The 57,671-nt window shown below is 72.0% G+C and carries 46 protein-coding genes (1 of these 46 running past the window's edge); 29 read left to right on the top strand and 17 right to left on the bottom strand.

Annotated features, from left to right (window positions below):
* Together AB0J10_RS00230 and AB0J10_RS00225 are read left to right on the top strand one after the other, a co-directional pair.
* Nucleotides 1-93 carry the final stretch of a hypothetical protein gene (locus tag AB0J10_RS00230; RefSeq protein ID WP_363056153.1) on the top strand. Its footprint begins 921 nt before the window's first position, so the window shows 93 of its 1,014 coding nt (coding positions 922-1,014); its start codon lies off the left edge, out of view; its stop codon occupies nt 91-93.
* Between the two features lie 14 nt (nt 94-107).
* Entirely contained in the window at nt 108-1,460 is a 1,353-nt protein-coding gene (locus AB0J10_RS00225; RefSeq protein WP_363056801.1) for a hypothetical protein, read from the top strand.
* A gap of 338 nt (nt 1,461-1,798) precedes the next feature.
* Here AB0J10_RS00225 and AB0J10_RS00220 read toward each other — a convergent pair whose 3' ends face one another.
* Nucleotides 1,799-3,301, bottom strand: coding sequence for a peptide MFS transporter (locus AB0J10_RS00220; protein ID WP_363056151.1), 1,503 nt, complete (start codon nt 3,299-3,301; stop codon nt 1,799-1,801).
* Between the two features lie 467 nt (nt 3,302-3,768).
* Here AB0J10_RS00220 and AB0J10_RS00215 point away from each other — a divergent pair, with 467 nt between their 5' ends.
* Together AB0J10_RS00215 and AB0J10_RS00210 are read left to right on the top strand one after the other, a co-directional pair.
* The gene (locus AB0J10_RS00215) at nt 3,769-4,446 is read left to right on the top strand and encodes a response regulator transcription factor (protein ID WP_363056149.1); all 678 of its coding nucleotides are present in this window, start codon (nt 3,769-3,771) and stop codon (nt 4,444-4,446) included.
* 228 nt (nt 4,447-4,674) lie between these two features.
* The gene (locus tag AB0J10_RS00210; protein WP_363056147.1) at nt 4,675-5,943 is read left to right on the top strand and encodes an ATP-binding protein; all 1,269 of its coding nucleotides are present in this window, start codon (nt 4,675-4,677) and stop codon (nt 5,941-5,943) included.
* 49 nt (nt 5,944-5,992) lie between these two features.
* Here AB0J10_RS00210 and AB0J10_RS00205 read toward each other — a convergent pair whose 3' ends face one another.
* On the bottom strand, nt 5,993-6,502 hold the full coding sequence (locus AB0J10_RS00205) for a GtrA family protein (RefSeq protein WP_363056145.1): 510 nt from the start codon (nt 6,500-6,502) through the stop codon (nt 5,993-5,995).
* A 164-nt stretch (nt 6,503-6,666) separates the two neighbouring features.
* Here AB0J10_RS00205 and AB0J10_RS00200 point away from each other — a divergent pair, with 164 nt between their 5' ends.
* The 3 genes from AB0J10_RS00200 to AB0J10_RS00190 are packed head-to-tail and all read left to right on the top strand — an operon-like array spanning nt 6,667 to nt 9,548.
* Entirely contained in the window at nt 6,667-7,806 is a 1,140-nt protein-coding gene (locus AB0J10_RS00200; protein ID WP_363056143.1) for a 5-(carboxyamino)imidazole ribonucleotide synthase, read from the top strand.
* Nucleotides 7,803-8,342 (top strand): 5-(carboxyamino)imidazole ribonucleotide mutase, encoded by a 540-nt coding sequence (gene purE, locus AB0J10_RS00195; RefSeq protein WP_363056141.1) that lies wholly within the window; start codon nt 7,803-7,805, stop codon nt 8,340-8,342. Before AB0J10_RS00200 ends, purE begins: the two co-directional genes overlap by 4 nt.
* Nucleotides 8,343-8,351: 9 nt before the next feature.
* Nucleotides 8,352-9,548 (top strand): dipeptidase, encoded by a 1,197-nt coding sequence (locus AB0J10_RS00190; protein WP_363056139.1) that lies wholly within the window; start codon nt 8,352-8,354, stop codon nt 9,546-9,548.
* 361 nt (nt 9,549-9,909) lie between these two features.
* On the opposite strand, the gene AB0J10_RS00185 is transcribed toward AB0J10_RS00190, so the two are convergent.
* On the bottom strand, nt 9,910-10,422 hold the full coding sequence (locus AB0J10_RS00185; protein WP_363056137.1) for a CGNR zinc finger domain-containing protein: 513 nt from the start codon (nt 10,420-10,422) through the stop codon (nt 9,910-9,912).
* Between the two features lie 96 nt (nt 10,423-10,518).
* On the opposite strand from AB0J10_RS00185, the gene AB0J10_RS00180 reads away from it, so the two are divergent.
* Complete coding sequence (locus AB0J10_RS00180) at nt 10,519-10,881, top strand: VOC family protein (protein WP_363056135.1); 363 nt, start codon at nt 10,519-10,521, stop codon at nt 10,879-10,881.
* A gap of 70 nt (nt 10,882-10,951) precedes the next feature.
* On the opposite strand, the gene AB0J10_RS00175 is transcribed toward AB0J10_RS00180, so the two are convergent.
* Nucleotides 10,952-12,292: a UDP-glucose/GDP-mannose dehydrogenase family protein gene (locus AB0J10_RS00175; RefSeq protein ID WP_363056133.1), complete on the bottom strand. Its 1,341-nt coding sequence runs from the start codon at nt 12,290-12,292 to the stop codon at nt 10,952-10,954.
* A 184-nt stretch (nt 12,293-12,476) separates the two neighbouring features.
* Between AB0J10_RS00175 and AB0J10_RS00170 the strand changes: the two genes are divergently transcribed.
* Complete coding sequence (locus AB0J10_RS00170; protein ID WP_283298805.1) at nt 12,477-13,634, top strand: acyl-CoA dehydrogenase; 1,158 nt, start codon at nt 12,477-12,479, stop codon at nt 13,632-13,634.
* Nucleotides 13,635-14,150: 516 nt separating this feature from the next.
* Entirely contained in the window at nt 14,151-14,726 is a 576-nt protein-coding gene (locus tag AB0J10_RS00165) for a hypothetical protein (protein ID WP_363056131.1), read from the top strand.
* Between the two features lie 81 nt (nt 14,727-14,807).
* Here AB0J10_RS00165 and AB0J10_RS00160 read toward each other — a convergent pair whose 3' ends face one another.
* A complete protein-coding gene (locus AB0J10_RS00160; protein WP_363056129.1) occupies nt 14,808-15,248 on the bottom strand; it encodes an ATP-binding protein in 441 nt (146 codons plus the stop codon).
* 154 nt (nt 15,249-15,402) lie between these two features.
* On the opposite strand from AB0J10_RS00160, the gene AB0J10_RS00155 reads away from it, so the two are divergent.
* Together AB0J10_RS00155 and AB0J10_RS00150 are read left to right on the top strand one after the other, a co-directional pair.
* Nucleotides 15,403-16,275 carry a helix-turn-helix transcriptional regulator gene (locus tag AB0J10_RS00155; RefSeq protein WP_363056127.1) on the top strand — a complete coding sequence of 291 codons (873 nt, stop codon included), beginning with the start codon at nt 15,403-15,405 and terminating at the stop codon, nt 16,273-16,275.
* A complete protein-coding gene (locus AB0J10_RS00150) occupies nt 16,272-16,478 on the top strand; it encodes a DUF397 domain-containing protein (RefSeq protein ID WP_363056125.1) in 207 nt (68 codons plus the stop codon). Before AB0J10_RS00155 ends, AB0J10_RS00150 begins: the two co-directional genes overlap by 4 nt.
* A 364-nt stretch (nt 16,479-16,842) precedes the next feature.
* On the opposite strand, the gene AB0J10_RS00145 is transcribed toward AB0J10_RS00150, so the two are convergent.
* A complete protein-coding gene (locus AB0J10_RS00145; RefSeq protein WP_363056123.1) occupies nt 16,843-18,069 on the bottom strand; it encodes an LCP family protein in 1,227 nt (408 codons plus the stop codon).
* Nucleotides 18,070-18,188: 119 nt separating this feature from the next.
* Between AB0J10_RS00145 and AB0J10_RS00140 the strand changes: the two genes are divergently transcribed.
* The gene (locus AB0J10_RS00140; protein WP_093656132.1) at nt 18,189-18,737 is read left to right on the top strand and encodes an acyl-CoA thioesterase; all 549 of its coding nucleotides are present in this window, start codon (nt 18,189-18,191) and stop codon (nt 18,735-18,737) included.
* 170 nt (nt 18,738-18,907) lie between these two features.
* On the opposite strand, the gene AB0J10_RS00135 is transcribed toward AB0J10_RS00140, so the two are convergent.
* A complete protein-coding gene (locus AB0J10_RS00135) occupies nt 18,908-20,287 on the bottom strand; it encodes an LCP family protein (protein ID WP_363056121.1) in 1,380 nt (459 codons plus the stop codon).
* A 395-nt stretch (nt 20,288-20,682) separates the two neighbouring features.
* Here AB0J10_RS00135 and AB0J10_RS00130 point away from each other — a divergent pair, with 395 nt between their 5' ends.
* Complete coding sequence (locus tag AB0J10_RS00130) at nt 20,683-21,720, top strand: glycosyltransferase family 2 protein (protein WP_363056119.1); 1,038 nt, start codon at nt 20,683-20,685, stop codon at nt 21,718-21,720.
* Nucleotides 21,721-21,868: 148 nt separating this feature from the next.
* Here the strand turns inward: AB0J10_RS00130 and AB0J10_RS00125 are convergent, their stop codons facing one another.
* From AB0J10_RS00125 to AB0J10_RS00110, 4 genes are all read right to left on the bottom strand, one after another.
* Nucleotides 21,869-23,551 (bottom strand): LCP family protein, encoded by a 1,683-nt coding sequence (locus AB0J10_RS00125; RefSeq protein WP_363056117.1) that lies wholly within the window; start codon nt 23,549-23,551, stop codon nt 21,869-21,871.
* 65 nt (nt 23,552-23,616) lie between these two features.
* Nucleotides 23,617-25,344, bottom strand: a complete 1,728-nt coding sequence (locus AB0J10_RS00120) for an LCP family protein (protein ID WP_363056115.1) — start codon at nt 25,342-25,344, stop codon at nt 23,617-23,619.
* A gap of 231 nt (nt 25,345-25,575) precedes the next feature.
* The gene (locus AB0J10_RS00115) at nt 25,576-26,796 is read right to left on the bottom strand and encodes an LCP family protein (protein ID WP_363056112.1); all 1,221 of its coding nucleotides are present in this window, start codon (nt 26,794-26,796) and stop codon (nt 25,576-25,578) included.
* Between the two features lie 231 nt (nt 26,797-27,027).
* Entirely contained in the window at nt 27,028-27,780 is a 753-nt protein-coding gene (locus tag AB0J10_RS00110) for a TIGR03089 family protein (protein WP_363056110.1), read from the bottom strand.
* A 126-nt stretch (nt 27,781-27,906) separates the two neighbouring features.
* Here AB0J10_RS00110 and AB0J10_RS00105 point away from each other — a divergent pair, with 126 nt between their 5' ends.
* From AB0J10_RS00105 to AB0J10_RS00095, 3 genes are all read left to right on the top strand, one after another.
* A complete protein-coding gene (locus AB0J10_RS00105) occupies nt 27,907-29,358 on the top strand; it encodes an N-acetylmuramoyl-L-alanine amidase (RefSeq protein WP_363056108.1) in 1,452 nt (483 codons plus the stop codon).
* Between the two features lie 138 nt (nt 29,359-29,496).
* Nucleotides 29,497-30,588, top strand: a complete 1,092-nt coding sequence (locus AB0J10_RS00100; RefSeq protein ID WP_363056106.1) for an NDP-sugar synthase — start codon at nt 29,497-29,499, stop codon at nt 30,586-30,588.
* Between the two features lie 368 nt (nt 30,589-30,956).
* Nucleotides 30,957-31,964: a DNA-3-methyladenine glycosylase 2 family protein gene (locus tag AB0J10_RS00095; RefSeq protein ID WP_363056104.1), complete on the top strand. Its 1,008-nt coding sequence runs from the start codon at nt 30,957-30,959 to the stop codon at nt 31,962-31,964.
* Nucleotides 31,965-32,133: 169 nt separating this feature from the next.
* On the opposite strand, the gene AB0J10_RS00090 is transcribed toward AB0J10_RS00095, so the two are convergent.
* From AB0J10_RS00090 to AB0J10_RS00080, 3 genes are all read right to left on the bottom strand, one after another.
* Nucleotides 32,134-33,432: a coenzyme F420-0:L-glutamate ligase gene (locus AB0J10_RS00090; protein ID WP_363056102.1), complete on the bottom strand. Its 1,299-nt coding sequence runs from the start codon at nt 33,430-33,432 to the stop codon at nt 32,134-32,136.
* A complete protein-coding gene (cofD, locus tag AB0J10_RS00085) occupies nt 33,429-34,385 on the bottom strand; it encodes a 2-phospho-L-lactate transferase (RefSeq protein ID WP_363056100.1) in 957 nt (318 codons plus the stop codon). The genes AB0J10_RS00090 and cofD overlap by 4 nt, the downstream gene beginning before the upstream one ends.
* Nucleotides 34,386-34,496: 111 nt before the next feature.
* Nucleotides 34,497-35,000 (bottom strand): cysteine dioxygenase family protein, encoded by a 504-nt coding sequence (locus AB0J10_RS00080; protein ID WP_363056098.1) that lies wholly within the window; start codon nt 34,998-35,000, stop codon nt 34,497-34,499.
* Nucleotides 35,001-35,681: 681 nt separating this feature from the next.
* On the opposite strand from AB0J10_RS00080, the gene AB0J10_RS00075 reads away from it, so the two are divergent.
* From AB0J10_RS00075 to AB0J10_RS00065, 3 genes are all read left to right on the top strand, one after another.
* Nucleotides 35,682-35,945: a WhiB family transcriptional regulator gene (locus AB0J10_RS00075; protein WP_017945871.1), complete on the top strand. Its 264-nt coding sequence runs from the start codon at nt 35,682-35,684 to the stop codon at nt 35,943-35,945.
* A 648-nt stretch (nt 35,946-36,593) separates the two neighbouring features.
* Nucleotides 36,594-40,370: a glycosyltransferase gene (locus tag AB0J10_RS00070; RefSeq protein ID WP_363056095.1), complete on the top strand. Its 3,777-nt coding sequence runs from the start codon at nt 36,594-36,596 to the stop codon at nt 40,368-40,370.
* Entirely contained in the window at nt 40,367-41,947 is a 1,581-nt protein-coding gene (locus AB0J10_RS00065; RefSeq protein WP_363056093.1) for a DUF5719 family protein, read from the top strand. Before AB0J10_RS00070 ends, AB0J10_RS00065 begins: the two co-directional genes overlap by 4 nt.
* Nucleotides 41,948-42,127: 180 nt before the next feature.
* Here the strand turns inward: AB0J10_RS00065 and AB0J10_RS00060 are convergent, their stop codons facing one another.
* Nucleotides 42,128-42,556 (bottom strand): metallopeptidase family protein, encoded by a 429-nt coding sequence (locus AB0J10_RS00060; protein ID WP_363056798.1) that lies wholly within the window; start codon nt 42,554-42,556, stop codon nt 42,128-42,130.
* A 398-nt stretch (nt 42,557-42,954) separates the two neighbouring features.
* On the opposite strand from AB0J10_RS00060, the gene AB0J10_RS00055 reads away from it, so the two are divergent.
* From AB0J10_RS00055 to AB0J10_RS00030, 6 genes are all read left to right on the top strand, one after another.
* On the top strand, nt 42,955-43,386 hold the full coding sequence (locus tag AB0J10_RS00055; protein ID WP_363056091.1) for a DUF3499 domain-containing protein: 432 nt from the start codon (nt 42,955-42,957) through the stop codon (nt 43,384-43,386).
* Nucleotides 43,387-43,752: 366 nt separating this feature from the next.
* Nucleotides 43,753-45,162 (top strand): phosphomannomutase/phosphoglucomutase, encoded by a 1,410-nt coding sequence (locus tag AB0J10_RS00050; protein ID WP_363056089.1) that lies wholly within the window; start codon nt 43,753-43,755, stop codon nt 45,160-45,162.
* Nucleotides 45,163-45,626: 464 nt separating this feature from the next.
* On the top strand, nt 45,627-45,809 hold the full coding sequence (locus AB0J10_RS00045) for a Trm112 family protein (RefSeq protein WP_138054901.1): 183 nt from the start codon (nt 45,627-45,629) through the stop codon (nt 45,807-45,809).
* 52 nt (nt 45,810-45,861) lie between these two features.
* Nucleotides 45,862-46,995, top strand: coding sequence for an SIS domain-containing protein (locus AB0J10_RS00040; protein WP_363056086.1), 1,134 nt, complete (start codon nt 45,862-45,864; stop codon nt 46,993-46,995).
* 311 nt (nt 46,996-47,306) lie between these two features.
* Entirely contained in the window at nt 47,307-48,458 is a 1,152-nt protein-coding gene (manA, locus tag AB0J10_RS00035; protein WP_363056084.1) for a mannose-6-phosphate isomerase, class I, read from the top strand.
* A gap of 108 nt (nt 48,459-48,566) precedes the next feature.
* The gene (locus AB0J10_RS00030; protein ID WP_363056082.1) at nt 48,567-49,544 is read left to right on the top strand and encodes a cation diffusion facilitator family transporter; all 978 of its coding nucleotides are present in this window, start codon (nt 48,567-48,569) and stop codon (nt 49,542-49,544) included.
* A gap of 299 nt (nt 49,545-49,843) precedes the next feature.
* Here AB0J10_RS00030 and AB0J10_RS00025 read toward each other — a convergent pair whose 3' ends face one another.
* Complete coding sequence (locus AB0J10_RS00025) at nt 49,844-52,090, bottom strand: fructose-specific PTS transporter subunit EIIC (RefSeq protein ID WP_363056080.1); 2,247 nt, start codon at nt 52,088-52,090, stop codon at nt 49,844-49,846.
* A 406-nt stretch (nt 52,091-52,496) separates the two neighbouring features.
* Between AB0J10_RS00025 and ahcY the strand changes: the two genes are divergently transcribed.
* Nucleotides 52,497-53,954, top strand: a complete 1,458-nt coding sequence (ahcY, locus tag AB0J10_RS00020) for an adenosylhomocysteinase (RefSeq protein ID WP_363056078.1) — start codon at nt 52,497-52,499, stop codon at nt 53,952-53,954.
* A 134-nt stretch (nt 53,955-54,088) separates the two neighbouring features.
* On the top strand, nt 54,089-54,703 hold the full coding sequence (locus AB0J10_RS00015) for a hypothetical protein (RefSeq protein WP_363056796.1): 615 nt from the start codon (nt 54,089-54,091) through the stop codon (nt 54,701-54,703).
* 113 nt (nt 54,704-54,816) lie between these two features.
* Here the strand turns inward: AB0J10_RS00015 and AB0J10_RS00010 are convergent, their stop codons facing one another.
* Nucleotides 54,817-55,875, bottom strand: coding sequence for an RDD family protein (locus tag AB0J10_RS00010; protein WP_363056076.1), 1,059 nt, complete (start codon nt 55,873-55,875; stop codon nt 54,817-54,819).
* Nucleotides 55,876-56,047: 172 nt separating this feature from the next.
* On the opposite strand from AB0J10_RS00010, the gene AB0J10_RS00005 reads away from it, so the two are divergent.
* Nucleotides 56,048-57,055, top strand: a complete 1,008-nt coding sequence (locus AB0J10_RS00005) for a stage II sporulation protein M (protein WP_363056074.1) — start codon at nt 56,048-56,050, stop codon at nt 57,053-57,055.
* Nucleotides 57,056-57,671 lie beyond the last annotated feature (616 nt).

Here is a 57,671-nt window from a genome sequence, read left to right as displayed (position 1 = left end):
GGCCGCCCCGTCACCACCCCCGCGGCCCTGCCGTGGTTCACCAAGGACTCCGCACCGTCAGAGAACCGACCCACGACGAAGGGGCACACGTGAGCACGCAACGGAGGATGAGCGCGGCAGGGGTCGCGCTGATGCTCGGCGGCGCGGGGATCCTGCTGGCCGCCTCCCCCGCCCGGGCCGCCGACGTCTCGTTCGCGACGGAGTGCGTCCCGCCGCCCGTATCCGGTCTGCCGCCCGTCCAGGGCACCACCCGCGTGCAGATCACCGCGCCGGCGGAGGCCGAGGTCGGGGACGAGATCGAGGTGGTCTGGAAGACGGTCGAGGCCGCGTCCAGGAACCCCGATGTGCTGGATCTGCAGAAGGACACCGTCAGACCGACGGGCATCCTCAGGGTGGCCGGGGCGCAGACCGCCGACCTGGCGATGGAGGGGCCCCGGCAGAACCCGCCGATCCCTAAGAACAGCCCCATGGTGCTGTCCGACATGAGGGCCAAGCTGAGGCTGACCGCACCCGGCGAGATCACGCTGACGCCGGGCGCGTACACCATCAACGTCTCCAAGCCGATATCCACCGACACCAAGTGCGCCCCGAAGGAGGCCGTCCAGCCGGGGGCGACCGTCAAGGTGGTGGAAGGCGGCGGCGGTTCGGGCGGTACCACGGGCGGCGACGCCGGTGGTACGTCGACGGGTGGTTCGTCGACGGGTGGTTCGTCGACGGGTGGTTCGTCGACGGGTGGTTCGTCGACGGGTGGTTCGTCGACGGGTGGTTCGTCGAGCGGTGGCGGCGACTCCGGCGGGTCCACGGGTGGTGGCGGCGGCCAGACCGACTTCGAGGGCAGGGAGGTTCGGGTCGCGTACTCCTGCGAGACGCCCATCGGCGACAAGGAGGCCGTCTCCCCGGTCAGGATCAACGCCAGGAAGAACGGCGGCGACTTCGACCTCACCGTGAAGTTCTCGGAGTCGGTGATGGACAGCCCCGCGGACATCCCGGCCGACTCCGTGAAACCGTCGATGGTGGTCCGGCTGGGCGGTGCCGACAAGGGCTCCGTGCACGTCGAGGGCCCCATGAACAAGGAGCCCGTCAAGGCGGGCGACCCGATCGAGATCCCCGATCTGACCGGCACGTACAAGCCGGGCGCCGACGGCAGGTCGACGCTCAGCCCGGGCGTCCTCACGGTCGAGGCGCTGGGCACGACGACGACCTGCACCCCGCCAGACGACGTCGCGGTGTCCCTGGAACTCGACACTTCCGCCCAGCCGGGCGGTGCGAGCGGTGGCTCCGGCGGTGCCGCCTCCGGCTCGGCGGGCGGCGGTGACGCCTCGGGCGGCGGCCTCGCCGACACCGGCGCCGGGGACGACGGAGCCCTGCGGGCCCTCGCCCTCGTGGCCGGCACGGTTATTTTGACGGGTGGCGCGGTCTTCACGTTCACGCCGTGGGGGAGGCTGCGCGGGGCTCGGTGAGCGGCACGGGCGCGGCGGGCCCGGCCGGGGTTCCCCCTCGGGCCCCGCGACAACGGCACCGACGAGGCCATCGGCGAAGTCGATACGTGGACGACGGGGTCGACGGGGTCGACGGGTAACGACGACGTGGGACCGACGGCGAAGTCACGACAGCGAGGACGCCCCGACGACGAGCGCGTCGTCCTGGGCCCGAGGACGACGACAGGAGAACGGAGGGCGCCCTGGGCCCGAGGGCGGCGGCATGGGAACGGGGCCGGCCCGGCACGCGGTGTGCGCGCCGGGCCGACCCCGTTCCGCTGTGGGCGCCTGCGCCCGACGCCGGCGGGGCCGGCGTGAGGTCAGCGGACGTCGCCCATGAGGGCGCGGATCCTCCTGCCGGCCATCATGAACGTCAGGCCCGCGACGATCGCGATCACCGCCCACATCGAGTAGTAGGCGGCGTCCCCCAGCGGCTCGTTGAGCTTGGTGGTCCAGCCGTTCAGGGCGTTGCCGGTCGCGGTGGCCAGGAACCACAGACCCATGATCTGGCCGACGAACTGCTTGGGGGCCAGCTTCGTGGAGAGCGACAGGCCGACCGGCGACAGGCACATCTCGCCCAGGGTCTGGACGAGGTAGACGCTCAGCAGCCAGAAGACGGTGACCTTGCCGGTCTCGCTGTTCGCGGCCGCGGCGCCGGCCAGGCCCATGATGGCGAAGGAACCGCCGATGAGCAGCATTGCCAGGGCGAACTTCATCGGGGTGCTGGGCTCGCGGTTGCGCTTGGCGAGCCTGACCCAGAGGGCGGCGAAGAGCGGGGCCAGGACGATGACCATGGCCGGGTTCACCGACTGGTACCAGGAGGCCGGGAACTCCCAGCCGCCGATCATGCGGTCGGTCTTGCCGTCCGCGAACAGCGTCAGCAGCGAGCCGGACTGGTCGTAGATCATCCAGAAGAGCACGGCCGTGGCGAAGAACCAGGCGAACGCCTGGATCTTGGGCTTGTCGGTCGCGGTCAGCGCCGGGTTCCGGTACATCGCGGCGAAGTAGACGACCGGCACGACGATGCCCAGGACGGCCAGGAAGTTGACGATGTGCTCGATGTCGTAAGTGCCGAGCAGCACGTCGACGGCGAGCGCGGCGAGGGCCAGGCCGCCCCACAGCAGGACCTTGCGCAGCGCGATGCGCTTCTCCTCCGGCGTCGCCGGGGTGCCGGGCTCCTTGCCGACGTCGCCGAGGTGGCGGCTGCCGAGGACGTACTGGACGACCGCCAGCGTCATGCCGATACCGGCGACGGCGAAGCCGAGGTGCCAGTTGACGTTCTCGCCGAGGTAGCCGACGACCAGCGGGGCGGCCATGCCGCCGATGTTGATCGCCATGTAGAAGAGCGTGAAGCCGGCGTCGCGGCGGGCGCTGGACTGGCCCTCGTAGAGCCCGCCGACCATGGCCGAGATGTTCGGCTTCAGCAGGCCCGTACCGGCGGCGATGAGCACCAGGCCGGCGAAGAAGGCGGTGTCCGACGGGATGGCCAGGGTGTAGTGGCCCAGGGCGATGACGATGCCGCCGACGAGGACGGCCTTGCGCGCGCCCCACAGGCGGTCGGCGATCCAGCCGCCGGGCATGGCGGCCATGTAGACGACGGCGTTGTAGACGCCGTAGATCGAGGCGGCCAGCGCCTCCCTGCCCTGGAGCGGTCCGTCGAGGACGCCCGCGACCAGATAGAGGACGAGGATGCCGCGCATTCCGTACCAGGAAAAGCGCTCCCACATCTCCGTCATGAAGAGCGTGGCCATACCGCGTGGGTGGCCGAGGAAGGTCTTCTCGCCCGGGGTGCTGGACGAGTCCTTCGTCAGGCTGGACGCCATGTCGATCCTTGCTGCTCGGGACGCGCCGCGTCGTGAGCGGTTTCCGCGCCCGGTGGGGGGCGGCCGGCACCGGCGGGGGAGCGGTCCCGCCCCCACGCCCGAGGGGCCCGTCCCCTGGTGGGGGACGAGGGACAGTCCTCACCGGGATCCACACCCCGCGCGCTTCGTCGCGTGCGGGGCCCGGCCCAGGTCATTCACGGTCGCGGAGGGGGCGGTGATCCCGCCCGACTTCGCGCAGAAAAGAGACCTTTGGCGGTAAAGCGGCCAAAGGTCCCCGAGTAGTGCTGTAGGCGCCTTGACACCATAAGGCATGACAGCGAGATGTTTAGACCACTTGAGAGAAGGATCACAGGCGTCCGTGGAACCGCCTGCCCGCATTCGAAGGCGCAAACCAGGATGGCATCGCCGAAGTCGGGGGCCTGCCCAGGACCCCCCGGAGCGTGACCGCCGCGGACTACCATCACCCCATGACCCGTGTACTGCTCGCCGAGGACGACGCATCCATCTCCGAGCCGCTGGCGCGCGCGCTGCGCCGGGAGGGGTACGAGGTCGAGGTCCGCGAGGACGGCCCGACCGCGCTCGACGCCGGGCTCCAGGGCGGTGTCGACCTGGTCGTGCTGGATCTCGGGCTGCCCGGGATGGACGGGCTCGAAGTGGCGAGGCGGCTGCGTGCCGGCGGTCACAGCGTGCCGATCCTGGTGCTGACCGCCCGCGCCGACGAGGTGGACACGGTGGTCGGCCTGGACGCCGGCGCCGACGACTACGTGACCAAGCCCTTCCGGCTCGCCGAACTGCTGGCCCGGGTACGGGCCTTGCTCCGGCGCGGCGCCACGGAGCCCGCAGCGGCGCCCGCCACGCACGGCGTGCGGATCGACGTCGAGTCCCATCGGGCCTGGATGGGCGAGGAGGAGCTGCAGCTCACGGCGAAGGAGTTCGACCTGCTGCGGGTGCTGGTGCGGGACGCCGGCCGGGTGGTCACCCGCGACCAGTTGATGCGCGAGGTCTGGGACACCACGTGGTGGTCGTCCACGAAGACCCTCGACATGCACATCTCCTGGCTGCGCAAGAAGCTGGGGGACGACGCGGCGAACCCGCGGTACATCGCGACGGTCCGGGGCGTCGGATTCCGCTTCGAGAAGAACTGATTTCGAGAAGAACTGGCCATCGGGGACCGGCCGGCCGCCCCGGGTCCCGGTGTCCCGGGAGCCGGTCCTCCCCGGACCGGCCGCCCCGGCACCCGACCGCCCGGGGTCGATCGGCTCCGGGACCCGGCGGTTCGGGACGACAGGCCCTCGGGGCCGCGCCGCCCCGGGCCGGCAAGGATCGCGGGGGTCCGGACCCCGCACGACCGCAAGACCCGCCCGGAGGGCACCGTGCGCCGCCGACTGATCAACTCCACCCTGGCCGTGGTGCTCGTGGTGATCGCCGTCTTCGGCGTGTCGCTCGTCATCGTCGAGACGCGCACCATCAGCAACAGCGCCCAGGAGAGCGTCGACTCCGAGGCGCTGCGGCTGGTCAGCGTCATCGAGGCCAAGGTCCTGGAGCACGAGCGGGTCGACGACGGGGTGCTGGCCGACCAGATCGGGCCGGACCGGTTCGCCAGGATCGAGATCCCCGGCAGCCCGCCGGTAGAGGTGGGGCAGCGCCCCTCCGGCAGCGTGATCCGCGGCACCGCCACCGGAGAGCAGGGCGAGCGGGTCACCGTCGAGGAGTCCCGGGCCACCGTGACCCGTGAGGTCGGCCGCTCTCTGATGATCATCGGTGCGGTGGCTCTGCTCGCCGTCGTCGCCGCCGTACTGCTCGCCGTGCGGCAGGCCAACCGGCTCGCCTCGCCGCTGACCGATCTCGCCGAGACCGCGGAACGGCTGGGCTCCGGCGACCCGCGGCCGCGTCACAAGAGGTACGGAGTCCCCGAACTCGACCGCGTCGCCGACGTCCTGGACGCCAGCGCCGAGCGGATCGCCCGGATGCTGACCGCCGAGCGCAGGCTCGCCGCTGACGCGTCCCACCAGCTCCGTACCCCCCTGACCGCCCTGTCCATGCGGCTGGAGGAGATCTCCGCCACGGACGACCCGGACACCGTCAAGGAGGAGGCGAACGTCGCGCTCACCCAGTTGGAACGGCTCACCGACGTGGTGGAGCGGCTGCTCACCAACGCCCGGGACCCGCGGACCGGGTCCGCGGTCGCCTTCGACCTCGACGAGGTCGTCAAGCAGCAGATCGAGGAGTGGCGCCCGGCCTACCGCAGCGCGGGACGGGCCATCGTCTGCTCGGGCAAGCAGGGGATGCGGGCCGTCGGAACACCGGGCGCCGTCGCCCAGGTGCTGGCCGCCCTGATCGAGAACTCGCTGATGCACGGGGGCGGCACGGTGGCCCTGCGCACGCGTGTCACCGGCAACCAGGCCGTCATCGAGGTGACCGACGAGGGGCCCGGCGTACCGGCCGACCTGGGGGCGCGGATCTTCGAGCGCACCATCAGCGGGCGGAACTCGACGGGCATCGGTCTCGCCGTGGCCCGGGACCTCGCGGAGGCGGACGGCGGGCGGCTGGAGCTGCTGCAGCAGCAGCCCGCGGTGTTCGCCCTGTTCTTGAGTCGGGAGGCGCGGCCGCGTGAGGACGAGCCGGAGCACACGGTGCGCTGAGACGGCGCGGGACGCACCGGGGAAGGGCGCGACGAGGGGAAGGGCCGGTTCAGCTGCCGACGCGGTCGGGCGCCTCCGTGCGCCGCTGCTCCAGGAACGACTCCGCGGTCTGCACGGCCTCGCGCGCCGGGAGGGCCCGGAAGACCCAAGTGCGGTACGACCAGAAGCGGAACAGCGTCGCGACGGCGATGCCGAAGAACTTGAAGAAGTTGCTCTGCAGCGGGCTGTCCCAGCCGAACCCGTAGGTCGCCACGTACAGCACGCCGTTCTCGATCACCAGGCCGACCGCGCTGAACAGCAGGAACAGGGTGAGTTCCTTGGTGCGGCCGCTCTTGTCCCGGTCCCGGTAGGTGAAGTAGCGGAAGCCCACGTAGTTGAACAGGATCGCGATGACGGTGGCGAGGAGGCTGGCGCGCACCACCGGGAGCTCGGTGGTCTGCCGCAGCAGATTGAAGACCGCCATGTTGACCAGAAGGCCCATGGCGCCGACCGCGCCGAACTTGGCGACCTCGCGCGCGAGCCGGTTCAGTCGCACACGCAGTGCGCCCCGTTCGCTCATGGTGTCCGCTGGTCCCGTCCGGTCGACTACGTCAACCAGACCACTCTAACCAGCACCTCCGCCGCGTGCCCGGCGGACGGTCACGAAGGAGCCCACGCCTTTGTGGGATCGTACGAAGTGATGGGGCGGGCAGGACCGTACGGAGCTCCGGATACCCTGAGAGGGTGACGTTCCCCGTAGTCGGCATGGTCGGCGGCGGACAGCTCGCCCGTATGACACACGAGGCAGGCATCCCCCTCGGCATCAGGTTCAAGCTCCTCAGTGACACCCCCCAGGACTCGGCGGCCCAGGTGGCCGGTGAGGTCGTCGTCGGCGACTACCGGGACCTGGACGCGCTCCGCGACTTCGCTCGCGGCTGCGACGTGATCACCTTCGACCACGAGCACGTGCCCACCGAGCACCTGCGGGCCCTGGAGGCGGAGGGCATCCCCGTCCGCCCGGGCCCGGACGCGCTCGTGCACGCGCAGGACAAGGGCGTGATGCGCGCCCGGCTCGACGCGATCGGCGCGCCCAGCCCGCGCCACCGCATCGTCGCCGACCCGGCGGACGCGGCCGCCTTCGCGACGGAGGTCGGGGGCTTCCCCGTGATCCTCAAGACGGTGCGCGGCGGCTACGACGGCAAGGGCGTGTGGATCGTCCGGAGCGAGGAGGACGCCGAGCCGCCGTTCCGCGCCGGAGTGCCCGTCCTGGCCGAGGAGAAGGTCGACTACCGTCGCGAGCTCGCCGCGAACGTCGTCCGCTCCCCGCACGGCCAGGCGGTCGCGTATCCGGTCGTGGAGTCGCGCCAGGTCGACGGCGTCTGCGACACCGTGATCGCCCCCGCGCCGGACCTGGACGAGGAGCTGGCCGGGCAGGCCCAGCAGCTCGCGCTGCGCATCGCCCAGGAACTCGGCGTCGTCGGCCACCTGGCGGTCGAGCTCTTCGAGACCACCGACGGCCGGATCCTCGTCAACGAACTGGCGATGCGCCCGCACAACTCCGGGCACTGGACCCAGGACGGCGCGATCACGTCCCAGTTCGCCAACCATGTCCGGGCCGTGCTCGACCTGCCGCTCGGCGACCCCCGCCCCCGGGCGAGGTGGACGGTCATGGCGAACGTCCTCGGCGGCGACTACCCGGACATGTACCAGGGCTATCTGCACTGCATGGCGCGGGACCCGCAGCTGAAGATCCACATGTACGGCAAGGACGTGAAGCCCGGGCGCAAGGTCGGACACGTCAACACCTACGGCGACGACCTGGACGACGTGCTCGCGCGCGCCCGTCACGCGGCCGACTACCTCAGAGGAACGATCACCGAATGACCACCGCTCCCGATTCGGCCCCCCTCGTCGGCATCGTGATGGGCTCGGACTCCGACTGGCCCGTCATGGAGAACGCCGCACAGGCCCTGGACGAGTTCGAGATCCCCTACGAGGTGGACGTCGTCTCCGCGCACCGCATGCCGCGCGAGATGATCGCGTACGGCGAGCAGGCGGCCGACCGCGGGCTGAAGGCGATCATCGCGGGCGCCGGCGGCGCCGCCCATCTGCCCGGCATGCTCGCCTCCGTCACCCCCCTGCCCGTGATCGGTGTGCCCGTGCCGCTGAAGTACCTCGACGGCATGGACTCGCTGCTGTCGATCGTGCAGATGCCCGCCGGGGTTCCGGTCGCGACCGTGTCGGTGGCCGGGGCGCGGAACGCCGGTCTGCTCGCGGCCCGGATCCTCGCCACCCAGGACGCCGACCTGCTGGCCCGGATGCGGGACTTCCAGCAGGAGCTGAACGACCAGGCGACGGAGAAGGGCAGGCGCCTGCGCACCAAGGTGGAGGGGGCCGCGGCGTTCGGTTTCGGGAAGTAGGCTGCGACCGTGGATTTTCTCGCCGAAGCCCGTTCGCTGCTCACATCCTTTCCCGTCGTCGACGGCCACAACGATCTTCCGTGGGCCCTGCGCGAACAGGTCCGCTACGACCTGGACCGCCGCGACATCGCGACCGACCAGACGGGCAGCCTGCACACCGACATCCCGCGGCTGAGGGCGGGCGGGGTCGGAGCGCAGTTCTGGTCGGTGTACGTGCGCAGCGACATGGCCGGTGACGAGGCGGTCAGCGCAACGCTGGAGCAGATCGACGTGGTGGACCGGCTGCTGGCCCGCTACCCGGCGGACCTGGCGCGCGCCCTGACCGCCGACGACATGGAGGCGGCGCGCAAGGAGGGCCGGATCGCCTCCCTCATGGGTGCGGAGGGCGGCCACTCCATCAACAACTCGCTCGCCACGCTGCGGGCGCTGCACACGTTGGGCGTCCGCTACATGACGCTGACACACAACGACAACAACGACTGGGCGGACTCGGCGACCGACGAGCCGCGGTTCGGCGGACTGTCGGCGTTCGGCCACGAGGTCGTGCGGGAGATGAACCGCACGGGCATGCTCGTGGACCTCTCGCACGTCGCGCCGACGACGATGCGGGACGCGTTGGACACCTCCGTCGCCCCGGTGGTCTTCTCCCACTCCTCCGCCCGGGCGGTCTGCGACCACCCGCGGAACATCCCCGACGACGTGCTGGAGCGGCTCCCGGCGAACGGCGGCGTGGCGATGGCCACGTTCGTCCCGAAGTTCGTCCTGCAGGAGGCGGTCGCCTGGACGCGCGCGGCGGACGAGAACATGCGGGAGCACGGGCTCCACCCCCTCGACACGACCGAGGCGGGCATGAAGGTCCAGCGGGCGTACGAGGCCGCGCACCCCCGCCCGATGGCGACGGCGGCCACGGTCGCGGACCATCTGGACCACATGCGCGAGGTTGCCGGGGTCGACCACATCGGCATCGGCGGCGACTACGACGGCACCGCGTTCACCCCGGCCGGCCTGGAGGACGTCGCGGGCTACCCCAACCTGATCGCGGAACTCCTGCGCCGCGGCTGGTCGCACCCGGACCTGGCCAAGCTCACCTGGCAGAACGCGGTCCGCGCCCTTCGCGACGCGGAATCCGTCGCCCGCGACCTCCAGTCCCGCCGTGCTCCCTCGAACGCGACGCTCCGGTCGACGGCGAGCGCGCCCAGGCCGTAGCGGCGGAGGACGCCGCCACCGCTCGCGCGTCACGCGCACGTCTTTCGACCGTGGTACGGCTGCGGGCACTACCGCGGCGGGGGACGCGCCGCCACCGCTCGCGCGTCACGCGCACGGCCGCACGGCGTTCCTCCGGTGGTACCGGCGCGCGCCCAGGGCGGGTCGCGAAGGTCCCTCCTGGCCCGCGACGCCCGGCACGCACTCCCCCGTAGCCCTTCGGCACGGGAGGTACCCCCACGCTGCGTTGTCGGGGTCGTCCGAGTACGTTCGGCAACGAGGACGATCCTCAGCCCTGCGATGGCATGCACCGGACGCCCCAGGCCCCGCCTGCGGACGGACGGAGCCACTTTCGCCACACTCCCTACCCGCCCCGCCGCGCGCGGTAGGCGCGCATCTTCGCGCGGCTGCCGCAGACCGCCATGGAGCACCAGCGACTGCGGCCCGCCGGGCTGCGGTCGTAGTAGGCCCACAGGCAGTCCTCCGCCTCGCAGGCCTTCAGACGCTGCCAGCTCCCGTCGGCGGCCGCCGACGCGATCGCCGTGGCGACGCGGGACAGCAGGGAGGCCGGGTCGGCCGTGGGCCGGAGGGCCACGGCGCCCGCGTCGTCCACGGAGACGCGCAGCGGCGCTCCGGTCAGCATCCGGTCCAGGTCGGCGGCGCTGCGGCCGGGTGAGGAGTGGCCGGCGTGCGCCAGGCACGCCGCCCGCAGCGCCTCGCGCAGCTCCTTCGCGGCCGGCACCTCCGCCGCGGTGAGACCGAACGTCGCCCGCCCGTCCTCGCCGTCCAGCCTGTCGGCGCCCGTGTCGACGCTCAGCGTGTTGACCAGGGACTCGATCAGCGCGAGCCCTCCGGGTGCCGGGGCCCTGTCGTTCATGGTTGCGACGTTACCTCCATTACGAGACCATGTGGTTACCGGTTACCAGTGTAAGGCGGTTACCGGTAACCGACCGCCCGTACGAGAGGAAGCACCATGGCCATCGCCACACTGGGAACCGTCGTCCTGGACTGCGACGACCCGCACGCACTCGCCGCCTTCTACGCCGAGATCCTGGGCGCACGGGCGGAGTCGGACGACGACACCTGGGTCTCCCTCACCGGGTACCAGGGCACGCCCCTCGCCTTCCAGGCAGCCCCGGGGCACACCGCTCCCGAGTGGCCCTCGCCGGGAGCCTCGCAGCAGTTCCACCTCGACCTGACCGTCGAGGACCTGGACGCCGCCGAGGACCGGGTGCTGGCACTCGGGGCCAAGCCGCTGGACACCGCCGACCGGACACGCGGCTTCCGCGTCTACGCGGACCCCGCCGGGCATCCGTTCTGTCTCTGCGCCGGCTGACGCACCGTCTCCCCGTCCCTGCGCCTGCCGACGCCCTCCTCGTCCCCGTGCCTGCCGGCGCCGGGGTGCCTCAGGCGCGGGGCCGGCCCATCGCGCGGTACGTCCACCCGGCCTCGCGCCACTTCGTCCCGTCCAGCGCGTTGCGCCCGTCCAGCACGATCCGCCGGGATGCCACCTCGCCCAGGGCGGCCGGGTCGAGCTCACGGAACTCGGGCCACTCCGTCAGATGCAGCACGACGTCCGCACCGCGCACGGCCTCCAGTGCGCTGTCCGCGTAGCCGAGCGTCGGGAACACCAGCCGGGCGTTGGTCATGCCCTTCGGGTCGTAGACCGTGACCTGGCCACCCTGGAGATGGATCTGGCCGGCGACGTTCAGTGCGGGCGAGTCGCGTACGTCGTCCGAGTCCGGCTTGAACGTCGCGCCCAGGACCGCGACCCGCGTGCCCAGGAACGACCCGCCGCCCACGGCCTCCCGGGCGAGTTCGACCATGTGCCCGCGGCGGCGCATGTTGATCGAGTCGACCTCGCGCAGGAACGTCAGCGCCTGGTCGGCGCCGAGTTCACCGGCGCGCGCCATGAACGCCCGGATGTCCTTCGGAAGGCAGCCGCCGCCGAAGCCGATCCCGGCCCGCAGGAACTTCTTGCCGATCCGCTCGTCGTGGCCGATCGCCTCGGCCAGCTTCACCACGTCGCCGCCGGCCGCCTCGCACACCTCGGCCATGGCGTTGATGAAGGAGATCTTCGTCGCGAGGAACGAGTTCGCGGAGGTCTTCACCAGCTCCGCAGTCGGGAAGTCCGTCACCACGAAAGGCGAGCCCTCGGCGATCGGCGTGGCGTACACCTCGCGCAGCACCTTCTCGGCCCGCTCGCAGTCCACGCCCACCACGATCCGGTCCGGGTGCAGGGTGTCCCGCACGGCGAAGCCCTCGCGGAGGAACTCCGGGTTCCAGGCCAGGTCCACTCCTTCGGGCGCATGCTCGGCGAGCAGACGGGCGAGCCGGTCCGCCGATCCCACCGGCACGGTGGACTTGCCGACGACCAGCGCGCCGCCCTTCACGCGCGGGGCGAGCGAGGAGAAAGCGGCGTCGACGTACGACATGTCGCAGGCGTACTCGCCGTGCTTCTGCGGAGTGTTCACACAGACGAAGTGGACGTCTCCGCCGAAGTCCTCCAGCTCGTCCCAGGACGTGGTGAAGCGCAGCCGTCCGCTGGATCCCTCGGCCCCGGCCACGTGGCGGGCGAGCAGCTCCTCCAGGCCCGGCTCGTACATCGGGACCCGGCCGGCGGCCAGCATCGCGACCTTCTCCGGGACGACGTCGAGTCCAAGGACCTCGAAGCCCAGCTCCGCCATGGCCGCTGCGTGGGTGGCGCCGAGGTACCCGGTGCCGATCACGGTGATCTTGAGGGCCATGGGCTTGCTCCTGGGGTGGACGGACGGAGTGCGGGCCCGAGCATAACCGGGAGCGCGCAAGGGCATTTTTCCGCTGTCAGCAAGGTCACGTATGCCCGGTCGGGGCGCGCACACTAAAATTTGTGTTACTTAACGGTAGTTAGCAGTTGCTCAGGGGCGTGAGAGACCTTGGCGCCAAAGGGAGATAAGCACAGTGCCTGACTTCGACCTGTACCGCCCGTCCGAAGAGCACGACATGCTCAGGGAGACGGTCCGCTCGCTCGCCGAGGCGAAGATCGCGCCGTTCGCGGCCGCGGTCGACGAAGAGGCCCGCTTCCCGCAGGAGGCCCTGGACGCGCTGGTCGCCTCGGACCTGCACGCCGTCCACGTGCCGGAGGAGTACGGCGGCGCCGGCGCCGACGCACTCGCCACCGTGCTCGTCATCGAGGAGGTCGCCCGAGTCTGCGCCTCGTCCTCCCTGATCCCCGCCGTCAACAAGCTGGGCTCGCTGCCGGTGATCCTCTCCGGCTCCGAGGAACTGAAGAAGAAGTACCTGGGCCCGCTCGCCAAGGGCGACGCGATGTTCTCGTACTGCCTCTCCGAGCCGGACGCGGGCTCCGACGCCGCCGGCATGAAGACCCGCGCCGTGCGCGACGGCGACTTCTACGTCCTCAACGGCGTGAAGCGCTGGATCACCAACGCCGGTGTCTCCGAGTACTACACGGTGATGGCCGTGACCGACCCCGAGAAGCGCTCCAAGGGCATCTCGGCCTTCGTCGTCGAGAAGTCCGACGAGGGCGTGTCGTTCGGCGCCCCGGAGAAGAAGCTCGGCATCAAGGGTTCCCCGACCCGCGAGGTCTACCTCGACAACGTCCGCATCCCGGCCGACCGCATGATCGGGGCCGAGGGCACGGGGTTCGCCACGGCCATGAAGACCCTGGACCACACCCGCATCACCATCGCGGCGCAGGCCCTCGGCATCGCGCAGGGCGCCCTCGACTACGCCAAGGGCTACGTCCAGGAGCGCAAGCAGTTCGGCAAGCCGATCGCCGACTTCCAGGGCGTGCAGTTCATGCTCGCCGACATGGCGATGAAGATAGAGGCCGCCCGCCAGCTCACGTACGCGGCCGCGGCCAAGTCCGAGCGGGGCGACAGCGACCTCACCTTCCAGGGCGCCGCCGCCAAGTGCTTCGCCTCGGACGTGGCCATGGAGGTCACCACCGACGCCGTCCAGCTCCTCGGCGGCTACGGCTACACCCGTGACTACCCGGTCGAGCGGATGATGCGCGACGCCAAGATCACCCAGATCTACGAGGGCACGAACCAGGTGCAGCGGATCGTCATGGCGAGGAACCTGCCGTAGCGTGGTCCAACCAATGCAGAAGCCCCGGCCACTGGCCGGGGCTTCTTTGTCGCTTCGACTACCCGACTGGGCAGGCCAGTTCAGGCATCGAGCGATTCGGGGAGCACGTCACGACGGCCAGGGACAGGCGGCTCAGGGTGCGGCGGCCGCCGAAGGGCCTCGCCGCCGACCTGAGGACACGATTCCTCGCGGAGAGTCGCCGATCGTGGTGACCCGACCCGTCGGCTGCGACCACCGCACCGTGCCCGGACGCGGGCCGAGGGGCAACGTCCGGTTGGAGTTCTCCCGCCGATCCGGACAGCCTGGTATCGGGACGGATCGTCCCTGCGGCGGCAGCGTTCACCGGTTGTGCCGGACGAGTCGTCTCCCGCTCCCCCTCGGGGGCGAGCACGCTGGGCACGGCGGTGTACGGGCGGGACGCGGTCGCGCTCGTCCTGCCGTCGCCGCGCGGAGACGCCGCCGAGACGACCCGGGCCACCCGCGGGGTGCGGCCCGGGCGCGGAGAGAGGAGCCGTCATGCACACCCTGCGCCAGGAGAACCTGCCGAAGCTCGATCTGCCCACGGACGACGAGCTCGACGCGGAGACGGTGGAGTTCCTCGCGTCGATGCCGCCGCTCAACGTGTGGCGCATGATCGCCAGAACCGGAGTGGCCCGCGAGTACCGGACCCTGCTGTCCGTGATGTTCGGAAAGGACTGGTTCCCCGGTGCGGACCGCGAGGTCATCGCGTTGCGCACCTTCCGCCAGAACGGCTCGGACTACGAGATTCCGCAGCACTTCGTGCTGGCGGAGGCCGCCGGACTCCCGCGCGAGGCGAGCCGGGCCGTGCTGGACGACGAGCTGGACCGGCTCTCGCCCTGGCACCGGCGGCTGTGCCGCATGGTCGACGACATGGCCGCCGACGCAAAGCTCGGCGCCGATCAGGTGCGGGCGCTCGTGTCGCACTACGGCAGTCAGGACATGGCCGCGCGGGCCATCATGATCATGGCGTGGTTCCCCATGCTGACGCGCTTCGTCGATACGACCGGCGTCCCGGTCGAGACGGTGCCCGATGCCTATGACGGCCTCTCGGTACCGACCGGACACAGCTGAGCGGACGGGCGAAGGGCTCACCCGCGTACCCGGGCTCCCCCGCCCCGGCGCTGCCGGGTGGGCCCGCGGCGGGTTGCCCGGTCACGGCACGAGGTCGAGCTCGGCCCACACGGTCTTGCGCGGTACGGGCCCCGGGGTCACGCCCCATCGTGCGGCGAGCGCTTCGACGATCAGCAGGCCGCGCCCCGACTCTGCGCCGTCGGCCGGAGGGGCGAGGGCGCCGGGGCCGGGCGGCAGCCGGTCGCCCCGGGTGTCGGTGACCTCGATCCGCAGACGCCTGCCCTCGTTCTCGACGGCGAGGCGGAGCCGGAAGTCCCTGCCCGGTACGCGTCCGTGGAGCGCGGCGTTGGCGGCGAGTTCGGCGACGACTCGCGCCGCCGACTCCGACGGGATGCCCCAGCAAGCCAGTTGGGCCGCGGTGAGCAGCCGGGCGAGCCGTGCTCCCCGGCGGGTGGGGGAGAGCAGGACGGTGAACTGCCGGGCAGGAGCGGAAGGTTCGGTTCGGGTGATTTCCACGTTCACATCACTCAGCGTGGCCGGTTCGCTCGTACTCTGAACAGAGCGCCACGTGTACGGACAGTGACTGTCCAGGCGTTGGGTGGTCCTGTCCATCGTGTATGGGCGGCGGTTGTCGGGTGTGGTGCGGGTGACGGGGCACGGATGGAGGCGGTGTCGTATGGCGGGTGGGCTCGGCGGGGCCGGTACGGCTGGCGGGGTGGACGAGCCGGACCGGGACATGGGGCCGGAGGACGACTCGGGAGCGGTGATCGCGGCGGTCGGCCGGCAGGTGCGGCTCTGGCGCGAGGCCGCGGGGATGCGCGCGGCCGAGCTGGGCGCGGCGATCGGGTACGGCGAGAACCAGGTCTACAAGGTGGAGACCGGCAAGCGCATCCCGAAGCCGGAGTTCCTGGACCGGGCGGACGAGGTCCTGGGTGCGGGCGGGAAGTTGGCCGCGATGAAGCAGGACGTGGCGGAGGCGAGGTATCCGAAGAAGGTCCGGGATCTGGCGAAGCTGGAGGCGGACACGATCGAGATGGGCGCGTACGCCAGTGCCGTGGTGCACGGGCTGCTGCAGACCGAGGAGTACGCCCGTGCGCTGTACCGGGGGCGGCGGCCCGCCTTCTCCGAGGATCGGGTCGAGCGCCTGGTGGCCGCGCGAATGGCCCGCCAGTCGGTGTTCGACCGGCAGCCCGCGCCCCTTCTCACGTTCGTCCAGGAAGAGACGACGCTCAGGCGGCCGGTCGGGGGCAGAATGGTTCTGCGTCGTCAGCTCGAACACCTGCTGGAAGTCGGCGCGTTGAGGCATGTCGAGATCCAGGTGATGCCGACGGAGACCGAGGAGCACGCGGGCCTGGACGGCTCGCATCAGGTACTCAAGCTGAGCGACGGCACAGCCGTTGCGCACAACGAGGTGCAGCTCACCAGCCGTCTGATCAGCGAGCCCAGGGAGGTCCAGATCCTGGAGATGCGGTACGGCCTGATCAGGTCGCAGGCCCTCACGCCTCGGCTGTCGCGGTCCTTCATCGAGAAACTGCTGGGAGAGATATGACTGTCAAGCCCTCGGCCGGAGTCGGTTCCGGGCTGGTGTGGGTCAAGAGCAGCTACAGCACGGCCGACGGCCCCGAGTGCGTCGAGGTCGCCGCGGGAGCCGGCGCGGTTCATGTCCGCGACTCCAAGAACCTGCCCGGCCCGCGGCTCGGCTTCACCCCCGAGGCATGGGGGGACTTCGTGGCGTACGCGGCGGGAAGCTGACCGCCGGGCACGGGACGCCCGGGGCCGGGATCGCCCCCGGCCCCGGGACGCGTCCGGCGCGCGAACGGACGGCCCGTCGCCTCCGGTCGGTCGGCAGCCATGCCGAGGTTCTCTTGGCCTCCAGCCGGGTTCGCCACTCCTGCAGCCGCTTCCTCGGCCAGTCGCCCAGGTTCTCGTCGACGCCGTAGACCGTGCGCTGCTCGGCGGCGATCTCCAGGGCGAGAAGGGCGAGGGCAGCGCGCTGTTGGGGGCGGGGGTCGATGCGGCCCGGATCCGGGTGTTCCACGACCCGGAGGACGACCACCGAAGCAGGGGGGTCACGGACGACTCCCCCTGACGGCGCGGCTGAACGACGAGCCTCCCCTCAGTCCGCGGTGACGGTGACCTTCTCGTCGTTCTTGATCTGGTTCACCAGCTGGCGCACCTTCTCCTTGTCCCAGACCAGGTTCCCGCCGCGGCTGCCGGAGATCGGCATGTTCATCGACTTGCCGTCGCCGCCGCTGATGCCCTTCATCGCGAAGAACATCTGACCGAGGTCGAGCAGGGACATGTCCTTGTCGACGATCAGGGTGTCCAGGCCCGAGCCCAGGGTCGGGTAGAGCTTGAACGGATTGAGGATGGTGCCGGGAGTCGCGGCCTGGTTGGCCAGCGCGGCGAGGAACTTCTGCTGGTTCTTGGTGCGGTCCAGGTCGCTGCCGGCGAAGGCGTAGCGGGTCCGGACGAAGGCGAGCGCCTGTTCGCCGTTCAGGGTCTGCTTGCCCGCCTGGAAGTCGGCGCCGGACTTCTTGTCCTTGAATGCCTTGGGGATGTCCATCTCGACACCGCCGAGAGAGTCCACGATGTTCGCGAAACCGGCGAAGCCGATCTCCGCGTAGTGGTCGATCCGCAGGCCGGTGTTGTGCTCGACGGTGCGGACGAGCAGTTCGGGGCCGTCCTCCGCGTATGCCGCATTCAGCTTCACCCGGCGGCCCTCGCCCGGGAAGGTCTTGCCGGACTCCGAACCCACGAAGGACGGGATCTCCACGTCCGAGTCGCGGGGGAGCGAGATCATGGTGTTCCCGCTGCCGCAGGCGGCGAGGATCATCATCGAGTCGGTGCGCTTGCCGTCGGCGGAGCCGGTGTGCAGGCGCTTCTTGTCCTCCGACGTCAGGCCCTCACGGCTGTCGGAGCCGACGATCAGGTACGTCGTGCAGTCGCCCTCCTCGGGCCGCTCTATGACCTTGGCGAGGTCGACCTCGCGGCGCATCTTGGAGTCGGCCCAGAAGTAGGTGCCTATGGAGACCCCGAGGGCCAGTACGAGCACGGTGATCGAGCCGACCTTGAGGCGCCGGCGCCAGTCGGGGGCCGGGCGGCCGTAGGCGGGCGGCTCGCCGTAGCCGTCCTGTCCGCCATGGCCGCCGTGCCCTCGGCCGGACGGCGAACCGTAGACCTGGCCCGTGTTGTACCCGCTGTCGTACGGGGCGTCGTACCTGTCGTCGTACCCCTGCGGCTGCTGCGGGATCGGGCGTCGCCGCACATGGCGCATCACACGCGGACCCTCGGGTTCCGAGCCGCGGCCGCCGTGTCCGTATCCATCGGGCCAGTCATTCATGCGGAACAGTGTGCAGGCCGTCGCCGAAAGCCCGACAGAGCGGGTGACAAATCACACCGGGGCTGTAGCGAACCTGATGCAATGCGGCGGTGTTCGGAGGCCCGCATAGGGTGGAGGGCATGACAGACCAGGCCCAGCGCTCGGAGAGCGATATTCCGGGTAAGCCGACATCGGCTTCGCGTACGACCCTCAGCCACATCATGACGCACAGTGACACCAATCTCCTCGGGACGGTGCACGGCGGAGTGATCATGAAATTGGTGGACGACGCGGCGGGCGCCGTCGCCGGCCGGCACTCCGGCGGACCGGCGGTCACGGCCTCCATGGACGAGATGGTCTTCCTCGAGCCGGTCAGGGTTGGCGACCTGGTACATGTGAAGGCCCAGGTCAACTGGACGGGCAGGTCCTCCATGGAGGTCGGCGTCCGGGTGCTCGCCGAGCGCTGGAACGAGTCCACCCCCGCGACCCAGGTCGGCTCCGCCTACCTGGTCTTCGCCGCCGTGGACGCGGACGGCAAGCCCCGGCCCGTCCCGCCGGTGGTCCCCGAGACGGAGCGCGACAAGCGGCGCTACCAGGAGGCGCAGATCCGGCGGACCCACCGGCTCGCCCGCCGTCGCGCGATCAAGGAACTCCGCGAGCGCCGCGCGGCCGAGGGGTACGAGGACTGAGTCGTCCTCGGCGCCCGCTCGGAGGAGGTGCGCGGGCGGCCCCTCGGCGTCATGCGCCGCGGACGCGCTCGCACCCGGCGTCGAGGCGTCCCGGTGCCCGTCCGGCCGCCGCCCGGCGTCGGTTTCCCGGCGCCTTCCGGCCGCCGCCCCGCCGTCCCTCCCACGACGCCTCAGCGGCAGAGAACCTCGTCGCCGGTGATGGCGCCGAAGGCGCCCCTGGCACGCGGGGTGTCCGCCCGGACGGGGGTCACCGAGGTGAAACCGGAGCCCGCCGTCACCTCGAGCGTCGGGCCGTGGCCCTTCACCGGGCGCAGCTCGGCGCCGGGCAGCGCCACCGCCAGGGACCTCGCCGAGCGGTCCCAACGCGGGTCGTAGGTGATGAAGGTGCGCTTGACGTCGCGGTTGCCGGCGTTCAGCGGGGCACGCGTGGTGTCGAACCCGGTCGCCTTCAGGGCCGTGTCCACGCGGGAGCCGAGCCCGTCCAGCCGCGTCCCGTTGTAGACCTGCACCCGGATCTGTTTCGGCGGGACGTCGACGACCTTGGCGGCGCGGGCGGACGCGGCCCCCCGCGGCTGCTCCGGGGCGAGCGGCTTGTCCTCGCGCAGGGCCCGGAAGAGCCGCTCCGCCTTCACCGGGTCCCATCGCACCGTCGAGCCGAGGCCCTTCACCGGGAAGCTCGGGTCCTTGACGGGGACCGACACGAACTCAGTCGACGCCGGTGTGAAGCTGCGCATCGCCTTGCCGAGCGTCAGCAGCTGGTCGGTACCGAAGCCCCGGTCGGCCCGTACGGAGTTGAGCGCCGCCGTGCTGACCTGGCGGAACTTCACCGGGTTCAGCAGTACCCCGCTGCCGGTCGCCTGCTGCACCAGCGCCGCCACGAACCGCTGCTGGCGCTGCATCCTGCCCAGGTCGGCCGCCCCGTCGACATGGCGGGCCCGCACGTACTGCAGGGCCTCGGCACCGTCGAGGCGGTGGGTGCCCGCCTTGAGGTCGAGGCCGGAGTGGGTGTCCTTCAGCGGCCGGACCGTACAGACCTCCACCCCGCCGATCGCGTCGACCGTCCTCATGAAGCTGCGGAAGTCGACCTCGAGGTAGTGGTCGACCTTCACCTTCGTCAGGTCCTCGACGGTCCGCACGGTCAGCGCGGGCCCGCCCTCCGCGTACGCCGCGTTCAGCTTCACCGCGTGCAGGCCGTGCTTCTTGCCGGTGGTCAGGTCCGTGTGGGCGGGGATCTCCGCGTACGAGTCACGGGGAAGGCTGACGATGCTCGCCCGCTCCCGGTCCTCGGAGATGTGCACGAGCATGATCGTGTCGGTGCAGCGGCAGGGCGCGCCACCGAGCCGGTACTTGTGGCGCTCCTCCTTGGTGATCGTGTCACGGCCGTCGGTGCCGACGAGCAGGATGTTCATCCCGTTGCCGTCCTCCGGACGGTTCTTCATGTCCCGGAACGGATCGACCCGGCCGATGCCGCTGTCCAGTCCGGTCACCAGCGCGTGACCGAGGCCACCCACGCCGAGCACCAGCACCGAGAGGGTCGTCACCAGCCGCATCCCCCAGCGGGGCCGCTCCGGCCGCCCCCGTCCGCGTGTGCGCGGGGCCGGTCCCCGGCGGTTCTTCCCCGCCGCCGCCCCCTGTCGCTGCGCCGCCCCCGCCCGCCGCTGTGCCGCCGGTCTCGGGCGGTCCGCCGTCGGCCCGGGAACCGGCCTCGGACGGGACGCCGCCGGTCGCGGGCGGGGCGAGCGGGGCGGTGTGGGCACGAGGGGCACCTCCGCGGGGCAGCAGACCGGTGATCCTGAGCACCGTAGGCCCATACGATCTGCGGCAGGGGGAGGACGGGGGGAGGCGCGCATCGCTGTCCCCCGTTCGCGGTAACGTGGCGGGCGACGCCGCTGTCTCCCCGAGGCCGTTGTCTCCCGGGGGACGACCCCAGGACCCCGAGGAACCCATGCCAGCCGCCCCGCCCGCCGTCTCCGTGATCATGCCGGTCCTCAACGAGGAACGTCATCTGCGCGACGCCGTCCGTCACATTCTGCAGCAGGACTACGCGGGTGAGATGGAGGTGGTCATCGCGCTCGGGCCGTCGACGGACCGCACCGACGAGATCGCCGCCGAGCTGGTGCGCGAGACGGCGTCGAATCCCTGGGGCCGGGTGCACACGGTCCCCAACCCCACCGGCCGTACGCCCGCCGCGCTCAACGCGGCGATCAAGGCGTCCCGCCACCCGATCGTCGTGCGCGTCGACGGACACGGGATGCTGTCGCCGAACTACATCGCGACCGCGGTCCGGCTCCTGGAGGAGACCGGCGCACAGAACGTCGGCGGCATCATGCACGCCGAGGGCGAGAACGACTGGGAGCACGCCGTCGCCGCGGCGATGACCTCGAAGATCGGCGTCGGCAACGCCGCCTTCCACACCGGTGGCGAGGCGGGGCCCGCGGAGACCGTGTACCTGGGCGTCTTCCGCCGTGAGGCGCTGGAGCAGCAGGGCGGATACAACGAGGAGTTCATCCGCGCCCAGGACTGGGAGCTGAACTTCCGCATCCGCGAGGCCGGCGGTCTGATCTGGTTCTCGCCCGAGCTGAGGGTGCAGTACCGGCCGCGCCCCTCCGTGAAGGCGCTCGCCAAGCAGTACAAGGACTACGGCCGCTGGCGCCACGTCGTCGCCCGCTACCACTCCGGCTCGATCAACCTCCGCTATCTCGCCCCGCCGACCGCCGTCTGCGCGATCGCCGCCGGCCTGGTGGTGGGTGCGACGCTGACACCGCTCGGCTTCGTGATCCCCGGTGGCTACCTCGCGGCGATCGCCGCGGGCTCGGTCCCGGCGGGCAGGGGCCTCCCGTTGAAGGCCCGTCTCCAGATCCCGGTGGCGCTGGCGACGATGCACATGTCGTGGGGCTTCGGCTTCCTGACGAGCCCGCGTTCGCTGGCGAGGAAGGTCATCGAGAGCCGCCGGCCGGCGGTGACGGCACCGACGCGGACCTGACCCCGCGGGCCGACGCCGACGAACGGGGCCGTCCGAGGCGCAGCGCTTCGGACGGACCCGTTCGTGCAGGGCAGAGCCGGACGGGCCCGTTCGTGGCGGGAGGGGCCGGCCGCGGTGCGGGGCCGCCCGGGACGGGCGGCGGATCGGACTACCAGGTGAACCCGGGCTGCACGGGCATACAGGCCTTGGTGTTGCCGGCGCTGAGCGGATTCGCCGACGACGGGGCCTTGCCGTCGTCCTCGGCGGCGGACTTCGGGTAGGCGGCGCCCTCACGCCAGTCCGCGCCCACCACCAGCGTCACTCCGGACACGTCGGTGGACCTCTTCACGGAGGATGCCGGCAGGCCGACGGCCTTGGCGACCGCCAGCGCGTCGCCCGCGAGCTCCGCGCTGGGGTAGAACACCACGGTCCGCTCCTGCGGGTTGGTCTGCCTGTCCGCCGTCGTCCTGGTGAAGCCCTTGCCGGTCAGCACGCCCGCGATCTCCCTCGCGCGCCCCCTCACGGCCCCCAACTCATCGGTGTAGGTGCCGTTCTGCACGCTCACGCCGATCTCGCCCGGTGCCGCGGCGGGGTCCGTCGTAGCGGCCGGCGCCTTGCGCTTGGACGCCTTCCCGTCGAGCGGGATGTCCTCGCGCACCATGCGGAACACCTGCTCCGCGTCCGGCTGCAGCGGTTCGACCTTGCCGGCGAAATAGGGCCGCTGGGTGTAGAAGTTCGGCATCGTCGTCATGGTGATGCGCTCGGTCGGGACCTGCTGGAACTCCTCGGCGAGGGCGTACAGCTTCGCCACCGTGTCCAGCCCCGCGTCGACCGTGAGCGCGGAGGTGGCCGCCTCGGCCAGGTTCCGCAGCTTGGCGGGGTCGGTGAGCTTGGTGCTCCTGCGCAGCTCGCGGACCATCGAGTTCATGTACATGTGCTGGGCTTCCGTACGGGCCAGGTCGGTGCCGTCCTTGAAGCCGTAGCGGGTGCGCAGCCACTGCAGCGCCTGTTCGCCCTTGACGGAGGTCGTGCCCGCCCTCAGTTTGAGACCGGAGCCCTGCCCCGCGCTGTTGCGGGAGTGGACGTTCTCCGTGACACAGACGGGTACGCCCCCGATCGCGTCGGCCATGGACACGACGCCGGCGAAGTCGACCTGCATGAAGTGGTCGATGGTGATGCCGGTCAGCTTGTACCAGGTGGCCACCGTGCAGCCGGGCCCGCCGCGCTGGAGGGACTCGTTGGTGAGGGTCCAGCCGGTCGCCTCGAAGACCTTGCCCTCGCGGTCCGTGCACTCCGGGATCTTCAGCACGGTGTCGCGGGGCATGCTGATCACCGACATGTTGCTGCGGTCGGCGGACAGGTGGACGAGCATCTGCACATCCGCCAGCGGGGGTCCGTCGAAGGTGTCGCGGGCGCCGCCGAGAGCCTTGTTCTCCGCCGAGTCGCGCGCGTCCGAGCCGATCAGCAGGATGTTCAAGGGCGTCTGGCCGGCGGCGTTCGCCTTGTGGTCGGCCATCCCGTTCTTGCCGAGGTTCAGATCATCCGTCTTGATGTTGGCGTTCAGATGCTCGTAGTAGAGGTATCCGGCTCCCGCCGTCCCGAGTATCAGCAGCGAGAGCACGGAGGCGACCCAGCGGAGCGTCCGGCGTCTGCCCCGTCTTCCCGGGCCGCGCGGGTTGCCGCGCGGCCGGACCGGTCCGCCGCTTCTGCCGGCGGACGCCGCTGCCGGCGAGGATCCCTCCCCGCCGTCGTCCGAGCCCGCGGCGCCGCCGTGCTCCTCCGCGCCGCTGCCGCCGGACCGCCCCGGTTCTCCGGCGTGCCGGACACGCTCGCGCGTGTCCTCCCCTTGCACGCTGCTCCGTCCCACCCCTGGACCCCCCTGTCGTCAGGCGCGCCGCGTGACCCGGTGATCCGGGGTCACTGGGCACACACCTGTTTGTCTGCTTCGACCTTGTCCACCGGCGGTTTCGCCGGTGCGGTGATGGGCACCCCCGCGCCCTTGAAATCGGCACCGAGCGTGAGCACCATCGCCTCCGTGCCCTCGGCCTCCTCCGTGCCGGGCTGGAGCGCCGTGGCCGGCAGGCCCATGAGGTCCGCGAGCTTGCGGGCCTGGTCGGCCTGGTTCGGCGCGTACTCCAGTGTCGTCTTGGCCGTCTTCTCCGGGGCGTTGCTCTTGTTGGTGGACTTGAGCACGCCCTTCTCGACCTGGAGCCAGTTGAGCGTCTTCTGCGCCGCCCCCGGGGTGTCGCTGCCGTTGTAGACGTCGACCCTGACCTCGGAGGCGTCTGCCCGCGGGCCCTTGAGCAGGGCGGCCTGCTTGCTCTTGGCCGCCGACTCCTTCCTCTTGACCTCGGTGAAGGAGATGTCGTTCTGGAGCATGCTGAACACCTGCGGCGCCCTGACCCCGTCGAGTAGGACGGTGGCGCCGTCGGTGTTGTCGACCACCGGCACGGTCGCGAAGCTGATGTGCTTGACGTCGATCTTGCCGAGCTCCTGGGCCATGGCCGTCAGCTTGGGGATGTCCCCGATCGCGCTGTCGACGGTGAGGGCCTGGGTCGCGGCCTCGGCGACCGCGAACATCTTCTTCGGGTTGCCCAGCGTGTCTTCCTTCATCTGCCGGATCATCGACGCCACGAACTGCTGCTGCTGCTTGATGCGGTCGAGGTCGCTCTCGTTGCCGAGGCCGTGCCGGTTGCGGACGAAGGCGAGGGCGTCCTCACCCGCGACCTTCTGCTTGCCGGCCGGGAGATCCAGCTTGGACTCCCTGTCCTTGATGGGCTTGACCAGGCAGATCTCCACCCCGCCGACGGCGGTCGAGAGCGTCTTCACCGCGTTGAAGTCGGCCATCATGAAGTGGTCGACCGGAACTCCGGTGATCTGCTTGACCGTGCGCATCGTGCAGCCCGGGTCGCGGCCCCCGACGCCGAAGCTCTCGTTGAAGCGGACGCCCTGGGAGCCCTTGATTATCTTGGTCGAGCCGTCGGGCTGCTTCGTGGGGCAGTCCGGGATGTCCGTGATCAGGTCGCGCGGGATGCTCAGCGCGGTGGCGTTGGTGCGGTCCTCGGAGACGTGGAAGAGGAACGTGGTGTCGGCGTGGCCGGTGCTGCCCTTGTCGCCGTAGCCCTCGTTGCCCGCGCCGGTGCGCTTGTCGGTGCCGAGGAGAAGGATGTTGACCGGACCGTCCTTGGCGATGCCCTTGGAGCCGGCGTCACCGACGTCCACCGTGTTGAGGTTCCCGTTGAGCCGTTCGTACAGGTAGTAGGCGAAAGCCGAGCCTGCGACGAGGACGCAGGCCATCAGGCCACCCGTCCACAGCATCGCCTTCTTCTTCCCGCTCTTCTGCGGCTTGCGCTTCCGGCGCCCCGCGGCGGTCTGCTGGACGCCGCGCCCTCCGTCACCGCCCGGCGGGTTTCCGCCACGTGCCGAGCGGCGCGTGCGCTGCCCCGGTACCTCGGCTGTCGTGGGAGCGGCGGCGGAACGGCCGCGGCGCCCGGTGGCTCTGGAGGCGGCGCCGGCGGAGCGGGAGGGGGGCGGCTTCGGAGCGGAACGGTCCAGTCGCAGCTCGTAATTGCCCGTCTGCGGGTTCAGTACCCACTGGTCGGCGGGGTCGATCTCGTCCGCCTGCCCACGGCTCTGCGCATCCACGGTTGCTTGAGTCCTCCGTCGGTGCCACGCGCGGCGTCCCTCCCCCCGGGAGACGCTCGATTCGTCGGTCCGGTTGTGTTCGACCGCGGCCTGGACGGCCGGATGTACCGGATCGCGTCACACTATCCGCCCAGTTCAGCGGTGGCGACGTCCGTGACGAATTCCACGCCCCTTACAACCGGGCAATCCACTCAATCTTCATGGACTGCCGGTGACTCCTTGGGCAGGGCTTTACTCGCACCCGGCCGCTGTCGCGGTGGTGCCGGAGAACGTGGGCGTCGCCGACGGGTTCTGCGACCCCGTCCCGCTGTCACGTTCCGTGTCCCTCGCGGTGCTCGCCGTCGTCTCCTTGGGCACCACACGCACCGGGGCGTCCCTGCGCAGCCGCTCGAAGAGCCGACTCGCCGCCGGCTGCACGAGCACGTCGCGGTTGGGATCGTACGGGTAGGACCGGCGCGGCACGGTGAGGAACTGCACACGCTCCGTGGGCACGCCGCGCAGTGAGCGGGCCAGATCGAAGAGGTCCTTCAGGGAGTCCAGGCCCGGATCGGTGGTGAGCGACCTGGTCGCCGCGTCGAGCACCGGGTAGAGACGGGCCGGGTTCAGCAGGACCCCGTTGCTCTGGACCTTGTTGAAGAGCGCGCCGAGGAACTGCTGCTGCCGGTCCATGCGTTCGGTGTCGCTGCCGTCGCCGAGGGACTTGCGGGCGCGGACGTAGCCGAGGGCCTGCTCACCGTTGAGGGTGTGCTTGCCCGCCTTCAGCCTCAGCTGGGCGTCCGCGTCGTCGATGGGCGCCGGCAGGCAGACCGTCACCCCGCCCACGGCGTCGACCATGCTCTTGAAGCCGTGGAAGTCGACGACCATGTGGTGGTCGATCCGGACGCCGGTGAGCCGTTCGACGGTGCGGATCGTGCACGCAGCGCCGCCGATGGCGAAGGCCGAGTTGAACTGGGCGTGCTGCGCCCGGCTGCGGGTGCCCTCGGCGGTACGGCAGCTCGGGATGCCGACCAGCAGGTCGCGGGGCACGGACACCGCGGTCACGCTCCGGCGGTCGCCCGCGATGTGCAGCAGGATCGTGGTGTCCGAGCGCTGCACGCCCCTGTCGCGGCCGTACTTGCGGTTCTCGGTGCCGGCGCGGCTGTCGGAGCCGATCAGCAGGATGTTCCGTGCGCCGTTCGGTGCGGGCAGCGGGCGCTCCCTGTCGTAGCGCTCCAGTTCCTCCACGGCGGTCAGATCCGTGGTGATGTTGCCCTCCAAGGTGCGGTACAGCCACCAGCCGACACCGGAGACCAGCAGTACGAGGAGCGAGACGCCCAGCGCGACCCACCGCATGCTCCGGCGCCGCTGCCCCTTCCCGCCCCGGCGCCCTCCGCCGCCCGCACCGGAGCCGTCACCGGCGGCGTGCTCCGCGGTGTCGTCCGGTTCGGCGGGCGTGCCGGCGCTGTCGGTCACGTGACGTCCGTCCCTCGCGGTGGTCTGTCGCAGTACCCACCGCCGATGATCCACCGGACCTGCCGCCGCGGCCTGCGGGCCCGGTGCCCGCTGGGCCGAACGGGTGAACCCCGCGGCGCTCGCCGTACGACGTCGCTGGTCAGGGCCCTGCTGGCGAGTGGGTAGGGGCTGCCCGTGCGAGCGGCACGGGCCGGGGCGACCGGGGCGTGGCCGTGCGGCGGCGCCGGAGGATCAGACCGCCGTGCCCGTCACCCGCTCGCTCCCGATCCGCTTCTGAAGGTCCTGCGCCGGCAGCCGGTCCAGGTTCCGGCAGAGCACGACGGAGCCGCCGGACGCGAGAGGTGCGTACAGTCCGGCGGACAGCCCCTCCCAGTTCGCGTACCCGTGGCCCGACAGCAGTCGCGACCCGGGCGCCAGGCCCAGCTCGGCGGCGTCCGCGCGGGCACGCTCCACGAGCTGTGCCCCGGTGAACTCCACGCCTCCGACGGCGAGCGCGGGAGCGTCCGCGTCGACCGGTGCGTAAGGGGCGAAGCGGTCGCCCTGGCCGGGGACCTCGACCGCGTAGTCGGCGAACCCCTCGGGCGCCTGCGGGAACCGGCCGCCGAGCGGCCGCAGCGCCAGCGCGATCCGCTCACCGGAGCAGGCGCGGGCGGCGTCGAGGGTGTCCGGGCCGCTCACCACCAGGTCCGCGGCCGCCGGGTCGCCGCCGACGTCCGCGACGACTCCCACCGAGGAGCAGGCGAGCAGCCACACCGCCGTCTGCCAGTGTGCGGGCAGCAGCAGGGCGAGCCGGTCGCCCGGTTCGGCGGACAGGCCGTCCTGGAGAAGGTTCGATGTCTTGGCCACCCAATTGGCGAAGGTGGCGACGGACAATTCCACGCGCTCACCGGTGGCATCGTCGTAGAAGGTGACCAACGGGCGTGCGGGGTCCGCGGCGAGCGCGGATCGCAGCAGGTCGGCCGGGATGCGGTCGCTGGCGTTCACCCGCGCAAGGGTACGCCGCGCCCGCCGCGCCGGTGCCGCCGTCCCGGTGAGGACGTCCCCCGGACGGCCGACGGAGCGCCGGTTTCCCGATGGGCGGATCCCCGGCCGCCGCCCGAGGATCGAGCCATGCGTGCCTACCTTGCATCCTCCGTCGGAGTCGCCTGCAGCGCCGCTCTCGTTCTTCCCGCGCTCACCCCCGTGGCCTCCGCCGCGCCGCGCGTGCCGGATCTCCCGGGCTCGACGCAGTCGTTGCCCCTGGTGCCCCTGCCCGGCTACGAACGCTCCGCCGGCGGGGCGGTCGCCCAAGGTCTGCCGCAGCGCGAGACCCGGCCGTTCTCCCTCGTCGGTGTCGTGTGGGAGGACCCGGACAGCGAACTGCACGGCTCGGTCCAGGTCCGCACCCGCGCCACCGGCTCGGGCACGTGGTCCCCATGGCAGGACGTGGAGACCCACGACTTCGAGCACGCCCCGGACCCCGGCTCCGAGGAGCGGGCGGAGGGCACGGTGCGCGGGGCGACCGCCCCCCTGTGGGTCGGCGACTCGGACGCGGTGGCGGTCAGGGTCCGGCCCGAGCCCACCCGGGGTGCGATCCGCTCCGCCACGCCGCCCCTGCCCGGCGGCCTGCGGCTGGAACTCGTCGACCCGGGCGAGGAACCGGGGAACGCGCAGCCGGGCGGCCCGGAGAACCCGCAGCCCGGGAGTCCGGACAACCCGCCGCCCGGCAGCCAGGAGAACCCGGCGCCGCTCGCCCCCCTCCCGGAGAGGCCGGAGATCCCCGTGCCCGGCGAAGGCGTGTACGAGGAACTGCCGGGAGCCACGGGCGATCCCGCCCTCGCCGCGTCGCTCACACCCGAATCGGCGGCGGCCTCGGCCGTCAACGCGGACCTCGCGCCACTCGGCTCCGACGCCATCCTCCCGCTGAGCAAGGCGGAGACGGAGGCGGAGGCCGCGGCGTACGGGGTCGCCAAGCCGTACATCGGACCCCGGCCCGGCATCGTCACGCGCAAGGGCTGGGGCGCCGACGAGGCCCTGCGCGAGAAGCAGTTCGTCTACACGAAGACGGTCCAGGCCGCCTTCGTCCACCACACCGCCACGGGAAACCGGTTCACCTGCCAGCAGTCCGGCTCCGTCCTCCGCAGTATCTACCGCTACCACGTGGAGAGCAGCGGCTGGCGCGACATCGGCTACAACTTCGCCGTCGACAAGTGCGGAAACATCTACGAAGGCAGGGCGGGCGGCGTGGCCAAACCGGTCCTCGGCGCACATACACGCGGTTTTAACACGAACAGCATGGGCATCGCCGTGCTCGGAACATACAGTTCGACCACTCCGCCCAAGGCCGCGGTGGACGCCATCGCCAAACTCACCGCATGGAAGCTCGGGCTCTTCGGGGCCAACCCGAAGGCCACGACATACCTGACGTCGGGTGGCGGCAACAGATACGCGAAGGGTACGAAGGCCAGGCTCCACGTCATCTCCGGGCACCGGGACGGATTCGCCACCGACTGCCCGGGCGCCCGCCTCTACGGCCAGCTCGGAACGGCCCGCGCGGTCGCGGCCAGACTCCAGGGCCGCTGAGCGCCCACCCGCCGTCATCCAGCGCATCCGCCGGACCGATTGGTCCGGCGGTGCCGCATACGTACGTACTCACAGGCTGCATACACTGGCCGGTCATACGCGCGAATCGCCCGGCCCCAGAAGGAAGCAGAGAAGGCATTGACCCAGGCCCAAGAAGCGATCCTCCTGGTCGGCGGCAAAGGCACACGACTCCGCCCGCTCACCGTGAACACGCCGAAGCCCATGGTCCCGGCGGCGGGGGTGCCGTTCCTGACGCACCAGCTGGCGCGGGCGCGAGCCGCGGGCGTCGAGCACATCGTGCTGGCGACGTCCTATCTGGCGGAGGTCTTCGAACCGTACTTCGGGGACGGCTCGTCGCTCGGCCTGCATCTGGAGTACGTCACCGAGGTGGAACCACTGGGCACGGGCGGGGCGATCCGGAACGTCGCCTCCCGGCTGGCGTCGGGCCCCGACGACCCGGTGCTCATCTTCAACGGGGACATCCTCACGGGGCTGGACATCCGGGCCCTCGTCGACACCCACCGGTCCTCGGGAGCCGATGTGTCGCTGCATCTGACCCGGGTCGAGGACCCTCGCGCCTTCGGCCTGGTACCCACGGACGCCACCGGCAGGGTCACGGCGTTCCTGGAGAAGCCGCAGACCCCGGAGGAGATCGTCACCGACCAGATCAACGCCGGCGCCTACGTCTTCCGGCGCTCCGTCATCGACGGCATCCCGGCGGGCCGGCCGGTGTCCGTCGAGCGCGAGACCTTCCCCGAGCTGCTGAGCTCCGGGGCCCACCTCCAGGGCATGGTCGACTCCACCTACTGGCTGGACCTCGGCACCCCGCAGGCGTTCGTCCGCGGCTCCGCCGACCTCGTCCTCGGCCGGGCCCCCTCACCGGCGGTGCCGGGCCGCTGCGGGGACCGCCTCGTGCTGCCGACCGCGACGGTCGCCGCCGACGCCAAGCTGACCGGAGGAACCGTCGTCGGGGAGGGCGCCACCGTCGGCGAGGGCGCCAGGATCAGCGGCAGCACCCTCCTGGACGGCGCGGTGGTCGAGGCGGGCGCGGTGGTCACCGACTCGCTCGTCGGCGCGGGCGCGCGCGTGGGCGCCCGCGCGGTCCTCACGGACGCCGTCGTCGGCGACGGCGCGGTCGTCGGATCCGACAACGAACTGCGCGACGGCGTCCGGGTCTGGTGCGACGCCGCGATCCCGGCGGGCGCGATCCGCTTCTCCCCGGACCAGTAGCCGCTGCCGGGCCCGACGAGCCACGCCGGCGGCCCGGGGGTGTCACCGGCGGTCCTGTGCCGGTCGGTGGCTCCCGGACCGGCGGTCGGTGCCGGACCGTCGCCCATCCCGGACCGGCGGCCCGGTGCCGACCGGCGGTCCGGTGCCGCCCAGGGAGGGCGGCGTCGACCCGGGAGTCCGTGGCGAACCCTGGCCCGGCGCCGACCCGGCAGTTCGGGCATCGACCAGGAGGATCCGGAGGCTGACTGCCGTCCGGGGCCGGACGGCAGTCCCACGGGCGGTCTCGGGGTACCGCTGCGAAGCCACACCCCGACCGCCTAGGCTCGGGGCACGACCTCGGCACACCCCCGCACCCAGGACACCTCTCCGTGGCAGGACGCTTCACCCCCCGGCCCGCCGTCACCCGCACCACGGTGCGCGGCGGCGAGGTCGCCGTACCCGCGCCCAGACCCCGGGCGGCGACGGCCGGGGGCCGGGAACGGACGTACCTCCCGCCGGGCCCACTGGACCTCGGGCTGGTGCTGGGACCGCTGCGGCGCGGCCCGGCCGACCCGACGTTCCGTACGACCCCCGACGGATCCGTGTGGCGTGCCGCCCGGACCCCCGCAGGACCGGGCACGCTGCGCGTGGCGGCGAAGGGCACGGCGGTGCACGCCGAGGCGTGGGGTCCCGGAGCCGAGTGGCTCCTCGGCCAACTGCCCGCGATGCTGGGGGACCTGGACGACCCGGACGTGTTCGAGCCGCGCCATCGCCTCGTCGCGGCCAGCCACCGCCGCCGCCCCGGACTGCGCCTCACCCGCACGGGACTGGTCCTGGAGAGCCTGGTGCCGTCGATCCTGGAGCAGAAGGTCACCACGGACGAGGCGTACCGCGCCTGGCGCCTCCTCGTGCGCAAGTACGGCGACCCCGCCCCCGGCCCGTGCTCCGACCGGATGCACGTCATGCCGGACGCCCGCACCTGGGCGATGATCCCCTCCTGGGAGTGGCACCGCGCGGGCGTCGACGACAAGCGCGCGTCCACGATCCTGCGCGCGGTTCGCGTCGCGCGCCGGCTGGAGGAGGCCGCGGCGATGGAGCCCGAGGCGGCCATGGCACGCCTGGAACTGATCCCCGGCATCGGCCCCTGGACCTCCGCCGAGACCGTCCAGCGCAGCAACGGCGCTCCGGACGCGATCACCGTCGGGGACCTCCACCTGCCGCGCATCGTCGGCTACGCCCTCGCGGGAGACCGCGACGCCGACGACGCGGCGATGCTCGAACTTCTCACCCCCTACGCGGGCCAGCGCCACCGCGCCGCCCGCTTCATCCTCCTCGGCGGCCGGACCCCGCCCCGCCGCACGCCGAAGATGCCGCGCTGGGACATCGGCCGACTGTGACCGGAGGCCCGTTCGCTCCTCGAGGGCGCTGGGGGAGGAACGGGTGGCCTGCGCGCGTGCCGAGTCCACCGCCCCCGCGCCGGGGGAACCGCGGGCCCCGGGGCACCGACAGCGCCCCGGGGAGAGGTGCGCCGCGGCGGTCGCGCTCCGTCACCCGCTGATCCCGCGCTTACCGCACCTCGACGAACGCCCCCGCGTCCCGCGCCGGCCGCTCCCTCGGCGCCCGTGCCGCGTGCCCGATCGCGACCGCGCCCATCGGGTCCCAGCCGGACGGCAGATCCAGGACCTCCCGGACGACATCGCGGCAGAACATCGTGGACGACACCCACGCCGACCCGAGCCGCTCGCCGGCGAGCGCCACCAGGAAGTTCTGGACGCCCGCGCCCGTCGCGACGACGAACATCTCGCGCTCCGCGGCGTCGCGGCGCTCGTCGCCGTAGTGGTGCGAGCCGTCCGCGACCATGCACGGCACCGCCAGGTACGGCGCGTTGCGCAGGACGTCGCCGCGCCGCAGGCGCTTCGCGATCGACTCCTCGGACGTGCCGTCGCGGCGCAGGTCCGCGATCCAGGCGTCGCGCATCGCGTCGAGGAGGCGCTGCCGTGAGGACTCCGACTCGAGGAGCACGAAGCGCCAGGGCGTCGTGTGGTGCGGGGCCGGCGCGGTCACGGCGGCCGCGACCGCGCGGCGGACGGCGCCGGGGTCCACGGGCTCGTCGGTGAAGGCGCGCACCGTTCGGCGTTGGGTCACCGCCTGCCGTACCGCCTCGGAGGTGCCGAGCCGGAACATGTCGTCCGCCGCGGGGCGCACCAGCGCGCGGGCGCCGTCGGTCCCGTCCGCGACGACGTGGTCCAGCCCTCGGACCACCGCCACCGGCAGCCCCGCCGCCTTGCCCTTGACCAGATCGCCGGCCGCGGCGAGTTCGTCGGCGGTGGCGACGACCGTCACGTCGAGCCGGTTGCCGTGCGCGTCGGTGCCGCCGCGCAGGTCGTCCAGGACCCGTACGCCCGCCGCGCCGACGGCGACGTCGGTGAGCCCCGCCCGCCACGGGCGGCCGAAGGTGTCCGTGATCACCACGCCCACCTCGACGCCGAGGGCGTCCCGCAGCCCTTCCCGGATGCGCGCGGCCGAGGCGTCCGGGTCCTCGGGCAGCAACAGCACGGTGCCGGCAGGAGTGTTGGACGCGTCCACCCCGGCCGCGGCCATCACCAGCCCCTGCCGGTTCTCGACGATGCGCAGGGCACCGCGGCGGGCCACCACCCGTACCGTCTCCGCGTCGATGGCCGCCTCGCGGTCACCGGCCTCGACGATCCGGCCCTCCGCCTTGCTCACGATCTTCGAGGTGACGAGCAGGACGTCGCCGTCCACCAGCCCGGGCTCACCGGCCGCGATCAGCTTCGCGAGGTCGTCTCCGGGCCGTACCTCGGGCAGTCCACGCAGCGCCCACACCCGGTAGGACGGTGCGGTCATCCGCGGACCTCCTCGGCGAGCGCCAGCGCCTCACGCGCCATCGCGGCCGTGGCGTCGAGGTCGGTCATCATCAGCGGCACCGCCCGGCAGCGGATCCCGGCCTCCTCGACCTCGGCCACCGCGCCCGCGTCCACCGTGTCCACGAGCCAGCCGTCCAGCAGGCCCGACCCGTAGTGCCGGGCCACGGCGGCGGCCGTCGATTCGACGCCGACCGCGGCCAGCACCTTGTCGGCCATGCCGCGCACGGGGGCGTCGCCGACGATGGGGGAGAGCCCCACGACCGGAACGCCCGCGTCGGCGATCGCCTCACGGATGCCCGGCACCGCCAGGATCGTCCCCACGCTCACGACGGGGTTCGACGGCGGGAAGAGGATGGCGTCCGCCTCGGCGATCGCCTCCAGCACCCCGGGTGCGGGCTTGGCCTGCTCGGCGCCGACGGGGACGACGGCCTGCGCGTCGACGGACGCCCGCAGCCTGACCCAGTACTCCTGGAAGTGGACGGCCCGGCGTTCGCCGTCGATGTCGACGGCGACATGGGTCTCGACCCGGTCGTCGGACATCGGCAGCAGCCGCACCCCGGGCTGCCACCGCGTGCACAGCGCCTCGGTGACGGCGCTCAGCGGATAGCCCGCACCGAGCATCTGGGTCCGGACGATGTGCGTGGCGAAGTCGCGGTCACCGAGCCCGAACCAATCGGGCCCCACTCCGTACGCCGCGAGCTCGCTCTTGACCTGGAAGGTCTCCTCGGAACGTCCCCAGCCCTGCTCCTCGTTGATGCCGCCGCCGAGCGTGTACATCACCGTGTCGAGGTCCGGGCAGACCTTCAGCCCGAACAGATGGATGTCGTCACCGGTGTTGCCGATGACCGTGATGTCGGCTTCGGGGGCGGCCGCCTTGAGGCCACGCAGAAAACGAGCACCGCCGATGCCACCGGCCAGAACCACAATGCGCATGCTCAGAGTGTGTCAGGCGCCGGGACCCGGGATGAGTCGCGGTCCGCGGCCGAGGGGCCGGACACGGGCCGCGGGTGCGGGTGCGTCGCCGGGGGTACGGGGGACCCGCCGTCAGGCGACCACGGCGCCCTGCCGGGCGGCCGGCGAGCAGTGGGCCGTGTGCATCGGCATCTCGGTCAGTCCCGGGAAGTAGACGTGCAGGCTCACGGCCGGTTCGAGCGAGTCGTTGACCACCTCGTGCACATATCCGGGGGCGAAGACACGCTGTGCGCCGGCGGCCAGGGAGCGATCTGCCCGCGCGGTTCGCTCCGTCAACTCGCCCTCCAGGACGGTCAGTACGCCGGAGGACGGGCCGTGGTCGTGAAGCCCGCTGCCCTGTCCCGGAACCCAGGACAGCAGCCAGACCTCGTAGCCGGGGCCGGTGCGCAGCCGGTGGTACCACCGCGTCGTGGCGTCGTACCGGACGAGCGGGGCCCACTGGGTGCGGTCCTCGGCGATGGACCGGGCGAGTCCGGCGAACTCGGCCACGGTGGACGGGTGCTCCCTGGCGGGCTGGAGGAGGTGCGGAACCTCGAGGATGTCGCCGGCGATCTGGAGGTCGCTGTCGCTGTTCATGGGGTGCGGTGGTTCCTCGGCAGAAACGGAAGGTCAGTGCTGGGGTGTCGCGAGGCCCGCCGGGAAACGGACGGACCGGGGGAGAGCTGGAGCGCTAAGGCATCAACAGCTGGAACAGCAACAGCGCGCCTGGACAGCGCTGCGGAACCCACGGATCGCGTGGGTCGCGGAGGGCGCTGTGGTCGCTGGCATGCCCTCCAAGGTGACGACCCCGGCTCCGAATGTCAACTCAATGACCGATTTGGCGGCAATGTTTCACCTCATCCGGTTACTCCGGTCGGCGAAAGGTTTGTGCGTCGATGGAGCAGGAGACATGGCGCTGCAACTGTGCTCTCAAACGCCGTTGCGCTCTTGTGATCGGACTGTGATCCGGATCGCTTGTGCGGCCGGATCGCAACAAGATCGAAGCGTGAGACGTCCTCCCTTGTGGGCCGGTGAATGCCGGTGCGCATCGCGGGAGGGGGAGGGTGCGGTCAGGCCAGTGGCAAGTGTCACGGTTTTTGGTGATTTGAACACTTTCCGCATACGCTTGGTTCCGCAGAGTGAATACGGGGCTCAATAGCAGATCTCGGCTTGACTGGCCCGGATCCACACACTTGTAATTTCACTCGTGTCGTTCGGCCGAAATCGGTACGGCTCACGGCCGGATCACGGGGACGCAAAGACAGACGAGGGGCGCACATGACCGAGCTGTTCCAGCAACTGCTGGTCGAGGACGCGGACGAGGAACTCGGCTGGCAGGAGCGCGCGTTGTGCGCCCAGACCGACCCCGAGTCCTTCTTCCCCGAGAAGGGCGGATCCACCCGCGAGGCCAAGAAGGTCTGTCTCGCCTGCGAAGTCCGTTCCGAATGCCTCGAGTACGCCCTCGCCAACGACGAGCGGTTCGGCATCTGGGGCGGCTTGTCCGAGCGCGAGCGCCGCCGGCTGAAGAAGGCCGCGGTCTGAAGCAGGGCCACGGTCCGAGAGGCCGCGTTCCGAACGAAGGCCGCCGGCCGACCGGCCGGACCCGCCACCCGACCCACCGCCCGGCCGCCCGGTCCGTCCGGTCGTCGACCGCGCCCGCCACCGGCGCCCGTCACGGTGCACGACGCCCGGCCGGCACCAGCTCCCGACGCGACGCGACGCCCGTGACCTCCGCCCCCACCGCCACCATCGCCCGCCCCCGACGGCCCACGCGGCACCGCGCCGGTGCGCACGGCCCTCCGCCGCCCCCGACCCCACATCCGACCACTGCGTATCCGCGCACCCCGGCGTCGGCACACCGCGCAGGACGTGTCCGCGCATCGCACACGGGATGGCCCGCACCGGCTCCGGGCGGTTTCCAGGGGTCTTCCCGTGCGCCCGCCGGTACCTCCGCCCCGGGCGCGACGCGCCGGCCGCCCGCCGGCCTCTCCGCTCCGGTCGCGATCCGGTGCCCGCCCGCCGTCCCGGACCGGCGTTCGACGAGCCGCCCGGGAGGCCCGCCCCCGCCGCCGCGCACCCGTCCGGACAGCCCGCGCCACGGCGCTCCCCCGGAACGTTAGTGTGGGGCCCCGTCCCAGACGCTCCAGCGCCCCCTCACGGAGGCGAACCGGCCGGAGGGCCCGTACCTCAATGTCCGCCACCCCTGCGGAGTTTGTCCCCGCCACCTCGGCGGGGCTCGTTCCCGCCACCCCGCCCGAGTTTCCGCGGCACGTCGTCACCGCCGTACTCGTCTCCCACGACGGTGCCCGGTGGCTGCCCGACGCGCTCGCCGGGCTGCTCGGTCAGGAGCGCCCCGTACAGAACGTCGTCGCCGCCGACACCGGCAGCGCCGACGACTCGGCACGGCTGGTCACCGAGGCGCTGGGCGCCGACCGGGTCCTGCACCTCGCCCGCCGCACCGGGTTCGGCACCGCCGTCGACGAGGCGGCCCGCACCGCGCCGGTGCTCACCCCGGACGACCTGCCCTATCTGAAGCGGCCCAGCGGCTGGGACCCGGTGACCAGGACCTGGCGCGACGAGGCGTACGACATGCCGGAGCTGCCGCACGGCGAACCGGTCCAGTGGCTCTGGCTGCTGCACGACGACTGCGCACCCGCCCCCGACGCCCTCGCCGAACTCCTCCGCGTCGCCGACTCCGACGAACACGCGGCGGTCATCGGCCCCAAGCTGCGCGGCTGGTACGACCGCAAGCAGCTCCTCGAGGCCGGCGTCTCCATCGCCAACAGCGGCCGCCGCTGGACCGGGCTCGACCGCCGGGAGCAGGACCAGGGCCAGCACGACCAGGTCCGCTCCGTGCTCTCCGTCTCCTCCGCGGGCATGCTCGTGCGCCGCGACGTCTGGGAGGAACTCGGCGGCTTCGACCGGCGGCTGCCCCTGATGCGCGACGACGTGGACTTCTGCTGGCGCGCCCACGCCGCGGGCCACAGCGTGTCCGTCGCCCCCGGAGCCGTGCTGCGGCACGCCGAGGCCGCCGCCCGCGAGCGCCGCACCGTCGACTGCGCGGGCCGCTCCGTCGCCAGCCCGCACCGCGTCGACAAGGCGGGCGCCGTCTACACCCTGCTCGTCAACGCCCGTGGCAGGGCGCTCCCCTTCGTCCTGCTCCGCCTCGTCCTCGGCACCCTGCTGCGCACCCTCGCCTATCTCGTGGGCAAGGTGCCGGGCCAGGCGGTCGACGAGGTCATGGGCCTCCTCGGCACCCTGCTGCGTCCCGAGCGGATCCTCGCCGCCCGCCGCAGGCGCGGCAAGCCCCTCGTCGACCCGGGCGAACTGCGACCGCTCTTCCCGCCACCAGGGGCCACCGTCCGCGCCACCCTCGAACAGGTCGCAGGCAGCCTCGGCAGCGGCCGCGACTCCGATTCCGGGGGCTCACGGCACGGAGCCGTCGAGTCCGGTCCGGGCGGAGACGAGGCCGACTTCCTGGAGGTCGAGCAGTTCGCCCGGCTCAAGAAGGTGGCCCGCAAGCCGGGACCGGTCCTCTTCGCGGTGCTGCTGGTCGTCTCCCTCGTGGCCTGCCGCGGCCTTCTCGGCGGCGGCGCGCTCGCGGGCGGTGCCCTGCTGCCCGCGCCCGGCGAACTGTCCGAACTGTGGGGCCGCTACGCCGACGCCTGGCACCCGCTCGGCACCGGCGGGACCCAGACGGCACCGCCGTACCTCGCGATCCTGAGCGTCCTCTCCGGCCTCTTCCTCGGCTCCACCGGCTTCGCGCTCACCCTGCTGCTCGTCTGCTCGGTTCCACTGGCGGGCGTCACGGCGTACTTCGCCTCCCGTCCGCTGATCGAGTCCCGGCTGCTGAGGGCCTGGGCGAGCGTCGCGTACGCGTTCCTGCCCGCCGCCACCGGCGCACTCGCCACCGGGCGGCTCGGCACCGCCGTCCTCGCCGTCGTGCTCCCGCTGATCGCCCGGGCCGCGGTCGCTGCCCACGGACTGGCCCGCACCGACGGTGCGCGCGGCAGTTGGCGGGCCACCTGGGCGTACGCGCTGCTGCTGACGTTCGCGACGGCCTTCACCCCGGTCGTCTGGCCGCTCGCCGTCGTCCTCGGCCTGGCCGCCCTCGTGCTGCGCCGCGGTGACATCACCGCCTACGGGCTGCGCTTCCTCGTCGTGTCCGGTACCCCGCTGCTGGTGCTCGCTCCCTGGTCGTTCTCGCTGTTGACCGACCCGTCCCGCTTCCTGCGAGAGGCGGGACTGGAGTTCGGCACCGGCGCGGCCTCCCCGCTCGACCTGCTCGGCATCAGCCCCGGCGGTCCCAAAACGGTCGGCGGGCTGCTCCTCATCGGCGTGGTGCTCGCCGCCCTCGCCGCGCTGCTGCGCACCGAGCGGCAGTCGGCGATCCGCACCGCCTGGGCCGTCGCGGTCGCCGCGCTGGTCTTCGCGGCCCTGGCCAACGGCTCGGGCTGGGCCGGCCCCGCCACCCTCGTCTACGGCATCGCCCTGATCGCCGCCGCGGTCGTCGGCGCGGAGGGCGCCCGCGAGCGCGTCGCCGCCCAGAGCTTCGGCTGGCGTCAGCCCGTGGCCGCGCTCGTCGCCCTCGCCGCCGCGGCCGCCCCGCTGTTCGCCGCGGTCAACTGGATGATCAGCGGCGCCGCGGGCCCCCTGGAGCGCCGCGACCCGGTGCAGGTCCCCGCCTTCGTCGCCGAGGAGAGCGGCACCCGCGACCAGCCCCGCACGCTCGTCCTCGGCGGCTCGTCGCCGGCGAAGGTGTCGTACACGCTGGTCCGCGGCTCCGGCGGGCGCCTCGGCGACGCCGAGCTCAGCGAGGCCGCCGGCAGCGACCCCCGCCTCGACAAGGTCGTCGCCAACCTCGTCGCCGGCTCCGGCGCCGACCAGACCAGTCAGCTCAGCGGCTTCGCCATCCGGTACGTCCTGGTCCGCGACGGCGCGCCGCGCCAGATGAGCCGCGTCCTCGACGCCACCCCCGGCCTCTCCCGGCTCAGTCAGCTCGACGGCAGCGCGCTGTGGCGGGTGGACAGCCAGATCGCCCGCGCGGTCATCGTCAGCGGCGGGGCCGAGCCGCTGCCGGTGGCCTCCGGACCTGTCGAGGTCCACACGGACGTCCCCAAGGGCCCGGGCGGCCGGGTGCTGCGCATCGCGGACCGCGCCGACGACGGCTGGCAGGCCACCCTCGACGGCCGTCCGCTGGATAGCACCACCGTGGACGGCTGGGCCCAGGGCTTCGAACTGCCCGCCGAGGGCGGGCGGGTCGACCTCACCTATGCGACCCCGCTCACCCACACCGCCTGGATCTGGACACAGGGTGCGCTCGCCCTCGTCCTGGTCGTGCTGGCGCTGCCCGGCCGGCGCCGCGAGATCGACGACGACCTGCCCGAGGAGGAGGCCGAGATCCCGGCCCAGCCCGTCGAGGGCGAGGGCCGCCGGGCCCGCAGGCTCCGCGCGGCGCAGGCCGAGGTGGCCGCCGCCGAGGAGGAGCCGGATTCCGCGGCGGGCCCGCAGCCGGAGGCCGGAGCCCCGGAGCCGTACGCGGCCGTGCCCCGGCAGCCGCGGTACGGCGCCGAGTGGGACGAGCCGGTCTACGCGGACGAGGGCACCCCCGCCGCCACCGGCTACGGCTCGTACGGGAACGGCGGGTACGCCGACCCGTACCCGGGCCAGTACCAGGACGCCGCCGGGCAGCAGTACGCGTACCCGGAGGCCCAGCAGTACGACGCCCCCCAGGGACAGCAGTACGAGCCCGGGCAGTACCCGCCGGGGCCGTACGAGCCGCAGCAGTACGACCCCCGGTACGGCGGCCAGGCCCCCCACCAGTACGACCCCCAGCAGTACGACCCGCTGCAGCACGACTCGCAGCAGTACGGCGGGTACGGGACGGACCCCGGCCCGGAAGCGGGTCCGTACGGCCCTTACGGCCACGAGAACGAGCAGCGTCCCGACGGGAGCAGCAACCAGTGAACCGCACGACCCTCTCGCTCCTCGCGGCCGTGACGTCCCTCGCCGCCGTGACCGGATTCGCCGCGCTCAACGCGCCCGACGGCGGGGCGGCGACCGAGGCGACGGCTCCGGCCCGGCTGCCGGTGGAGCGCTCCAGCCTGCTCTGCCCGGCCCCGGCGACGTCGGACATCGCCGAGACGGTGTACACGTCCTTCACTCCGGGGCCCGGCAGCGGCGGCAGCTCCGCAGCCTCGGGCGCAGTGGCCGAACTCAAGCCCTCCGTCGCGACATTGAGGGGCCCGGCCGACGACGCGGGCAAGGCCGGCGGGGAGAAGAAGGACGAGGCGGGTGACGCGGGCGAGGAGGAGAGCGCCGGAAGCGCGAAGAATCCCCCGTCCGACAAGCCCCTCGTCAAGCTCGAGCAGCCCGGGAAACCCGTCGGTGCCAAGGCGAGCGGCAGCGCGGCCCCCGCGCTCGTCGGCACCGCCACCGGCGGTCTCGCCCCTGGCTGGACCACCCAGCAGACGACCACCGTCAGCGCCGGCAGTGGCCGCGGAGTGCTCGGAGTCCACTGCACCGCCCCCGACACGGATCTCTGGTTCCCGGGCGCGAACCTCGCCGAGGACCGGCAGGACTACGTACACCTCACCAATCCGGACGACTCCGGCGCCCTCGTGGACATCGAGCTCTACGGCAAGGACGGCGCCCTCAAGTCCCAGTTGAGCGACGGCATCCAGGTCCCCGCGGGGGCGAGCGTCCCGGTCCTGCTCTCCACCCTGACGACCGATCCCGCCGAGGACGTGACGGTGCACGTCACGACGCGCACCGGCCGCGTCGGCGCGGCGGTGCGGGGCGCCGGGGACGAGACCGGCAGCGACTGGCTGCCGGCGTCCGCCGACCCGGCCGCCACGCTGGTGCTGCCGGGCGTCCCGGCGGACGCGACCTCCGTGCGGCTGGTCGCGTTCGCGCCCGGTGACGACGACGCGGAACTGAAGGTGCGCCTCGCGAGCGCGACCGGCACGATCAACCCCGCCGGCGCGGAGAGCCTGCGGGTGAAGTCCGGGATGACGGCCTCGCTCGACATGAAGGACGTCACCAAGGGTGAGGCGGGCTCGATCCTGCTGGCTCCGGCCGAGGGCGCCCCGGCGACGCGGGTGGTGGCGGCCCTGGAGGTCACCCGGGGCAAGGGCGACAAGCAGGAGATCGCCTACATCCCGGCGACCGCGCCGGTCGCGGAGCGGGCCACCGCCGCCGACAACCGGGCCAAGGGCTCGGTGCTCTCCCTCACCGCGCCCGGCGCGACCGCCCGGGTCAAGGTGACGGCCTCGGCCGGCACCGAGGGCGGGTCCCGGGCCGTCAAGACGTACACGGTCAAGGGCGGTACGACCCTGGCGGTCAGTCCGCCCGTCCCGGCGGGGCTGAAGGGCTCCTACGCGTTGACCGTGGAGCCGGAGTCCGGCGGGCCGGTGCACGCGGCCCGCACGCTGCTGCTCCCGCAGGACGGCATCCAGATGTTCACCGTGCAGACCCTGCCGGACGACCGCGGTCTGGTCGCGGTCCCGGCGGCGGAGCAGGACCTCTCCGTCCTCGACGACTGACGGACCCCGGCTCCCCGGGGCCCGGTGGGCGTCGGATGCGGCTCCCGCCCACCGGGACGGGGGCAGGGAGCCGAGCGCCGAGTGGGCGGGAGGAGAGCGGCGCGCCGGGCGCACCACGGGTCGCAACGGGCGAGGCAGTGGATGCGACCGCCGCCTCGGCCGTGCCTGCACAGCCCTCGGCTAGTCCTGGCCGTAGCGAGGGTCGACCGACTCCGGCGCGAGGCCCAGCAGGTCCGCCACCTGCTCCACGACCACCTCGTGCACCAGCAGCGCCCGCTCGTCCCGGTTCTTCGTGCGGATCTCGACCGGACGCCGGTAGACCACGATCCTCGCCGGACCGCCCTTCCCCGCCGGCACCGAGCGGCCCAGCGGCACGCTCTCGTCCAGCGACCCCGGTACGTCCAGCACCAGGAAATCCACCTCGGCCAGCTGGGGCCAGCGCCGCTCCAGCCGTTCCACCGAGTCCTGGACGAGATCGCGGAAGGACTCGGCCCGGCTGACGGAGAGCGGCACCTGCGGCGGGGCGACGGGCCCGCGCATCCCCCGGCCGTGACGGTCGCGGCGTCGCGGCCTGGGCTCGGTGGGGCGGGGCGGTACGGGACTGTCCATCACTGACGCAGGGTAGCTCTCCCGGGCGCTGCCGCAGCGAGGCCGTGCCCCTGTCGAACCGGGGGTCATCGCCCTCGTGGGTGACGGGGCACCACCCGGAGGCGTGAAGGTTTCGACGGTCCCCGCCGGACGTATCCCTGGCGCCCCTGGCGCCGCCTGCCCGGGGCGCCCTGGGTGGGCGGCATCCGCTTGTCGCTTGTTGAACATTCAGGCCAAGGTTGGGCTCGATTCGACACCCATCCCCGATCGTCATACTCGCCTTGAATGACGCAATTCATATGCAATAGTGACCGGATCTCATGGGGTCCCGGATCGCTCGCCGTTCCTCCCGCGCAGGTCAGTCCAGTCGGCCGGAACGCGGCCGCGCAGGACGTCACAAGGCGACACGGTGGAGTGACGTGGCGGAGAGTCGTCGCGGCCCGCTCAAGAGTGCGGTACCGTCCAACGTCGTGAGCCCTGTACGTCGCTGTTCGCGCACTGCGTGCGGCCGTCCTGCCGTCGCGACACTGACGTACGTCTATGCCGATTCGACCGCGGTCCTCGGCCCCCTCGCCACCTATGCCGAGCCCCACTGCTACGACCTGTGCGCCGAGCACAGCGAACGGCTCACCGCGCCGCGCGGCTGGGAGGTCGTCCGGCTCTCCGACGCCTCCGGCCCGGCCAGGCCCAGTGGCGACGATCTCGAGGCCCTGGCGAACGCGGTCAGGGAGGCGGCCCGACCGCAGGAGCGTGCTGCCCAGGCGGGCGGGGGCTCGGGAGTCCGCAGGTCCGACCCGATGGAGGTCGCGCGCCGGGGGCACCTCCGGGTGCTGCGTTCGCCCGACTCCTGAAGAGGGCGTTTCCTCCCTTCGGATGCCCGGATGCCCGGATGCCGCGGTTGGCCCGCGTGGTTGCCGGCTCGCCTGCCACTGGCTGCCCCGACGCTCCGGCCGGGTGGTCCCCGGCTCCCCGACCGCGCTCTCCGGACTCCGTCTCCGCGCCGCAGGTCTCCCGGGCGCAGTCTCCCGCGTGCAGACCTTCCCGCGGCAGGTGCCCCGGCCGCAGGTCTCCCGTCCGATGGCCACCGGCCCCGGCCACCCCGTCCGGCCCCGGCCACCCCGTCCGGCCCCGGCCGCCCCGTCCGGCCCGGCGTCCGCGCCGGTCCGTCGCGAATTTCGGGCCTGGCCCCGGCTGCTCACGCTCCGGCGGGTAGTTTGATGCGACCACAGGGAATTCGGGAAGGTTGGGCCGTGGCTGCATCCTCTGCTGCTGATCTGTCACAGATCGTGAAGGCGTACGACGTGCGCGGGGTGGTGCCGGACCAGTGGGACGAGTCGCTGGCCGAGCTGTTCGGGTCCGCCTTCGTCCAGGTCACCGGTGCGGACGCCGTCGTCGTCGGTCACGACATGCGGCCCTCGTCGCCCGGCCTCTCCGCCGCCTTCGCCCGGGGTGCCGCCGCCCGCGGCGCCGACGTCACCATGATCGGTCTCTGCTCGACGGACCAGTTGTACTCGGCCTCCGGTCAGCTCGTGCTGCCGGGCGCGATGTTCACGGCGTCCCACAACCCCGCCCAGTACAACGGCATCAAGATGTGCCGCGCGGGCGCGACCCCGGTGGGTCAGGACACGGGCCTGACGGAGATCCGAGAGCTCGTCGAGTCCTGGCGCGCGTCCGGCGCCCCCGCCCCCGCGGCCGCCCCGGGAACGGTCTCCGAGCGCGACACCCTGGACGACTACGCCTCCCACCTGCTCTCCCTCGTGGACCTTGCGACGATCCGCCCGCTGAAGGTGGTCGTGGACGCGGGCAACGGTATGGGCGGCCACACCGTTCCGAAGGTCTTCGCGTCCCTGCCGGTCGAGCTCGTCCCGATGTACTTCGAACTGGACGGGACGTTCCCGAACCACGAGGCCAACCCCCTCGACCCCAAGAACCTCGTGGACCTCCAGCAGCGGGTGCGCGCGGAGGGCGCGGACATCGGCCTCGCCTTCGACGGCGACGCCGACCGCTGCTTCGTCGTCGACGAGCGCGGCGAAGGGGTCTCCCCGTCGGCGATCACGGCCCTGGTCGCGGCCCGGGAGCTGGCCAGGCACGGCGGCGGCGTCGTCATCCACAACCTGATCACCTCGTGGTCCGTGCCGGAGGTCGTGCGCGAACAGGGCGGCACACCGGTCCGCACACGCGTCGGGCACTCCTTCATCAAGGAGGAGATGGCCCGCAGCGGCGCGATCTTCGGCGGCGAGCACTCCGCGCACTACTACTTCCGCGACTTCTGGAACGCCGACACCGGCATGCTCGCCGCCCTGCATGTCCTGGCGGCCCTCGGGACCCACGACGGTCCGCTGTCCGACCTGGTGGGCCGCTACGACCGCTACGCCGCCTCCGGCGAGATCAACTCCACGGTCGAGGACCAGGCGGGCCGCACGGCCGCCGTCCGCGACGCCTTCGCGTCGCGCGAGGGCGTCACGTTCGACACCCTCGACGGGCTCACGGTCTCCACCGCCGACTGGTGGTTCAACCTCCGCCCCTCCAACACCGAGCCCCTGCTCCGCCTCAACGTCGAGGCCCGTGACGAGGCCACGATGTCGGCCCTGCGGGACGAGGTCCTGGCGTTGGTGCGGAACGGCTGAGGCCGGTCCGGAGAACCTGGGGCCCGCGGCGGGCGGGAGCCGGGGGTGGGCGTGGGCGCGCAGGTCGTCGGCCGGTGGACCACACATCCGTCCGCGCCGCCTCCCGCACCGCGGAGGCACGGCCCGCGACCGCTCCAACGCCCCTCCTCGTCCCGCCGGCCCGGTCGCACTCGGCGGACCGGCGACCGGCGGACCGGCGGACCGGAGGAGGGGAGCACCTGGTGGGTCTCGGTGGGCCGGTCGTCCCGGTCGGTCTCCGCCGACCGGCGGACCCGGCCGTCCTCCGCCGGCCCGCCGCCCCGGCCCACCGCAGCGGACCGCCGAGCGCGTCGCAGCCGCGGCCGCACCGCGCGTGGTGGGCGTGCCTCCGCCCCGCCCGCCGCCCCCGCACGCCGAGCCGCGCCCGCCGCCCCCCGGCGGTAGGCTGACGTGGCCCAATCCGCATGTTCGAAAGGACGATCCACATGCCGCTCGAAGCCGGCCTTCTGGAGATCCTCGCCTGTCCGGCCTGCCACGCTCCGCTCGACGACGCGACGGCCGCCGAAACCCCCGAGCTGATCTGCACCGGCAAGGACTGCGGCCTGGCGTACCCCGTCCGGGACGGCATCCCCGTACTCCTCGTGGACGAGGCCCGCCGCCCCGCGTAGGCGTCAAGCCCCCCACCTGTCCGGCTGTTCGGCGAATCGGAGGCACACCCCCATGCTCGACGAGTCACTCCTCGACGCCCCGGAAGCCCTCGCCCGCGCCGACCGCCGCGGTCTGCTCCGCGGCGCCGCGGAGGCGGGGGCGCGTGTACGTACCGCCGCCCGGCACGCCGCCGAGGCGGGCATCGCCGAGCTGACCCCGGAGGGCCGCCCGCGGGCCGTCCTGATCGCCGGCGCCGGTACCGCGGCGACGGGCGTCGCCGACCTCCTCGCCGAGCTGGCCGGACCCACCGCGCCGGTCACCCGCCTCCACCCCACCGGCGTCGCCCCGGCGGCCGGCGCCCTGCGCTGGGGGCTCCCGGGCTGGGCAGGCTCCGTCGACCTGCTGCTCATCGCCACGACCGACGGCAGCGAGCCGGGACTCGCCCTGCTCGCCGAGCAGGCGTACCGGCGCGGCTGCACCGTCGTCGCCGTCGCCCCGCAGCGCTCGCCGCTGTCCGAGGCCGTAGACGGTGTCCACGGCCTCGTCGTGCCGATGGCGACGGCGCCGTACGAGCTGTACGAGGAGACCCGGAGCGCGGCGAGCCCCGGCGCCTTCTGGGCCCTGTTCACCCCGCTCCTCGCGCTCCTCGACCGAGTCGGCCTGATCTCCGCCGACCCCGAGGTGATGCAGAGCGTGGCCGACCGCCTCGACCGCATCGCCGAACGCTGCGGACCCGCGATCGCCACGTACAGCAACCCCGCCAAGACCCTCGCGGCCGAGCTCGCGGACACCCTCCCGCTGATCTGGACGGAGGGCGCGGCGGGGCCCGTCGGCCGCCGGTTCGCCGCCGTACTGGCCGAGCTCGCCGGCCGGCCCGCCATCGCCGCCGAGCTGCCCGAGGCGCTACCGGCCCACGGCATGCTCCTCGCGGGCGACTTCGCGGCCGGTGCGGACCCGGACGACTTCTTCCGCGACCGCGTCGAGGAGCCGCAGGCCGTCAGGGCACGGGTCCTGCTCCTGCGGGACAGTCTGGACAACGGCTTCACGGCGGCCCCGGCCGCGCGCGAGCTCGCGCTCAGCCACGACACCGCCATCAGCGAACTCGAGCCGGAGGAAGGCAGCGCGCTGGAGACCCTCGCGGAGCTGCTCGCCGTGACGGACTTCGCCGCCGGGTATCTGGCCCTCGCGAGCAACGGCCACGCCTGACCTCGCAGCCGGCCCGGCGGTGCCGCTACCGGATCGACCGGCCCCGCGAACCCGGCGACGCGCCCCGCGGACCGGTGGCCCGGCACCCGGCCTTCCGCCGGCTTCCCCCGGGACCCGACGCTCCGACAAGGGCCGTCCCCGGACCCGGCGGCCCTACCCCGGAGCCGAAACCGCCAGGACCGGCCGGACGCGCACCGACCGGTCACGCTGACGCACACCGCACCGGTCGCACATACGCACACCGCACCGGTCACACTGCAGACACGCACCAGCCACGCATCCGCCACGTACCGAGTCGAGGATCACCCCTCATGGATCGCCTCTCCAACACCGTGCGCCCCTACGCCTGGGGATCCACCACGCTCATCCCGGAACTCCTCGGCATCGCCCCGACCGGCGAGCCACAGGCGGAGATGTGGATGGGCGCCCACCCCGGTGCCCCGTCGCGGACGGGCCGCGGCTCACTGCACGACATCATCGGCGCCGACCCGTTGCGCGAGCTCGGCCGCCCCGCGCTCGACGCCTTCGGCCCCCGGCTCCCCTTCCTGCTCAAGCTGCTCGCCGCAGGCGCGCCCCTGTCCCTGCAGGTGCACCCGGACCGCGCGCAGGCGCAGGAGGGTTTCGCCGCGGAGGAGAGGGCCGGCATCCCCCTCGACGCCCCCCACCGCAACTACAAGGACGACAGCCACAAGCCCGAGCTGGTCTGCGCGCTCACCCCGTTCGACGGCCTGTGCGGCTTCCGTCCGCCCGTCGAGGCGGCCGACTTCATCGCCGGTCTCGACGTGGACTCCCTGAAGCCGTACGTGGACCTCCTCCACGCCCACCCCGAGGAAGCCGCGCTGCGCGAGGTCCTGACCGCGGTCCTCTCCGCCGACCCGGAGGAGATGGTCCACACCGTCGCCGAGGCCGCGCCGGCGGCGGAACGCCTCGGCGGGCCGTATGCCCCCTTCGCCGCCATCGCGCACCATTTCCCAGGCGACCCGGGCGTCATCGCGGCCATGCTCCTCAACCACGTGCGGCTGCAGCCCGGAGAGGCGCTGTTCCTCGGAGCCGGTGTCCCGCACGCCTACCTCGGCGGACTCGCCGTGGAGATCATGGCGAACTCCGACAACGTGCTGCGCTGCGGGCTGACCCCGAAGCACGTCGACGTTCCCGAACTGCTGCGCGTCGTGCGCTTCGAGGCGGGCGACCCCGGCGTCCTGAGGCCCGAGGCATCGCCCTCCGGCGAGGAGTTGTACGACACCCCGATCGACGAGTTCCGGCTCTCCCGCTTCGTACGGCCGGAGGGCGCGGCTTCCGTGGACCTCACACTGCCCACCCCGCAGATCCTGCTGGCGACCGCCGGCCGGCCGAAAGCCGGGGAACTCTTCCTCGCCGCAGGGGAGTCGGTGTTCGTTCCCGCGGGCGAAAAGGTCGAACTGTCCGGTACGGGAACGGTCTTCCGGGCCACCGTGGCGGTCTGAGTCGGCGTCCCCCGGGGCTGCTGCAACAATGTGCCGCCGTAACGCGGGAACTCCACCCCGGAAACCCGGGGACCCAGGAACCCAGGAACGAAGGGACACCACGCACCCATGAGCGCGTCAGGCGGAACCAAGGCGATCGTCGCGGCCCTTGCCGCGAACCTCGCGATCGCAGTAGCCAAGTTCGTGGCGTTCCTCTTCAGCGGCTCCTCGTCGATGCTGGCGGAGAGCGTCCACTCGGTCGCCGACTCCGGCAACCAGGGCCTGCTGCTCCTCGGCGGCAAGAAGGCCAAGCGCGCGGCCACCCCGGAGCACCCCTTCGGCTATGGTCGCGAACGCTACATCTACGCCTTCCTCGTCTCGATCGTGCTCTTCTCGGTCGGCGGCATGTTCGCGATCTACGAGGGCTACGAGAAGATCGCGCACCCGCACGCCATCGAGGACTGGTACTGGCCGATCGGCGTGCTCGTCTTCGCGATCATCGCGGAGACCTTCTCGTTCCGGACGGCCATCAAGGAGTCCAACCCCCTGCGGGGCAAGCGCTCCTGGAAGGAGTTCGTCCGCCACGCCAAGGCCCCGGAGCTCCCGGTAGTCCTCCTCGAGGACCTCGGCGCGCTCGTCGGTCTGGTCCTGGCCCTGTTCGGTGTGGGCCTCGCCCTGATCACCGGCAACGGCGTGTGGGACGGCATCGGCACCCTCTGCATCGGTGTCCTCCTCATCCTGATCGCACTGGTGCTCGCGGCCGAGACGAAGTCCCTGCTGCTCGGTGAGGCGGCCGGTATCGAGGACGTCGAGAAGATCAAGGCGGCGACGGTCGACGGCGACACGGTGACCGGCATCATCCACATGCGCACGCTGCACATCGGCCCCGAGGAGCTGCTGGTGGCGGCCAAGATCGCGGTCCGTCACGACAACACGGCGGAACAGGTCGCAGCGGCGATCAACGCCGCCGAGGACCGCATCCGCACCGCGGTCCCGATCGCGCGCATCATCTATCTGGAGCCGGACATCTACAGCGAGGAGGCCGCGGCCGCGGGCGCGAACCCGGCCAAGTCCCCGGGCGGCCCCGGACCGGAGCCGGCTCACTGACGACGCCTCCGCCGACGCCTCCGCCGACCGACGGGAGGGGGCCCGTACCACGACCCGCGGTACGGGCCCCCTCCCGCTTGTTCGGAGGGCCGCGGTCGGGCCGCCCCCGCAAAGCGTCGTCGGGCGGCCACCCGAACCCGTGGCCGCGAGATCTCCGGGCTCGTCGTCACACGCACCCGGCGCGCCGGCGCCGCTACCCGAGCGGAGACCGGTACCGGTATCGAGTCCGAGCCCCCATCCCCGAGTCCGAGCCCCGAGCGGAGACCGGTACCGGTACCGGTATCGAGTCCGAGCCCGGGTTACGCGATGTCCGCGAGCACCCGGAGTACGGCCGGTTCGTCCGGGGCCGTGAGGAGCCGCCCACGGAACTCCGCGTCCATCAGCTTGCGCGACAACAGCGACAGGATTCGCAGGTGCTCGTCGCCCGCGGCCGCCTCCGGAACCGCGATCATGAAGATCAGCCGAGCCTTCGTGCCGTCGGGCGAACCCCACTCCACGCCCTCGGGCGAGCGCGCGAAGCCGACGACCGGGGCGGTGACCGCGTCGGTCTTCGCGTGCGGGACGGCGATCTCCTCCCCGAGACCTGTCGTGCCCTGGTCCTCTCGGGCGAGCGCGGCCCTCACCAGCCCTTCGACGTCCGTGACCCTGCCCGTCGTCGCGAGCATCGCGGCCATCTCGCGGATGGCGGAGTCCTTGTCCGTGGCCTCGAGCCCGACCTTCACGGTCCGGGCGGTCAGATGATCGGACAGCGCCCCGGAGTCAGGCCCTGCCCCGGCCCCGGAATCCGATCCGGCATCGGCCGCTTCCGCCGTGCCGGTTCCGGTCCCGGTCCCGATTGCGGTTCCGCTGCAGGCACCGGGGTCCTCGGTGTCCGCACCAGCGGCCTCCGCCGCACCACCGGCGGCGCGTGTCCCTCGCGTCGGATCCCCTTCGGCCGACGTCCCTCCGGTACGGGTGCCTCCGACCGGTGCCCCGGCGAGCGCCTGAGCCGGGACCGTCGCTCCTTCCGTACCCCGCGCGTCCGCCTGCCCACCGGCCTGTGCCGGAATGCGGACGTCCGTGCCGCCGACCGCTTCCGCTCCCCGCTCCTTGAGGCCGATCAGCGCATTCGTGGTCAGCGCCGTCACGGCCGTGCCGGCGACGATCGCAAGGAAGAACATCGGCACGCCCTCCACCGCGCCCAGTACCGCGACGATCGGCCCGCCGTGCGGCACGGCGTCCTGCACGCCCGCGAGTCCGGCCAGGGCACCGGCGACGGCACCGCCGAGCATGTTCGCGGGGATGACCTGGGCGGGTCGTGCCGCCGCGAACGGGATCGCTCCCTCCGAGATACCGAAGAAGCCCATGAACAGTGCCGCCATACCGGTCTCGCGCTCCCGCTCGGAGTAGAGGCTGCGCCGGATCAGCGTGGCGAGGCCCTGCCCGAGGGGCATCACCGGGATGGCCGCCGCGCACATGCCCATGACCGTCTGGTTGCCGGACGCGATGAGCCCGGCGCCGAAGAGGAACGCGGTCTTGTTGACCGGTCCGCCCATGTCGAACGCGATCATGAGGCCGAGTACCGCGCCCAGCAGGATCGCGCTGGTGCCGGTCATTTCGCTCAGCCAGCCGGTCAGATGCTCGAAGACCCAGGCGATCGGCTTGCCGATGACGTGGATGAAGAACAGGCCGAGCGCCGACGTCGCCACGATCGGGATCACGATGATCGGCATGATCGGCTGTGCGAATCCGGGGACCTTGACCTTCTTGATCCACAGCACCAGGTACCCGGCCAGGAAGCCGGTCACGATCGCTCCGATGAACCCGGCGCCGGCCTCGGAGCCGTACAGCGCTCCGGTGTTCGCGATCCAGCCACCGATCATGCCCGGTACGAGTGCCGGACGGTCCGCGATGGCGTAGGCGATGTATCCGGACAGGATCGGCACCATCAACCGGAACCCGATCTCGCCGATCTTGAACACGCTCTCCCAGAAGGAGCCCTCCGCAATGGCATAGCCCTCCGGCGTCGCATGGCCGCCGAGCGCGAGGGACATCGCGATCAGCAGGCCGCCGACCACGACGAACGGGATCATGTACGAGACGCCGTTCATCAGCGCCTTGTACGCGGCACTCCGCTCCTTTCCGCCACGGTCACGGCCCCTGCCATGGTCACCGCCTTCGGCTCCGTCGCGCGGGTCGGACGATCCGGCGGCCGCCGGACCCGAGGCCCCGTGAACCGGCGCGGTGCGCGCCCGCTCGATCAGCCTCTCGGGATGACGGATGCCCTCGGCCACGCCGACCTTGAGCACCCGCTTGCCGGTGAAGCGGCTGAGGTCCACGTCCTTGTCGGCCGCGACGATGATCGCGTCCGCGTCTCTGACATCGTTGTCGGAGAGAACGTTTTCGGCCCCGATGGATCCCTGCGTCTCCACCTTCATCCCGACGCCGAGAGCATCCGCGGCCTGCGCGAGTTTCTCCGCGGCCATATAGGTGTGGGCGATGCCTGTGGGGCAGGCGGTCACGGCGAGCAGCCTCGTCCTCCGCTGCTCGTTCCCCGGACTGGTCACGAGATCTCCTCACGCTGGGGGTGCGGATCGCGCGGGCTTCCCGATCCGCGACGAGCATGGTGCACCACATGACCGCGGGACCAAAAGTCTTGGAACACGCGCCTCCGTATGGCCACGCGCCCCGGAATCCGGCCGGAAACCGGGCATGGGCGGGCTGTGGGCCGCGACGGCGATCGGTGTAGATTCGTGACCAGAGCCAGACGTCGCTGCTGATGGCGGTCGGGCGGTCCCGAGCGGACCGGCCGAGGGAGAGAGGGCCTCCGACGGACTGCGCTGCGGACGTCCCCGGCGTCCGGACACGCACGTGCGGCACCCGTGTGTGCTCGTGCGCGTGTTCGTTTTCGCCGTAGCGACCGCAGAGCCATCCCGCCCGAACACCCTCGACCCCTCTGAGGAGCAGCTCGCAATGACGACTGTCGCCACCGGTCAGGACTTCAAGGTCGCCGACCTTTCCCTCGCCGACTTCGGCCGCAAGGAGATCACCCTCGCCGAGCACGAGATGCCCGGTCTGATGGCGATCCGCAAGGAGTACGCGGAATCGCAGCCGCTCGCCGGTGCGCGTATCACCGGCTCCCTGCACATGACGGTGCAGACCGCCGTCCTGATCGAGACCCTGGTCGCGCTCGGCGCCGACGTGCGCTGGGCGTCCTGCAACATCTTCTCCACCCAGGACCACGCCGCCGCGGCCATCGCCGTCGGCCCGGACGGGACGGTGGACAACCCCCGGGGCATCCCGGTCTTCGCCTGGAAGGGCGAGACGCTGGAGGAGTACTGGTGGTGCACTGAGCAGGCCCTGACCTGGCCGGACTCGCCCACCGGCGGCCCGAACATGATCCTCGACGACGGCGGTGACGCCACCCTCCTCGTCCACAAGGGCGTCGAGTTCGAGAAGGCCGGCGAGGCCCCGGACCCGTCCACCGCGGACAGCGAGGAATACGGCCACATCCTCCGTCTGCTGAACCGCACCCTCGCGGAGAACCCGCAGAAGTGGACGCGGCTGGCGTCGGAGATCCGCGGCGTCACGGAGGAGACCACGACCGGCGTCCACCGCCTGTACGAGATGCAGCGCGACGGCTCCCTCCTCTTCCCGGCGATCAACGTCAACGACGCCGTCACCAAGTCGAAGTTCGACAACAAGTACGGCTGCCGCCATTCGCTGGTCGACGGCATCAACCGGGCCACCGACGTGCTGATCGGCGGCAAGGTCGCCGTCGTCTGCGGCTACGGCGACGTCGGCAAGGGCTGCGCCGAGTCCCTGCGCGGACAGGGCGCCCGTGTGATCATCACCGAGATCGACCCGATCTGCGCCCTGCAGGCAGCCATGGACGGCTACCAGGTCACGACGCTGGACGAGGTCGTCGACAAGGCCGACATCTTCATCACCACGACCGGCAACAAGGACATCATCATGGCCTCGGACATGGCCAGGATGAAGCACCAGGCGATCGTCGGGAACATCGGTCACTTCGACAACGAGATCGACATGGCCGGTCTGGCTCAGGTGCCGGGAATCGTCAAGGACGAGGTCAAGCCGCAGGTCCACACCTGGACCTTCCCGGACGGCAAGGTGATCATCGTGCTGTCCGAGGGGCGCCTGCTCAACCTGGGCAACGCAACCGGTCACCCCTCCTTCGTGATGTCCAACTCCTTCGCGGACCAGACCCTGGCGCAGATCGAGCTGTTCACCAAGCCGGAGGAGTACCCGACCGACGTCTACGTGCTGCCCAAGCACCTCGACGAGAAGGTCGCCCGCCTCCACCTCGACTCGCTCGGCGTGAAGCTCACGACGCTCCGCCCCGAGCAGGCCGCGTACATCGGCGTCGAGGTCGAGGGCCCGTTCAAGCCCGACCACTACCGCTACTGATCCGCCTCGGGCAGGCCCTCCGATCAACCGAACCGGAGGGCACTCCCGCCGGCAGTGGCACCAGCGCACCAGGCAGGCCCCCGCACCCCCGTGCCGGGGGCCTGCCCGTACTCCGGGAGATGTCAGGCACCCCCATGCCCCGCGGCCGCTATTCGCTCCATGACCCGCACGATCACACCCCCTTCGGTGAAGAGCACTTCCACTGCGCACCCGGCCCGTCGGGCTGGCGCTACGTCTCCCAGCTGATCACCCCCTCCGGAGAACACGCGGGCTCCGTCGATCTGGCACTCGACGAGCTCGGACGCCCCATCCGACTCGAACTCCACGCCGGGGGCTGGCAGGTCCGCGGTGCTGCCATCGACGGTGTCACCTGGGTGCGCACCGACCCCACCGGCACGCACGCCACCGAAGGAAACGTCCGCGCCCACGCCTTCACCGGAACCTCCCCCGCGTTCGTCGTGGCGACGGCCCGACTGCTCCGGCTCTCACCCGGTGCCCCCGCCACGCGCGTCCGTCTCGTCGCCTTCACGGACCCGGTTCTCGCCCCCCTGACCGTCGACCAGTCCTGGGCCCTGGTGAAGAGTGAAGCGCACACCACTGACAACGGCCTTCTGACCGTCGACGAATACCAGGTCAGCGCCCTGGACACCGGTGAGCAGCACACGGTCCACATCGCCGGCGACGTGGTCCTCGCCGCGCCCGGCATCGAACTCGAGGACCTGGAGACCCCACCCTCCGTGTTTCCGTGAGCGGTCCGCTTCCCTGGCGGATCCGCGTCCTGAGAGGGCGGCCCCGAGCCGGTCCTCCCGGGAGCCTCCTCACGCCGCAGCCGGACGCCGCAGCCGGTCCTTCCGAGCCGCCCTCAAGCGGGCGGCGCGAACCCCGTCGCCGCCCGGACCGGCTTCGCTTCCTGACCGCCGCTGCCGGCTCCGGCGGACCCGGGGGAGGCCGACGGAGCGGCAGCGGGCCCGGCAGCAGGGACGGATCCGGAGGGGGCGCCCGGCACCGCGGAGCCCGCGGAAGCGGGGACCGAATCAGCACCCGCCACGTGCCCGCGGACCGTCCCCCGCAGGGCGTTGGCCGTCGGTACCGGCCCCGCCGGGTGCGGCCCCGCGGCGGCACGGTGCATGTGCGGGGCCGTGGGGTTCACCGGTACCACGGGGTTCCCGGCCGCCGCCGCATGCGCGCGCCGGGCGTCCCGGGTCTGCCGCTCGTTCACCACGGCCGCCAGGAACGCGCCCGCCGGCACGCCCGCCGGGACGGGCGTACCGGTGCACGCGGCCAGATCGACGGCGAGCCGCTCGGCCAACGACCGGCCCACCTCAGCGTCCAACTCGTTCATCCGCGTCAGGTACTGGCGCACCGCGAGCCACAGATCGTCCGGCACACCGGACAGGTCGAGCTCCGTGAACCGCCCGAGAAGCCAGGGCGGTGGCGGAGGCACGTACGCGGACCGTGCGACGGGCACCCGCTCGCGGACGACCAGGGTCCCGGCGAACACGTCGCCGACGCGCCGCCCGCGCGCCGACACCAGCGAGGCGGTGCAGGCGATGGCTCCGAAGGTCATCAGGATCTCCACGACCCCGATCGCCCCGCGCACCAGCGCGTGCCGGAACCGGATCGGCCCCCCGTCGTCGCGGACCACTCGCAGGCCGCAGGCGAGCTTGCCCAGGGAGCGACCGTGACTGAGCGTCTCCACGGCGATGGGCGCACCGACGAGAACAAGGACGAACGACGCGATCGACACCGCCGCCCGCGCCGCTTCGTCCAGCGACGCCGTGGCCATCGCGAGTCCCACGGATATCAAGAGGTACGCGGCGACCAAGAGCGCCAGATCGATCACCAGCGCCAGCGCGCGGCTCGGCAACCTTGCCGGACGAAGCCCCAGTACGACGGCATCCCCGGTCACAACCCCGCTCACGGCGCCCACCCTCTCCACTGCCCTCGCTGCGTTCCCCGACCTTCGCGACCTCTCAGTACGCAAGTCTGCCAAGCTGACCCGCAAACGCGCCGCAGTAGTACGAGCAGTTGTACGAACCGTGTGAGCACCGCCCCAGCGGCGGGCCGACCAGTGCCTGGAGCAGCAGCCGACCATGGACCTCGACGTCTTCGTCATGACCCACCGGGCAGAGTGGGACCGCCTGGACCACCTCCTGCGGCGCGGGCGCGGTCTCTCCGGCGCCGAGGCGGACGAACTCGTCGCGCTCTACCAGCGCACCGCCACCCATCTCTCACTGATCCAGTCCGGTTCCCCGGACCCCATGATCACGGCCCGGTTGACCCAACTCGTGGCCCGCGCCCGCGCCGCTGTCACCGGGACCCGGCGCGCCTCATGGAAGGACGCGGTCCGTTTCCTGACCGCCGGCTTCCCGGCCGCGGTCTACCGCTCCCGGCACTGGTGGATCCCCACCGCAGTCCTCTCGACACTCCTCGCCGCCGTCATCGGCTGGTGGATCGGAACCCACCCCGAGGTCCAGGCGGCGATCGCCGCCCCCGACCAGCTGCGCGAGCTCACCCGTCCCGGCGGGCAGTACGAGACGTACTACTCGAGCCATCCCGCGGCCTCGTTCGCCGCCCAGGTCTGGACGAACAACGCGTGGGCCGCCGCGATGTGCCTGGTATTCGGCGCGTTCCTCTGTGTGCCGGTGCTCTGGATCCTCTTCCTCAACATGGCCAATCTCGGCATCGGCATCGGCCTGATGTCATCGGCCGGGCGCCTCGACACCTTCCTCGGGCTCGTTCTCCCGCACGGGCTCCTCGAACTCACCGCCGTCTTCGTCGCCGCCGGCACGGGCCTCCGTCTCGGCTGGACGCTCATCGACCCGGGACCGATGTCCAGGCGGGCAGCCCTCGCCCAGCAGGGCCGTGCCGCCATGGGCATGGCCGTCGGCCTGGCACTGGTCCTCTTCGTCTCGGGCGTGATCGAGGGCTTCGTGACACCTTCGGGCCTTCCTACCTGGGCCCGGATCACCATCGGAGTCGTCGCTGAGCTGGCGTTCCTGGCCTACGTGTACGTCCTCGGCGGTCGCGCGGCCCGAGCAGGCGGGACAGGTGACATCGACGCCTCGGAACGCAGCGCCGAGGTACCGACGGCCGCCTGATGTGCAAGCACCTTCTGTGAGCTGCTAGTCTCCTCTTCGCCCACCGGACCCGTTGACACGGGCCCCATGGGGAGGTAGATTCAAACGGTTGCCTCGGAGTGGACAGCTTCGAGTGCGACCATCTAGAATCTCTCTCGCTCTCATCGGAAATGGCATTTCCGTGGAGCCACCCTCGAATCCCTATCCGGATCGTGAAGCCGATTAGCTCGGCTGCAGGAGATTCTGATAGCGTCGAGGAAGTCGAAAGACGAAAGGCCCTCCAACGGCCACTGGAAATGAATTCCGAACCGGGAACGGAACGGAAATCGGATCTGGTAGGGTTGGAAACACCGAAGGGAAGCGCCCGGAGGAAAGCCCGAGAGAGTGTTCTGCGGGTGAGTACGAAGGAAGCGTCCGTTCCTTGAGAACTCAACAGCGTGCCAAAAGTCAACGCCAGATATGTTGATACCCCGTCCATCCGCAGGGATGGTCGAGGTTCCTTTGAAATACACACAGCGAGGACGCTGTGGACCGGGGAGACCATTCCTCTTCCTGGTTCCGCTCTCGTGATGTGTTCGCCCCGATCACGGGGAAGCATTCACGGAGAGTTTGATCCTGGCTCAGGACGAACGCTGGC

This window comes from Streptomyces sp. NPDC049887 (genome assembly GCF_040656535.1).
In the GTDB taxonomy this organism is placed as follows: Bacteria; Actinomycetota; Actinomycetes; order Streptomycetales; family Streptomycetaceae; genus Streptomyces.
Note: the sequence above shows the minus strand (reverse complement) of the source record. Positions and strands in the feature narration are given on the sequence as shown.

Bases quoted from the DNA above. Each gene is read 5' to 3' on its own strand.
- AB0J10_RS00225 (WP_363056801.1), top strand. From the start codon at position 108: ATGAGCGCGGCAGGGGTCGCGCTGATGCTCGGCGGCGCGGGGATCCTG.
- AB0J10_RS00220 (WP_363056151.1), bottom strand. From the start codon at position 3,301: ATGGCGTCCAGCCTGACGAAGGACTCGTCCAGCACCCCGGGCGAGAAG.
- AB0J10_RS00215 (WP_363056149.1), top strand. From the start codon at position 3,769: ATGACCCGTGTACTGCTCGCCGAGGACGACGCATCCATCTCCGAGCCG.
- AB0J10_RS00205 (WP_363056145.1), bottom strand. From the start codon at position 6,502: ATGAGCGAACGGGGCGCACTGCGTGTGCGACTGAACCGGCTCGCGCGC.
- purE (WP_363056141.1), top strand. From the start codon at position 7,803: ATGACCACCGCTCCCGATTCGGCCCCCCTCGTCGGCATCGTGATGGGC.
- AB0J10_RS00185 (WP_363056137.1), bottom strand. From the start codon at position 10,422: ATGAACGACAGGGCCCCGGCACCCGGAGGGCTCGCGCTGATCGAGTCC.
- AB0J10_RS00180 (WP_363056135.1), top strand. From the start codon at position 10,519: ATGGCCATCGCCACACTGGGAACCGTCGTCCTGGACTGCGACGACCCG.
- AB0J10_RS00175 (WP_363056133.1), bottom strand. From the start codon at position 12,292: ATGGCCCTCAAGATCACCGTGATCGGCACCGGGTACCTCGGCGCCACC.
- AB0J10_RS00165 (WP_363056131.1), top strand. From the start codon at position 14,151: ATGCACACCCTGCGCCAGGAGAACCTGCCGAAGCTCGATCTGCCCACG.
- AB0J10_RS00155 (WP_363056127.1), top strand. From the start codon at position 15,403: ATGGCGGGTGGGCTCGGCGGGGCCGGTACGGCTGGCGGGGTGGACGAG.
- AB0J10_RS00150 (WP_363056125.1), top strand. From the start codon at position 16,272: ATGACTGTCAAGCCCTCGGCCGGAGTCGGTTCCGGGCTGGTGTGGGTC.
- AB0J10_RS00145 (WP_363056123.1), bottom strand. From the start codon at position 18,069: ATGAATGACTGGCCCGATGGATACGGACACGGCGGCCGCGGCTCGGAA.
- AB0J10_RS00140 (WP_093656132.1), top strand. From the start codon at position 18,189: ATGACAGACCAGGCCCAGCGCTCGGAGAGCGATATTCCGGGTAAGCCG.
- AB0J10_RS00135 (WP_363056121.1), bottom strand. From the start codon at position 20,287: ATGCGGCTGGTGACGACCCTCTCGGTGCTGGTGCTCGGCGTGGGTGGC.
- AB0J10_RS00130 (WP_363056119.1), top strand. From the start codon at position 20,683: ATGCCAGCCGCCCCGCCCGCCGTCTCCGTGATCATGCCGGTCCTCAAC.
- AB0J10_RS00105 (WP_363056108.1), top strand. From the start codon at position 27,907: ATGCGTGCCTACCTTGCATCCTCCGTCGGAGTCGCCTGCAGCGCCGCT.
- AB0J10_RS00090 (WP_363056102.1), bottom strand. From the start codon at position 33,432: ATGACCGCACCGTCCTACCGGGTGTGGGCGCTGCGTGGACTGCCCGAG.
- cofD (WP_363056100.1), bottom strand. From the start codon at position 34,385: ATGCGCATTGTGGTTCTGGCCGGTGGCATCGGCGGTGCTCGTTTTCTG.
- AB0J10_RS00080 (WP_363056098.1), bottom strand. From the start codon at position 35,000: ATGAACAGCGACAGCGACCTCCAGATCGCCGGCGACATCCTCGAGGTT.
- AB0J10_RS00075 (WP_017945871.1), top strand. From the start codon at position 35,682: ATGACCGAGCTGTTCCAGCAACTGCTGGTCGAGGACGCGGACGAGGAA.
- AB0J10_RS00070 (WP_363056095.1), top strand. From the start codon at position 36,594: ATGTCCGCCACCCCTGCGGAGTTTGTCCCCGCCACCTCGGCGGGGCTC.
- AB0J10_RS00060 (WP_363056798.1), bottom strand. From the start codon at position 42,556: ATGGACAGTCCCGTACCGCCCCGCCCCACCGAGCCCAGGCCGCGACGC.
- AB0J10_RS00050 (WP_363056089.1), top strand. From the start codon at position 43,753: ATGCGACCACAGGGAATTCGGGAAGGTTGGGCCGTGGCTGCATCCTCT.
- AB0J10_RS00045 (WP_138054901.1), top strand. From the start codon at position 45,627: ATGCCGCTCGAAGCCGGCCTTCTGGAGATCCTCGCCTGTCCGGCCTGC.
- AB0J10_RS00040 (WP_363056086.1), top strand. From the start codon at position 45,862: ATGCTCGACGAGTCACTCCTCGACGCCCCGGAAGCCCTCGCCCGCGCC.
- manA (WP_363056084.1), top strand. From the start codon at position 47,307: ATGGATCGCCTCTCCAACACCGTGCGCCCCTACGCCTGGGGATCCACC.
- AB0J10_RS00030 (WP_363056082.1), top strand. From the start codon at position 48,567: ATGAGCGCGTCAGGCGGAACCAAGGCGATCGTCGCGGCCCTTGCCGCG.
- ahcY (WP_363056078.1), top strand. From the start codon at position 52,497: ATGACGACTGTCGCCACCGGTCAGGACTTCAAGGTCGCCGACCTTTCC.
- AB0J10_RS00015 (WP_363056796.1), top strand. From the start codon at position 54,089: ATGCCCCGCGGCCGCTATTCGCTCCATGACCCGCACGATCACACCCCC.
- AB0J10_RS00005 (WP_363056074.1), top strand. From the start codon at position 56,048: ATGGACCTCGACGTCTTCGTCATGACCCACCGGGCAGAGTGGGACCGC.